59 protein-coding genes (2 of these 59 running past the window's edge) are annotated in these 55469 nt (G+C 62.2%); 29 read left to right on the top strand and 30 right to left on the bottom strand.

All coding sequences use genetic code 11. From position 1 onward, the window contains the following. Window positions 1-1065, top strand: the 3' portion of a protein-coding gene (locus ACSQ3G_RS22065) for a sensor histidine kinase (RefSeq protein ID WP_436111541.1). 516 nt of this gene lie to the left of the window's left edge; 1065 of the gene's 1581 nt are visible here — the last part of the coding sequence; its start codon lies off the left edge, out of view; it ends in the stop codon at window positions 1063-1065. 143 nt (window positions 1066-1208) lie between these two features. On the opposite strand, the gene mbfA is transcribed toward ACSQ3G_RS22065, so the two are convergent. Next, a complete protein-coding gene (gene mbfA / locus ACSQ3G_RS22060; RefSeq protein ID WP_105438730.1) occupies window positions 1209-2192 on the bottom strand; it encodes an iron exporter MbfA in 984 nt (327 codons plus the stop codon). 240 nt (window positions 2193-2432) lie between these two features. On the opposite strand from mbfA, the gene ACSQ3G_RS22055 reads away from it, so the two are divergent. Beyond that, window positions 2433-3539, top strand: coding sequence for a TRAP transporter substrate-binding protein (locus tag ACSQ3G_RS22055; RefSeq protein ID WP_436111540.1), 1107 nt, complete (start codon window positions 2433-2435; stop codon window positions 3537-3539). A 56-nt stretch (window positions 3540-3595) separates the two neighbouring features. Here the strand turns inward: ACSQ3G_RS22055 and ACSQ3G_RS22050 are convergent, their stop codons facing one another. Further along, window positions 3596-4489 (bottom strand): AraC family transcriptional regulator, encoded by an 894-nt coding sequence (locus ACSQ3G_RS22050; RefSeq protein ID WP_436111539.1) that lies wholly within the window; start codon window positions 4487-4489, stop codon window positions 3596-3598. Between the two features lie 168 nt (window positions 4490-4657). Between ACSQ3G_RS22050 and ACSQ3G_RS22045 the strand changes: the two genes are divergently transcribed. The 6 genes from ACSQ3G_RS22045 to ACSQ3G_RS22020 all read left to right on the top strand — a co-directional run bounded on the left by ACSQ3G_RS22045 (window position 4658) and on the right by ACSQ3G_RS22020 (window position 8187). Then, window positions 4658-5386 carry an SDR family oxidoreductase gene (locus ACSQ3G_RS22045; protein ID WP_436111538.1) on the top strand — a complete coding sequence of 243 codons (729 nt, stop codon included), beginning with the start codon at window positions 4658-4660 and terminating at the stop codon, window positions 5384-5386. Between the two features lie 155 nt (window positions 5387-5541). After that, window positions 5542-6648: a TRAP transporter substrate-binding protein gene (locus tag ACSQ3G_RS22040; protein ID WP_436111537.1), complete on the top strand. Its 1107-nt coding sequence runs from the start codon at window positions 5542-5544 to the stop codon at window positions 6646-6648. 358 nt (window positions 6649-7006) lie between these two features. Then, complete coding sequence (locus ACSQ3G_RS22035; protein WP_007770461.1) at window positions 7007-7216, top strand: cold-shock protein; 210 nt, start codon at window positions 7007-7009, stop codon at window positions 7214-7216. A gap of 126 nt (window positions 7217-7342) precedes the next feature. Next, window positions 7343-7630, top strand: coding sequence for a hypothetical protein (locus tag ACSQ3G_RS22030; RefSeq protein WP_046630247.1), 288 nt, complete (start codon window positions 7343-7345; stop codon window positions 7628-7630). Between the two features lie 51 nt (window positions 7631-7681). Beyond that, a complete protein-coding gene (gene rpsU, locus ACSQ3G_RS22025; RefSeq protein ID WP_038548258.1) occupies window positions 7682-7924 on the top strand; it encodes a 30S ribosomal protein S21 in 243 nt (80 codons plus the stop codon). Window positions 7925-7965: 41 nt separating this feature from the next. Further along, on the top strand, window positions 7966-8187 hold the full coding sequence (locus ACSQ3G_RS22020) for a hypothetical protein (protein ID WP_046603001.1): 222 nt from the start codon (window positions 7966-7968) through the stop codon (window positions 8185-8187). A gap of 61 nt (window positions 8188-8248) precedes the next feature. Here ACSQ3G_RS22020 and ACSQ3G_RS22015 read toward each other — a convergent pair whose 3' ends face one another. Both ACSQ3G_RS22015 and ACSQ3G_RS22010 read right to left on the bottom strand, forming a co-directional pair. Continuing rightward, window positions 8249-9460: an MFS transporter gene (locus ACSQ3G_RS22015; RefSeq protein ID WP_436111536.1), complete on the bottom strand. Its 1212-nt coding sequence runs from the start codon at window positions 9458-9460 to the stop codon at window positions 8249-8251. Window positions 9461-9660: 200 nt separating this feature from the next. Then, window positions 9661-9831: a hypothetical protein gene (locus tag ACSQ3G_RS22010; protein ID WP_172723891.1), complete on the bottom strand. Its 171-nt coding sequence runs from the start codon at window positions 9829-9831 to the stop codon at window positions 9661-9663. 185 nt (window positions 9832-10016) lie between these two features. Between ACSQ3G_RS22010 and ACSQ3G_RS22005 the strand changes: the two genes are divergently transcribed. The 4 genes from ACSQ3G_RS22005 (at window position 10017) to ACSQ3G_RS21990 (ending at window position 13828) form a co-directional block, all read left to right on the top strand. Further along, entirely contained in the window at window positions 10017-10625 is a 609-nt protein-coding gene (locus ACSQ3G_RS22005) for a TetR/AcrR family transcriptional regulator (protein ID WP_436111535.1), read from the top strand. Between the two features lie 55 nt (window positions 10626-10680). Then, window positions 10681-11874, top strand: coding sequence for an MFS transporter (locus ACSQ3G_RS22000; protein ID WP_436111763.1), 1194 nt, complete (start codon window positions 10681-10683; stop codon window positions 11872-11874). 112 nt (window positions 11875-11986) lie between these two features. Then, window positions 11987-13060 carry an alpha/beta hydrolase family protein gene (locus tag ACSQ3G_RS21995; RefSeq protein ID WP_436111534.1) on the top strand — a complete coding sequence of 358 codons (1074 nt, stop codon included), beginning with the start codon at window positions 11987-11989 and terminating at the stop codon, window positions 13058-13060. A gap of 138 nt (window positions 13061-13198) precedes the next feature. Continuing rightward, complete coding sequence (locus ACSQ3G_RS21990) at window positions 13199-13828, top strand: HAD family hydrolase (RefSeq protein WP_436111533.1); 630 nt, start codon at window positions 13199-13201, stop codon at window positions 13826-13828. Window positions 13829-13876: 48 nt separating this feature from the next. On the opposite strand, the gene ACSQ3G_RS21985 is transcribed toward ACSQ3G_RS21990, so the two are convergent. The 4 genes from ACSQ3G_RS21985 to ACSQ3G_RS21970 form a co-directional block, all read right to left on the bottom strand. Beyond that, on the bottom strand, window positions 13877-14266 hold the full coding sequence (locus ACSQ3G_RS21985) for a hypothetical protein (protein WP_105417151.1): 390 nt from the start codon (window positions 14264-14266) through the stop codon (window positions 13877-13879). A gap of 107 nt (window positions 14267-14373) precedes the next feature. Then, on the bottom strand, window positions 14374-14895 hold the full coding sequence (locus ACSQ3G_RS21980; protein WP_436111532.1) for an anthrone oxygenase family protein: 522 nt from the start codon (window positions 14893-14895) through the stop codon (window positions 14374-14376). A gap of 73 nt (window positions 14896-14968) precedes the next feature. Further along, entirely contained in the window at window positions 14969-15490 is a 522-nt protein-coding gene (locus ACSQ3G_RS21975; RefSeq protein WP_105417149.1) for a GNAT family N-acetyltransferase, read from the bottom strand. A gap of 31 nt (window positions 15491-15521) precedes the next feature. Then, a complete protein-coding gene (locus ACSQ3G_RS21970) occupies window positions 15522-16097 on the bottom strand; it encodes a helix-turn-helix domain-containing protein (RefSeq protein WP_205836927.1) in 576 nt (191 codons plus the stop codon). Window positions 16098-16271: 174 nt separating this feature from the next. Here ACSQ3G_RS21970 and ACSQ3G_RS21965 point away from each other — a divergent pair, with 174 nt between their 5' ends. The 4 genes from ACSQ3G_RS21965 to ACSQ3G_RS21950 all read left to right on the top strand — a co-directional run bounded on the left by ACSQ3G_RS21965 (window position 16272) and on the right by ACSQ3G_RS21950 (window position 20878). Next, window positions 16272-17525: an MFS transporter gene (locus tag ACSQ3G_RS21965; RefSeq protein ID WP_436111531.1), complete on the top strand. Its 1254-nt coding sequence runs from the start codon at window positions 16272-16274 to the stop codon at window positions 17523-17525. Between the two features lie 82 nt (window positions 17526-17607). Continuing rightward, entirely contained in the window at window positions 17608-19434 is a 1827-nt protein-coding gene (lepA, locus tag ACSQ3G_RS21960; RefSeq protein WP_046630233.1) for a translation elongation factor 4, read from the top strand. A 55-nt stretch (window positions 19435-19489) separates the two neighbouring features. Continuing rightward, complete coding sequence (locus ACSQ3G_RS21955; RefSeq protein WP_105434579.1) at window positions 19490-19720, top strand: type II toxin-antitoxin system CcdA family antitoxin; 231 nt, start codon at window positions 19490-19492, stop codon at window positions 19718-19720. A gap of 210 nt (window positions 19721-19930) precedes the next feature. Next, the gene (locus ACSQ3G_RS21950) at window positions 19931-20878 is read left to right on the top strand and encodes a flagellin N-terminal helical domain-containing protein (RefSeq protein WP_105434578.1); all 948 of its coding nucleotides are present in this window, start codon (window positions 19931-19933) and stop codon (window positions 20876-20878) included. Window positions 20879-20947: 69 nt separating this feature from the next. Here the strand turns inward: ACSQ3G_RS21950 and ACSQ3G_RS21945 are convergent, their stop codons facing one another. Beyond that, window positions 20948-21199 (bottom strand): hypothetical protein, encoded by a 252-nt coding sequence (locus tag ACSQ3G_RS21945; RefSeq protein WP_046667282.1) that lies wholly within the window; start codon window positions 21197-21199, stop codon window positions 20948-20950. Between the two features lie 151 nt (window positions 21200-21350). After that, a complete protein-coding gene (locus ACSQ3G_RS21940) occupies window positions 21351-21839 on the bottom strand; it encodes a MarR family winged helix-turn-helix transcriptional regulator (protein WP_105434652.1) in 489 nt (162 codons plus the stop codon). Window positions 21840-21962: 123 nt separating this feature from the next. On the opposite strand from ACSQ3G_RS21940, the gene ACSQ3G_RS21935 reads away from it, so the two are divergent. The 4 genes from ACSQ3G_RS21935 (at window position 21963) to ACSQ3G_RS21920 (ending at window position 26622) form a co-directional block, all read left to right on the top strand. Then, the gene (locus ACSQ3G_RS21935; RefSeq protein WP_105434577.1) at window positions 21963-23897 is read left to right on the top strand and encodes an FAD-binding monooxygenase; all 1935 of its coding nucleotides are present in this window, start codon (window positions 21963-21965) and stop codon (window positions 23895-23897) included. Between the two features lie 138 nt (window positions 23898-24035). Beyond that, entirely contained in the window at window positions 24036-24689 is a 654-nt protein-coding gene (locus ACSQ3G_RS21930) for a TetR/AcrR family transcriptional regulator (RefSeq protein ID WP_436111530.1), read from the top strand. A gap of 19 nt (window positions 24690-24708) precedes the next feature. After that, entirely contained in the window at window positions 24709-25584 is an 876-nt protein-coding gene (locus tag ACSQ3G_RS21925) for an amidohydrolase family protein (protein ID WP_436111529.1), read from the top strand. A gap of 24 nt (window positions 25585-25608) precedes the next feature. After that, window positions 25609-26622, top strand: coding sequence for a Bug family tripartite tricarboxylate transporter substrate binding protein (locus ACSQ3G_RS21920; protein WP_436111528.1), 1014 nt, complete (start codon window positions 25609-25611; stop codon window positions 26620-26622). Between the two features lie 30 nt (window positions 26623-26652). Here the strand turns inward: ACSQ3G_RS21920 and ACSQ3G_RS21915 are convergent, their stop codons facing one another. The 3 genes from ACSQ3G_RS21915 to ACSQ3G_RS21905 are packed head-to-tail and all read right to left on the bottom strand — an operon-like array spanning window position 26653 to window position 30315. After that, window positions 26653-27459: a crotonase/enoyl-CoA hydratase family protein gene (locus ACSQ3G_RS21915; protein WP_436111527.1), complete on the bottom strand. Its 807-nt coding sequence runs from the start codon at window positions 27457-27459 to the stop codon at window positions 26653-26655. After that, a complete protein-coding gene (locus tag ACSQ3G_RS21910; RefSeq protein WP_436111526.1) occupies window positions 27459-28316 on the bottom strand; it encodes a hydroxymethylglutaryl-CoA lyase in 858 nt (285 codons plus the stop codon). Before ACSQ3G_RS21910 ends, ACSQ3G_RS21915 begins: the two co-directional genes overlap by 1 nt. Then, entirely contained in the window at window positions 28309-30315 is a 2007-nt protein-coding gene (locus ACSQ3G_RS21905; RefSeq protein ID WP_436111525.1) for an acetyl/propionyl/methylcrotonyl-CoA carboxylase subunit alpha, read from the bottom strand. The genes ACSQ3G_RS21910 and ACSQ3G_RS21905 overlap by 8 nt, the downstream gene beginning before the upstream one ends. Window positions 30316-30461: 146 nt before the next feature. Between ACSQ3G_RS21905 and ACSQ3G_RS21900 the strand changes: the two genes are divergently transcribed. Further along, window positions 30462-31523, top strand: a complete 1062-nt coding sequence (locus tag ACSQ3G_RS21900) for an ISAs1 family transposase (RefSeq protein ID WP_436111524.1) — start codon at window positions 30462-30464, stop codon at window positions 31521-31523. Window positions 31524-31672: 149 nt separating this feature from the next. On the opposite strand, the gene ACSQ3G_RS21895 is transcribed toward ACSQ3G_RS21900, so the two are convergent. The 6 genes from ACSQ3G_RS21895 to ACSQ3G_RS21870 form a co-directional block, all read right to left on the bottom strand. Beyond that, complete coding sequence (locus ACSQ3G_RS21895) at window positions 31673-33280, bottom strand: carboxyl transferase domain-containing protein (RefSeq protein WP_436111523.1); 1608 nt, start codon at window positions 33278-33280, stop codon at window positions 31673-31675. Continuing rightward, the gene (locus ACSQ3G_RS21890; RefSeq protein ID WP_436111522.1) at window positions 33280-34443 is read right to left on the bottom strand and encodes an isovaleryl-CoA dehydrogenase; all 1164 of its coding nucleotides are present in this window, start codon (window positions 34441-34443) and stop codon (window positions 33280-33282) included. Before ACSQ3G_RS21890 ends, ACSQ3G_RS21895 begins: the two co-directional genes overlap by 1 nt. Window positions 34444-34585: 142 nt before the next feature. Next, window positions 34586-34948, bottom strand: coding sequence for a hypothetical protein (locus tag ACSQ3G_RS21885; protein ID WP_105417129.1), 363 nt, complete (start codon window positions 34946-34948; stop codon window positions 34586-34588). Window positions 34949-35040: 92 nt separating this feature from the next. Then, complete coding sequence (locus ACSQ3G_RS21880) at window positions 35041-35901, bottom strand: C40 family peptidase (protein ID WP_436111521.1); 861 nt, start codon at window positions 35899-35901, stop codon at window positions 35041-35043. Between the two features lie 36 nt (window positions 35902-35937). Further along, window positions 35938-36279, bottom strand: a complete 342-nt coding sequence (locus tag ACSQ3G_RS21875) for a MarR family transcriptional regulator (RefSeq protein ID WP_037079769.1) — start codon at window positions 36277-36279, stop codon at window positions 35938-35940. A gap of 86 nt (window positions 36280-36365) precedes the next feature. Next, a complete protein-coding gene (locus tag ACSQ3G_RS21870; RefSeq protein ID WP_436111520.1) occupies window positions 36366-37760 on the bottom strand; it encodes a leucyl aminopeptidase family protein in 1395 nt (464 codons plus the stop codon). A gap of 139 nt (window positions 37761-37899) precedes the next feature. Here ACSQ3G_RS21870 and ACSQ3G_RS21865 point away from each other — a divergent pair, with 139 nt between their 5' ends. Next, window positions 37900-38733 carry a tetratricopeptide repeat protein gene (locus ACSQ3G_RS21865; RefSeq protein WP_436111519.1) on the top strand — a complete coding sequence of 278 codons (834 nt, stop codon included), beginning with the start codon at window positions 37900-37902 and terminating at the stop codon, window positions 38731-38733. Window positions 38734-39044: 311 nt separating this feature from the next. Here the strand turns inward: ACSQ3G_RS21865 and ACSQ3G_RS21860 are convergent, their stop codons facing one another. From ACSQ3G_RS21860 to ACSQ3G_RS21820, 9 genes are all read right to left on the bottom strand, one after another. Continuing rightward, window positions 39045-40019, bottom strand: a complete 975-nt coding sequence (locus ACSQ3G_RS21860; RefSeq protein WP_046667267.1) for a type II secretion system F family protein — start codon at window positions 40017-40019, stop codon at window positions 39045-39047. Between the two features lie 12 nt (window positions 40020-40031). Continuing rightward, the gene (locus ACSQ3G_RS21855) at window positions 40032-41045 is read right to left on the bottom strand and encodes a type II secretion system F family protein (protein WP_436111518.1); all 1014 of its coding nucleotides are present in this window, start codon (window positions 41043-41045) and stop codon (window positions 40032-40034) included. A 13-nt stretch (window positions 41046-41058) separates the two neighbouring features. After that, window positions 41059-42549 carry a TadA family conjugal transfer-associated ATPase gene (locus ACSQ3G_RS21850; RefSeq protein WP_436111517.1) on the bottom strand — a complete coding sequence of 497 codons (1491 nt, stop codon included), beginning with the start codon at window positions 42547-42549 and terminating at the stop codon, window positions 41059-41061. 15 nt (window positions 42550-42564) lie between these two features. Further along, window positions 42565-43860, bottom strand: coding sequence for a CpaE/TadZ family protein (locus ACSQ3G_RS21845; RefSeq protein ID WP_436111516.1), 1296 nt, complete (start codon window positions 43858-43860; stop codon window positions 42565-42567). 21 nt (window positions 43861-43881) lie between these two features. Continuing rightward, window positions 43882-44562 (bottom strand): CpaD family pilus assembly protein, encoded by a 681-nt coding sequence (locus ACSQ3G_RS21840; protein WP_436111515.1) that lies wholly within the window; start codon window positions 44560-44562, stop codon window positions 43882-43884. Window positions 44563-44613: 51 nt separating this feature from the next. Further along, on the bottom strand, window positions 44614-46155 hold the full coding sequence (locus tag ACSQ3G_RS21835) for a type II and III secretion system protein family protein (RefSeq protein ID WP_436111514.1): 1542 nt from the start codon (window positions 46153-46155) through the stop codon (window positions 44614-44616). A gap of 13 nt (window positions 46156-46168) precedes the next feature. Then, window positions 46169-46981, bottom strand: coding sequence for a Flp pilus assembly protein CpaB (cpaB, locus tag ACSQ3G_RS21830; RefSeq protein WP_436111513.1), 813 nt, complete (start codon window positions 46979-46981; stop codon window positions 46169-46171). A 113-nt stretch (window positions 46982-47094) separates the two neighbouring features. Beyond that, a complete protein-coding gene (locus ACSQ3G_RS21825; RefSeq protein WP_436111762.1) occupies window positions 47095-47610 on the bottom strand; it encodes an A24 family peptidase in 516 nt (171 codons plus the stop codon). A 119-nt stretch (window positions 47611-47729) separates the two neighbouring features. Beyond that, entirely contained in the window at window positions 47730-47921 is a 192-nt protein-coding gene (locus tag ACSQ3G_RS21820; RefSeq protein WP_436111512.1) for a Flp family type IVb pilin, read from the bottom strand. Between the two features lie 402 nt (window positions 47922-48323). On the opposite strand from ACSQ3G_RS21820, the gene ACSQ3G_RS21815 reads away from it, so the two are divergent. From ACSQ3G_RS21815 to ACSQ3G_RS21785, 7 genes are all read left to right on the top strand, one after another. Continuing rightward, the gene (locus tag ACSQ3G_RS21815) at window positions 48324-48734 is read left to right on the top strand and encodes a pilus assembly protein N-terminal domain-containing protein (protein ID WP_245441167.1); all 411 of its coding nucleotides are present in this window, start codon (window positions 48324-48326) and stop codon (window positions 48732-48734) included. A 100-nt stretch (window positions 48735-48834) separates the two neighbouring features. Next, window positions 48835-49473, top strand: coding sequence for a TadE/TadG family type IV pilus assembly protein (locus tag ACSQ3G_RS21810; RefSeq protein WP_436111511.1), 639 nt, complete (start codon window positions 48835-48837; stop codon window positions 49471-49473). Further along, a complete protein-coding gene (locus tag ACSQ3G_RS21805) occupies window positions 49473-50066 on the top strand; it encodes a TadE/TadG family type IV pilus assembly protein (protein ID WP_436111510.1) in 594 nt (197 codons plus the stop codon). The genes ACSQ3G_RS21810 and ACSQ3G_RS21805 overlap by 1 nt, the downstream gene beginning before the upstream one ends. Before the next feature lie 112 nt (window positions 50067-50178). Continuing rightward, on the top strand, window positions 50179-51399 hold the full coding sequence (locus ACSQ3G_RS21800; RefSeq protein ID WP_436111509.1) for a phosphopentomutase: 1221 nt from the start codon (window positions 50179-50181) through the stop codon (window positions 51397-51399). Continuing rightward, window positions 51396-52412: an adenosine deaminase gene (locus ACSQ3G_RS21795; protein ID WP_436111508.1), complete on the top strand. Its 1017-nt coding sequence runs from the start codon at window positions 51396-51398 to the stop codon at window positions 52410-52412. Before ACSQ3G_RS21800 ends, ACSQ3G_RS21795 begins: the two co-directional genes overlap by 4 nt. A 61-nt stretch (window positions 52413-52473) precedes the next feature. Then, window positions 52474-53103 (top strand): uracil phosphoribosyltransferase, encoded by a 630-nt coding sequence (upp, locus tag ACSQ3G_RS21790; protein ID WP_046667258.1) that lies wholly within the window; start codon window positions 52474-52476, stop codon window positions 53101-53103. A gap of 124 nt (window positions 53104-53227) precedes the next feature. Further along, window positions 53228-53743: a TIGR02281 family clan AA aspartic protease gene (locus ACSQ3G_RS21785; RefSeq protein WP_436111507.1), complete on the top strand. Its 516-nt coding sequence runs from the start codon at window positions 53228-53230 to the stop codon at window positions 53741-53743. On the opposite strand, the gene deoA is transcribed toward ACSQ3G_RS21785, so the two are convergent. Both deoA and deoC read right to left on the bottom strand, forming a co-directional pair. Continuing rightward, window positions 53744-55054 carry a thymidine phosphorylase gene (deoA, locus tag ACSQ3G_RS21780; RefSeq protein WP_436111506.1) on the bottom strand — a complete coding sequence of 437 codons (1311 nt, stop codon included), beginning with the start codon at window positions 55052-55054 and terminating at the stop codon, window positions 53744-53746. 4 nt (window positions 55055-55058) lie between these two features. After that, window positions 55059-55469 carry the 3' portion of a deoxyribose-phosphate aldolase gene (gene deoC, locus ACSQ3G_RS21775; RefSeq protein WP_436111505.1) on the bottom strand. The gene runs 360 nt beyond the window's last position, so 411 of the gene's 771 nt are visible here — the last part of the coding sequence; its start codon lies off the right edge, out of view — the gene reads right to left on this strand; its stop codon occupies window positions 55059-55061.

Here is a 55469-nt window from a genome sequence, read left to right as displayed (position 1 = left end):
CGGCGGATCGAGCAAGACGGGATTTTCCGGGGCATTGCCAGCATTACCATCCCGAACGAGAGCCTGGACGGTTTCTGGGCCTCGATGGGGCTTGGGCCGAACTCCACGATTTTGATCATCAGGGATGACGGGTGGCTGATGGCCCGACGGCCGGCGACAACGCGCCCGATCGATCTCAGTACGACCGCGTGGTACCCGATGACGCGCCAAATGCCCACCGGCTTCTACCACAGTCCGGTCTCGCCGATCGACGGCCATGCCCGCATCGTCGCCTTCTGGAAGGTCTCCGGCTGGCCGCTCATCGCGCTTGCGGCCATCGCACGGCAGGAAATTCTCGACCAGTTCTGGCGCAATCTCCTTTCGGACACGCTGGTCATGCTGCCGTTGATGGCGCTGCTGGTCCTCGGCGCCTTCTGGATCAACCGCCTTCTCTATCGCACTTCGGCCCGCAACGAAGAACTGGAGCAGGCGGTGGAGCGCAACCGCTTCCTGCTGCGGGAAATTCATCACCGGGTGAAGAACAATCTCCAGGCGGTGCTTGCGCTCGTGCGGCTGCAAGCCTTGCCGGTCGATGCGCGCGACGACATGACGAGGCGCATTGCCGCGATGATCGCCGTGCACGAACAGATCTATCAGAACGATCAGTTCGAACAGGTCGAGGTGGCGCCCTATGCTACCAAGCTGATCACCGACATCGCCTCGGGCTACGAAACGCCCGTCGTGCTCGACCTCAGGCTGCAGCCGCTGACCGTCGATCGCGAGCAGGCTTTGCCGCTCGGGATGATCATCAACGAGGTCGTTTCAAACTCGTTCAAATATGCCTTTGCCGGTCGTCAAGGCGGCAGGCTTTCCGTCGAGCTCCGCGAAGACGGCGACAATCTGAGCCTTGTCATCCGCGACGACGGGCCGGGCATCGAGGCTTTCAATCGGGCCGGCGGAATGGGCAGCAAGCTGATCGCCAATTTTGTCAAGCAACTCGGCGGGCATTTCACTACCCACAATGATGGTGGAGCGGTGTTTTCGCTTGAGGTGCCGCGGGTCAGGGCGCCGCAAGCGGCGGCGTGACGCTCTTGCCAGCAGCTTCCCGACCGCGCGTTTGATCTCAGGGAGTTTGCTGCTCCGGATCCCGGCCCTTCGCTTTGGGCTCAGGGCGTTCAGCGCTCAAAACGCTTCACTGGAGCGTTTTGACGGCTTGCAGCCGTCGCGCTTCACCCATTCCCGATCAAGATGCCTGCAGCGAGCACCAGCGATCCGCCGAACACCACCTGGACGACTGCCCTCAGGAACGGTGTTTCCATGTAGCGGTTCTGGATAAAGGCGATCGCCCAGAGTTCGAAGAAGACGATGATCGCGGCAACGATGGTCGCGGTCCAGAAATGCGGGATGAGGTAAGGCAGCGTGTGGCCGAGGCCGCCGAGCGCCGTCATGATACCGGAGGCAAAGCCGCGTTTGATCGGCGAACCGCGTCCGGAAATCTTGCCGTCGTCGTGGGCGGCTTCGGTGAAGCCCATGGAAATGCCCGCACCGACCGAGGCCGACAGGCCGATCAGGAAGGTCGACCAGGTGTCGCCCGTCGCGAAGGCCGCCGCGAAGATCGGCGCCAGCGTCGAGACCGAACCGTCCATCAGCCCGGCGAGACCCGGTTGCACATAGGTGAGGATGAACTGGCGGCGGGCGGTCTCGTCTTCCTCGGTCTTCACGTCGTCGGTCACGTGTTTGTCGCCGAGCATGCGGGCGATATCCTCATGCCCCTGCTCGGCAATCGCCAGATCGCCGAGCAACTGCCGCGTCGAGGCGTCGGAAACCTGCTTTACCGCCTCGGTATAAAACCGGAAAGCCTGTTGCTCCATGGCTTCCGCCTGTTCCCGGATGGTGTCGAGCGACAGGTTGCGGGTCAGCCAATCCGGTTTGCGTTCGTAGAAACCGCGCACATGTTCGCGGCGGATCAGCGGGATGCGTTCGCCGAAGCGTGAGCGAAACATCTCGATCAGCATGTTCTTATGGGTCTGCTCGACCTCCGCCATGTCTTCGAACACCTTGGCGGATGCGGGAAACTGATCCTTGAGATTGTCCGCATAAGCGAGATAAATCCGCGCATCCTCCTCTTCCGAAGCGATGGCGAGCGCCAGGATTTCCTTCTCGTCGAGGGAGGCGAATGGGCGCTTGGAATTGGTAAGGAGGCGGGCGAGCATGAAAACCTCTATTAGAATTATTCTAAACTAAAGCGTCGTCTGAAAACTTCAAGGGATTTCTGCCTCGCCCGCGATCTAAAGGGGGTGGGGAACGGCTGGCGCAATATCCGGAAAGATTTGCTGCGCTGCAGCGTAATCTTCTGGATTTTTTTCTTGCTGTTCCCGAAACGAAAGGACTATGAGCTGCGCCGCGCGGGCCAAAATCCGGGCACCTCCCAAAGTTTAGAAGGCATAAATCCCATGAACCGCAGAAACTTCTTCCGGCAGGCAGCGACCGCCGGCGTGGGCGCCGCCGCAGCGACCGCGCTCGCAGCGCCTGCCATTGCCCAGGAATCTCCGAAGATCACCTGGCGCATGACCTCGTCCTTCACCAAGAACACCGACATCCTCTGGTCCGCCGCCACCGACATCGCCGAAAGCGTCAAGGAAGCCTCGGACGGCAACTTTACGATCCACACCTTCGCCGCTGGCGAAATCGTGCCGGCTCTGCAGGCAGCGGATGCCGTTTCCAACGGCACCGTCGAAATGGCGCATACCTGCGCCTATTATTATATCGGCAAGGACCCGACCTTTGCGCTCGGCACCGCCGTTCCGTTCGGTCTCAACGCCCGCCAGACCAATGCATGGTTCTCGGTCGGCGGGGGCAACGAGCTGCTCAACGACTTCCTTGGCGGCTACAATCTCTTCGCGCTGCCGGCCGGCAATACCGGTGCCCAGATGGGTGGTTGGTACCGCAAGGAAATCAACACGATCGAAGACCTGAAGGGCCTGAAGATGCGCATTGCCGGCCTCGCAGGCCAGGTGATGCAGAAACTCGGCGTCACGCCGCAGCAGATCGCCGGCGGCGACGTCTACGCAGCGCTTGAAAAGGGCACGATCGACGCCACCGAATTTGTCGGCCCTTATGACGACCAGAAGCTCGGTTTCGTGAAGGTCGCGAAGTACTACTATTATCCGGCCTGGTGGGAAGGTGGACCGGCCGTCCACGCCTTCATGAACAAGGACAAGTTCAACGCCCTTCCGAAGAGCTACCAGCGCATGATCAAGGATGCATGCGCCAATGCCAACCAGAACATGCTTTCCCGCTACGACACCAGCAACGCCAAGGCGCTGCGTCAGCTCGTTTCGGAAGGCGCGGTCCTGAAGCCGTTCAGCCCGGAAATCCTCGAAGCCAGCTACAAGGCTGCGCTCGAAGTCTATGCCGAACTCAACGCCAAGAACGCCGCCTTCAAGAAGATCTATGACAGCCAGCAGGCCTTCAAGAGGGAAGGCTATCTCTGGAACCAGATCGCCGAATACAGCTATGACACCTTCATGATGGTTCAGCAGCGCAAGGGCACGCTGTAATCATCGATTGAGGTTGAGCATCAAAGCCCGGAGCAAACCTCCGGGCTTTTCACTTATCAGCCTTCAACCAGTTCGGCATCGCCAACCGACCTGTCGCGCAGGCGGCCGACATCGCGGGCCGGCGAGGCGCCGAACTGGCGGGCATATTCGCGGCTGAACTGGGTGACGCTCTCGTATCCCACCGAAAAGGCGACCCGCGCCGTATCGCCCGCTTCCGCCAGCAACCGGCGGCGGGCTTCGTGCAGGCGGATGCTCTTCTGGTACTGGATTGGGCTCATGGCAGTCACTTCCTTGAAGTGGCGGTGAAAGACCGAAACACTCATGCCCGCAACCCTCGCCAATTCGTCGACCCTCAGCGGCGCATCGAAATACGTGCGGATATGGCCGATCGCCCTGCGGATATGGCCAAGCCGGCTCTCCGGCCGCACCAGCTGGCGGATCGCCGCCCCCTGCGGCCCTTGCAGCAGCCGATAGAGGATTTCCCGCTCGATCAGCGGACCGAGCACACGAACATCCTGCGGCCGTTCGACCAGCCGGGCAAAGCGCAGGAAGGCCTCGGCGAGTTCCGGCGTTACGGGGCTCACCCCGAAACAGGCGCCGCAGCAAACAACGGCGTCGTCCGGCATGTCGATCAGGATTTCGGCAATTGCTGCCATGTCGAGCGTTAGGCTGAGCGCAAGGTAGGGCTGTTCGGGGCTCGCATCGACAATCTGCCCCGAGGCCGGCACTTCGACGGAGGAGACGAAATAGCTCGCACTGTCGTAATGCATCGCCTGGTCGCCGATCACCACGCATTTCGATCCCTGCAGAACAAGGCAAAGCATCGGCTCGTATACGCTCGGCAGCATGCTGGTCGGGTTCGTTCCCTTCATGATGACAAGGCGCGGCACCGCCGTTTCAGTGCGGCGGCCGATAGCATGTCGCGAGACCAGATCGCGGATTTCATCCATGGGCTTCGTCATGACCCTTGAGATGCCAACAGACTGGCGCGGGCGCAAGAGCTACCGCCGATGCAAGAGCTGCAGTCGGGAGGATTAGGCAAGAAATCGGCAGTTCTTGGCTCACGCCCAGACCATCCATGCCTCCATCTGTGGCCTGCAACCACAGGAGCATTGCCCATGACCAAACAGAAGACAGCACTCGTCACCGGCGCCAACAGAAGCATCGGTTTCGAGATCGCAAGACGGCTCGCCACCGAGGGATATCGCGTCTGGCTCGGCAGCCGCGATACCGGCCGCGGCGAAGAAGCCGCGCAGAAACTGCGCGACCAGGGGCTCGACGCACGCGTCCTGCAACTCGACGTCACCAGCGACGAAAGCGTCACCTCGGCCATCGCGGAACTCAGCCGCCAGACAGACCATCTCGACGCGCTCGTCAACAATGCCGGCATCGCCGACAGCTTTACGCACCAGCCCTTCGACGAGCCGATCGAGGTCGTAAAAGCGGTTTACGAGGTGAACACGTTCGGGCCGATCCGCATCACCCAGGCGGCGCTGCCCCTGCTCAAGGCATCCGGCGCAGGACGCGTCGTCATGCTCAGCAGCGAGCTCGGCTCGCTCCAGGCTCTGCTCGACCCGCAAAATCAGTTCTACGAGATCAATGCGCTTGGCTACAATTCGTCCAAGACGGCGCTCAATGCGGTTACCGTATCGTTCGCCAAGGCGGCAGCGCCCTTCGGTATCAAGGTCAATGCGGCCGATCCGGGTTACACCAAGACCGATATGAACGGCCATTCGGGCTATCGCACCGTCGAACAGGCGGCCGAAGCACCGGTGCGGCTTGCCACGTTGGGTCCAGACGGCCCGACGGCCGGCTATTTCTTCGACGATCAAACACTTCCCTGGTAACTTGGATTTGTGAACGCCATTGCCCGGTCGGCCTCAGGATCGACCGGGCATCAGTGCGACTTTTTGGAATTTCCTTGCCGTTCCCGAAATGAAAGGATTATGAGCGAACCGAGAGCCCGGACAGGCCGTGCACACTTCGCTTCGAGGAGGATTTCATGGATCGCAGACATTTCTTCAAGCAGGCCGCCACGGCCGGGGTCGGCGCCGCTGCCGCAACCGCGCTTGCCGCCCCGGCGATTGCCCAGGAAAGCCCCAGGGTCAACTGGCGATTGACTTCTTCTTTCCCGAAGAGCCTCGACATCATCTTCAACGCCGCCAACCAGATCGCCGACAGCGTCAAAAACGCCACTGACGGCAAGTTCACCATCCAGACATTCGGGGCCGGCGAAATCGTGCCGCCGCTGCAGGCGGCAGACGCGGTTGCCAACGGTACCGTCGAGATGGCCCATACCTGCTCCTATTATTACATCGGCCAGGATCCGGCGTTTGCGCTCGGTACCGCCATTCCCTTCGGCCTCAACGCCCGCATGACCAATGCATGGTTCACGGCAGGCGGCGGCAACGACCTGATCAACGAGTTCCTGGCCCCGCGCAATCTCTATGCCCTGCCGGCCGGCAATAGCGGCACCCAGATGGGCGGCTGGTTCCGCAAGGAAATCAACACGATCGATGACCTCAAGGGCCTGAAGATGCGGATCGCGGGCCTTGCGGGCCAGGTGATGCAAAAGGTCGGCGTCACCCCGCAGCAGATCGCCGGCGGCGACGTCTATGCAGCGCTCGAGAAGGGCACGATCGACGCCACCGAGTTCGTCGGTCCCTATGACGACCAGAAACTCGGTTTCGTGAAGGTCGCCAAATACTACTACTACCCGGCATGGTGGGAAGGCGGCCCGGCCATGCATGCCTTCTTCAATCTCGAAAAGTTCAAGAGCCTGCCGAAAAGCTACCAGCAGATCGTCAGCGACGCCTGCGCCGCGGCCAACATGAGCATGCTCGCCAATTACGATGCCCACAACGCCACGGCGCTGAAGAAACTCGTCGCCGAAGGCGCGATCCTGAAGCCCTTCAGCCGCGAGATCATGGACGTCTGCTTCAAGGCGGCAATGGAGACCTATGCCGAACTCTCGGCCAAGAGCCCGGCTTTCAAGAAGATCTACGACAGCCAGCAGGCATTCAAGAAGGATGCCTATCTCTGGGCCCAGATCGCCGAATATTCCTACGATACCTATATGATGACGCAGCAGCGCGCCGGCGCGCTCTGACCGTCCCATCGTAATGACATGCCCCAAGCCCGGAGCGACCCTCCGGGCTTGGCGTTTGAAAAACGGTCGCCAATGCGTCAGCATCGGCTTCCAAACCGGCCAAAGCGGTTGCTATTTTCAATATTGCATTGTAAAATCATGTCGTTGATTGAGCAGATCGGCATTGCCATCGAGCGCCCGGAAAATTAAATCTCCGTGGCAGCATTGATTATCAACGGATAAAGCTTATATTGACGCTATCGAAAATTGCTTGCGACCTTTGTTCACGGGCCTGGTGCTCAGTCAGATTTCCTCTCAAATATCGATCAAAGCGGACGGAATACTGTCCGCAATCTCTAACGATTGAAAGGAAATCGTTATGAATACTGGCACCGTAAAGTGGTTCAATAGCACCAAGGGTTTCGGCTTCATTCAGCCTGATGACGGCGCGACGGACGTTTTCGTTCACGTTTCTGCTGTTGAACGTGCCGGCATGTCTTCCCTGACTGAAGGTCAGAAGATCTCTTACGAGATCGTTCGCGACCGCAAGTCCGGCAAGAGCTCCGCCGACAACCTCCGGGCCGCATAAGGATGTCATTCGCCTCGGCTGACCACGGATGTACTGGCAGCGACGGCTTGAATGACGGGAAGAGGTCGGGGTAACGCCCGGCCTTTTTGTTTTGCCCCGGCTTTCGGCCGGTTCAAGGAGAACACGATGAGCGCAAATGTCTATGCCATAGGCGATAACATCGTCCTCAAGGCAGGCCTTACCCGGACCGCCACTGGCGACCGGACATGCCGCGTCGTGGGCCTTTTGCCGGCAGCCGACCGCGGTGAAAACCAATATAGGGTACGTTTCGGCAGCGAGAATTTCGAGCGCCGGATCGTTGAAAGTGATATCGACACTTCCGAGACCGCATCGTCCGCCAAGAAGGACGAGGCTTGCGCCGACGCTCCGAGCGGACCGTGGCTGAAGCCGTCGAGCATTCGCATTGGCAAGTGATTCAACACTTTGATCGAACGCGGGATCTGCCCGCAATGGAAAGGATTTAGTTTGCAGGTTCTAGTCAGAGACAACAACGTCGAGCAGGCACTCCGGGTGCTGAAGAAGAAGATGCAGCGCGAAGGCGTCTTCCGCGAGATGAAGGCGCGCAGCGCCTACGAGAAGCCCTCCGAAAAGCGGGTACGCGAAAAGGCTGAAGCCGTTCGCCGCTACCGCAAGCTGGCGCGCAAGAAGATGCAGCGCGAAGGCCTCCTGCCGGCTCCCAAGAAAGTGGTCCGTCCGGCGCGCGGATAATTTGTCAGCCGCACGGACATCCCATCAGGAAGGAGGATATTATGGCCGCCACCAAGGACGAATTCTTCAATCCCACCAAGCTTTCCGCGCGTGACAAAGCCGCTGCGACAGATCACACCGCGCGCTCTATCATTAGTGCGGAAGCGACCCAGCGGGAAAAGAAAACCGAGAAACTGAGGCAGCTTCGTCTCGAACGCGAAGCGGCGGAGCCTGCTCCGGCCCCGGCTCGAGCCAAGGGCCGCAAGGCCCCAGCCGATCACTGAACTTCAAAAAGCCCGGAATTTTCCGGGCTTTTTGCTGTGTGGCTCACAGTCCGGGAGTTACTCAGGCCGCCTGGAGCTGCGCCGGCTGGCGCGGCAGCGGCGGAAAGGCGAGAGCGATCGCCACGGCCCCGAGGCCGACCAGTGCCGAGCCGAAGAACAGCCAGTCATAATTTGCGAAATGATCGAAGGCCCAGCCGCCGGCAAGAGGTCCGAAGGCCATGCCGAGGCTCGACAGCATGGTCGCCGCACCGAACACGGTACCCATGATCTTCGGCCCGAAATACTCCCGCGCCAGCACCGCATAGAGCGGCATCACGCCGCCATAGGTGCCGCCGAAGATTACCGCCAAGGTGTAGAACTGGCCGAGATCGGTCACCATCGTGTAGGCTGCAATGACAGCCGCCTGGATCATCAGCCCGCCGATCAGCACCGGCTTGACGCCCAGCCGGTCGGCAAGCACGCCGAACAGAATGCGGCCGCCGAGGCCGGCCGCGCCCTCGACGCTGTAGATGCTGACGGCCGCCATCGGCGCCACGCCGCAGAACATCGCATAGCTCACCATGTGGAAGATCGGGCCGGAATGGGCCGCGCAACAGGCGAAGAAGGTAAAGCCGAGCACCAGGAACTGTGGCGAACGGAACACCCTCGACAGCGGCATGCCGGCACCTTCGGCCTGGGGCTCGGAGGCGCCGCCGGGGGCGGCCACGACGGGCGGATTGCGGACCAGGAAAGCGGTCGGCAGGAGCAGTATCCAGGCGCCGATGCCGATGAAGAGCATCGCCAGGCGCCAGTCGTCATAGGCGGTGATCAGCCAGCGTGCAAAGGGCGAAATGGTCATCGGCGCCATGCCCATGCCGGCCGATACCAGCGAGACCGCCAGGCTGCGATGCTCGTCGAACCAGGACATGGTGACGGCGATCATCGGAGCGAAGAAAGCGCTGGCGGAAAGCCCGATCAGGCAACCATAGATCAGCTGGAAGGCGATGAGGCTTTGCGTCTGGCTGGCGAGCACCAGCGCCAGACCGAGAAGTGCGGCCCCGATCAGCACGACGATGCGGGCGCCAAAACGATCGCTCAACGTGCCCCACATGAAGCCGCCGAGGCCCATGACGACGAAATTGAGCGTCATGGCGCTCGAAATGCCGGCACGCGACCAGCCGGTCGCCTTGGCGATCGGCTCGATAAAGATGGCCAGCGAGAACATCGTGCCAACGGCGACGCAGCCCATCAAGGCGCCGGCAGCGACGATCACCCAACGATAATTGCTACTCATGTCTATTCCCCTAAGTCACAGGTTCCGAGATCCGGACGGATTGCGCAGCATCGCGATGTCCATCCTTGAACCGAGGACGTTCGGCTCCCCTCCTCCCCGACAGACCCAACCGATTTTTTTTCGCAACCGGATTTTGGAGCCTACAACAAAAAGCCCCGCACGCGGCGGGGCTTTCCAAATCTGTTGATCGTGGTGACGTCCTAGCTGCTGCCGGTGTTGGGACGGTTCTTGCCGACATTGGTATTCGTCGATGCCGTTTTACCGTCCGGATTCTGGCCGTAGTAGGTGCCGCCGAGGTGGCCACCGGCACTGGTGTTCTCCACCTGGCGCTCGGCGCGTTTTACGGCCTCCTTCACGTCACTCTTGCTCATATCTGCCTCCAGCTTTGGGGTTGGTGACAGAAGGGTAACCGTCCGGTGTGCCAAGTGTTCCCCTTTTAGTTTGCCGGACCGCGCCGCAAAGGCCGGCAGCGGCATTCCACGAACAGGCTTTGCTCTTGACGAAGAGCAAACATGGCCCTATTGGGGAACGATCGTTTCCTAATCAAGCCGACATCATGGATATCAACACCGCGACGCGCCCGCCGGGTCGCCCCCGCGAATTCGAGATCGAAGAAGCGCTCGACAAGGCGATCGTCGTTTTTTCCGAGAGAGGCTATCACGCCGCCTCGATTTCGGAACTGAAGGACGCCATGGGGCTTGCCGCCGGCAGTCTCTACAAGGCGTTCAAGGACAAGAAGGCGATCTTTCTAGCGAGCTTCGACCGCTACAAGCAGGTCCGCAACGCGCTTCTCGACCAGGAACTGGCCGAAGGCGCAAACGGCCGCGACAAGGTTTCCCACATGCTACGCTTCTATGCCGAAGCCTCGCATGGTGAAAGCGGGCGGCGCGGCTGCCTAGTCGTCGGAACGGCGATCGAACTTGCGGTCGACGACACTGAGGCGGCCGAGAGGGTCGGCCGATCGATGGCACGCAGCGAAGCCCTGTTCGATACCCTGATCCGCGAAGGCCAGACGGATGGATCGATCCCGGCAGCGATCGATCCGGCCGCCACTGCCCGCCTTCTGCTCTCCGTCACCCAGGGCTTGAGGGTGCTGGGCAAGACTGGCCCGAACCGCGACCGCGCCTTTTCCGTGGTCGACACGGCCATGAAACTTCTCGACTGATTCCTATCCGATCCTTCCTCCCAAGGAGCATATAATGACCACCAATTCCGCAACGATGGCCACTCCGGCGGCTGCATCGGGACTATCCACCGCGATGACCTTCGTGATGGCTGCGGCTTGCGGGCTTATCGCCGCCAATCTCTACTATTCCCAGCCGCTGGCGGGCCCGATCGCTGCCTCGATCGGTCTTCCGGCGCATGCAACAGGCCTTATCGTGACGCTGACGCAGATCGGCTACGGCCTCGGCCTGCTGCTGGTGGTGCCGCTCGGCGACCTTCTCGAAAACCGCCGGCTGATCCTCACCATGATCGGCGTGGCCACCGTGGCATTGCTCGGCGCCGGCCTGTCGAGCGCATCCATTCCGTTCCTTGCCGCGTCGCTGGCGATCGGCGTCGGCTCGACCGCCGTACAGATGATCGTGCCGTTCGCCGCCAGCCTGGCGAACGACGCCAATCGTGGCCGGGTGGTCGGCAATGTCATGAGCGGGCTGATGATCGGCATCATGATAGCCCGGCCGGTCTCGAGCTTCATTGCCGAGTTCTCCTCCTGGCACGTCGTGTTCTTCCTGTCGGCAGCCGTCATGATCGGGCTCGGCTTCGTGCTTGCCGCCCGCCTGCCGAAGCGGATGCCGCAGACCAAGCTCTCCTATTTCGCCTTGCTCGCATCGATGGGCCGCCTTTACGCAACCCAGCCGGTCCTGCGCCGCCGGGCATTCTACCAGGCCTGCCAGTTCGCCACCTTCAGCCTGTTCTGGACGGTGACGCCGCTGGTTCTCGCCGGCCCCGCCTTCCATCTCAGCCAGGCCGGCATCGCACTCTTTGCCCTCGCAGGCGTCGCAGGCGCCATCGCCTCGCCGATCGCCGGGCGCCTGGCCGACCGGGATCTCGGGAAACCTGCGACGGTATTCGGCATCGCCGCCGTCGCCGTCGCCTTCCTGATCACCCATATCGCACCGGAAGGCTCCACCGTAGCGCTCGCGTTCCTGACGCTTGCCGCCATCCTGCTCGATTTCGGGGTGACGATGACGCTCGTGATCGGCCAGCGGTCGATCTACAATCTCGGCGCGGACCTGAGAAGCCGGCTCAACGGCCTCTACATGGCGACCTTCTTCTGCGGCGGCGCAATCGGTTCCGCCGTCGGCGCCTGGGCCTTTGCCGAAGGCGGCTGGCTGCTCGCCTCCTCGCTCGGCCTTGCCCTGCCGATCATCGCCTTCCTCTATTTCCTGACGGAAAAGCGCGCCAGGATTTAAGGCGACAGGACAGGATCACGTTCGAGGACGACCTCGAACGTGATCGAGGTCGTCAATATGCCCATCCTCCTGCCAGGGATCAGCCTTCTTTCTCAGATCGAACGAGGCTCCCATGCGCCCCACCCTTCGCCTTCTTGCTCTTCTGCTGGCGGGTATCAGCAGTTCCCCCACCCTTGCCGCAGATCCCGTCGGCGTCCGGAAGATCAGCGTGGTTTCGCCTGAACACGACCGGGCACTTGCGGTAACCGTCTGGTATCCGTCAAAGGGTGACGGCGAAGCGACGTCCATCGGCGACAACCGGATTTTCGAGGGATCGCCTGCATCGAAGAACGCGTCCCTCGAAAGCGGTCGCTTTCCGCTCGTGCTCCTGTCCCATGGCTCCGGCTCCCGCGCCGAAGGCATGGCCTGGATTGCCACCAGGCTCGCCGAGGCGGGCTTCATCGTCGCCGGTCCCAACCATCCTGGCACCACGAGCGGCGATTCCACGCCGGCCGCGACGCCGAAGATCTGGGAACGCACTCAGGACCTTTCCGACATTATCACCGCATTGACTGACGAAGCTCCCTGGAAGGCGGCAATCGACACCGAGCATATCGGCGTTCTCGGCTTCTCGCTCGGCGGCAGTACGGCAATGGAGCTTGCCGGCGCACGTGCCAATCTCGATGCCTACAAACGGTATTGCGATGACTACCCGGCGACGATGGATTGCATCTGGTTCCGAGGCGAGCGCGGTTTTGCCGATGGCGAACAGGTCACGGTCAAAAAATTGGATCTCGAAAGCATCGACAGGACACGCTTCGAACGATCGAACCGCGATCCTCGCGTCACTGCGGCTGTCATGGTCGATCCCGGTCTTGCGACGGCTTTCACGGCTGGCAGCGTGAAAGCCATCGATATTCCGGTGACCTTCATCAATCTCGGCAGCGCCGGACAAATCCCGGTCGCGGTGCTTTCGGACGCGCTGGCGAAACAGGCCCCGAATGCCAGCTATGCGCAGGTAAGCGGTGCCAACCATTTCAGCTTCCTGCCTGTCTGCAAACCGGGTGCGGCCGAGTTCCTGAAATCCATCGGAGAGCCCGATCCGATCTGTGATGAGAACTCCAGCCGGACGCGGGCCGATATCCACCGGGAACTCACGGGCCTCATCGTGTCAGCCTTCGAGCGTAGCCTCAATCCCGCCCGCTGAGCGAAAAGCGTGCTCTTCGGGTTTTCGTTGTTCAGCGGATCGGGCAATGCTGTCCGCTGAACGTCATCATCCGGCTATCATCCACCGGTAGGAAGCGGCGTCCAAAACTATGCCCGTTTTCAGATCTGGAAATAAGCAATGAAAATTTTGATGGTCGATGTCGACGGAGTGCTCGTCCATGGGCGGCCGGATGACGGCATGCCGTTCGCAACCGATCTCGAACGTGATCTCGGCCTGCGGCTCGACGTATGGCAGCGGGAATTCTTCAAGCCCTTCTGGCCGGATATCGTCACCGGCCGCGAGCCGATCGAACCGCGGTTGACGGCGGTGCTCCGGGAGATCGCGCCGCATCTCGAAGCGGAAAGGCTGCTCCGCTACTGGTTCGAAAACGATTCCCGACTGGACCGGAAACTGATCGAGGACCTGGCGCGCTTTCGCGCCGCTGGGGTAGCGCTTTATCTTGCCACGAACCAGGAACATCGGCGCGCTGCTTATCTGATGGAGGAGCTAGGCCTCCGCCGCTATTTCGACGGCATTTTCTATTCCGCCCAATTCGGCCATCGCAAGCCGGCGCAGGACTTCTTCCGTCTCGCCACCGAAAAAGCAGGCGCCCCGCCCGAGGACATCGTCTTCCTCGACGACACGCTGGAAAATGTGGAAGCTGCACGCATGTTCGGCTGGCAGGCTGTTCACTGGACAGCCGGAATGGCGCTGAAAACCGCCATCGCCCCGTTTGCAGCCGCTGCGGTCACTAAAGAATTCCGCTGAAAGGAATGGATCGGCCGACAGCGCGGCCGATCCTGTTTCGGCCCCTGCCTACTCGACCAGGTTGATTTCCTCGGTCTCGCCGCCTTCGCAGACATAGCAGCAATCTTCGCAGCTCTCTTTGTTGCCTGGGCCGGTGCCCCAATAGGTCTGCTTGTCGCCGGAGACCCAGGCACCGTAGCAGATGTTCTCGCCCTGCTTGCAGGAGAGATGGATCTGCTTGGATTCGCCGTCATCCAGATAGTAGATCTGGTTGCCGCCCGGCCAGACATGTTTGCGGTCCTGGCTGTAAAGCTCGACCTCGACGGCGTTCGGATGCTCGTTGCGCATCACGAAGCTCACGTCGGCAGACACGGCCTGGCCGGCTCCCGAGCAAGTGGCCAGGACAAGCGTCAGCACGGCTGCACGGCGCACGGCCGACACAGAATTGAGTATAAACATAAAGCCCCTCTTCAGAAGCGCCGGATCAATCGGCGCCAGTGCATATGACGTGATTTGCAAGAAGAAAGCGAGGTGGGGTAGAAGAGTTTCGGCGGTTTTTCTTGGACTCAACCAAACCGGTGGCGCCTGGATTCTTCCCGTCCAAGTAACGCAATCCCGAGCCCCGCAAGCAGGAGGCAGACGCCGCTGGCGATGGTGCGGACGACGTTCCAATACTGCCAGGGTTGCGAGTAGTCCTGCCACACGCGCCGCGCGCCGTCGGCATCGGCCGGGATCGCGATTGCCGCCAGCGCCTCGTTCATCGGTACATTGATGGTCATGGTGAGCACCTGACCGCCTATCAAATAAACAACAGCCGCCAGCGCGAAAGCCGCAGCCGGGCCTCGCAACCCCAAAAAGAACGCCAGAAGCCCTGTGATGAGCAGGAGCGGGCTGGTGCCGAAAAAGGCCGGCGCGAACACCATGTTGCGCACCGATGAATTCATCGCCTTCATCGCCTCGATGGCGACCACCGGATCGGCCGCATCAAGCCCCCACATAGTCGAGCATACCCAGGCATAAAAGAAACCGAAGATCGCGCCGCTCAGGAGCAGCGACAGGCCGGCCAGGACATATACGAGCGACCGCATGCGACACCTCCCGCAACATTTGGACGATAGCTCGCATAAAATGCTGATCCATCCAAGTGAAAGATCAATGACTTCAAGCAACCCGCTTGTAAAACAGCGTGGTGGCGCAGAAACCGCCTTCCGGCCACATGGCATAATCCGGGATGACGCCGACCCGCTCCCAGCCGAAGCGCGGATAGATCTTTTCCGCGTCGCTGCCGGTCGCGGTGTCGAGCACCAGAAGCGTACGGCCGCGCCGTGCGGCTTCCGCTTCCACCGCTTCCATCAGCCTGCGCGACAGGCCGAGCCCGCGGGCTGAGCGATGCACGAGGAGCTTCATCAGGTCGCCGCGATGCGGCTGGTTCGGCTTTGAGGCAAGGCCCACCTGCACAGTGCCGACGACCTTGCCCTCCACTTCGGCCACCGCGAGGATGATGCCACCTTTTTCGACCGCATCGGCAATCTCCTGCCAATAGCCGACCGCATCCTTCGGCTCGAAAGGCAGCATGAAGCCGAGCGAAGCCCCGCCGTTGACGCAGTCGGACAGGGTCTCGGAGAGATCGGCTATTGTGGCGCGGGTTTCGCCGGCATTGAGGATGCGAATGGTGACGGTCATCTTGAAAAGGCTCCTGGCGTCTTGAAAAGAATTAGCGGCCGCGGTCAAGGACGACGGCATACCGGGCCGGCTTGTCGGATGGATTGTGGAAGTCGAAGGCGGCGCCGATATCCATGAAGAGGCAATCGCCGGGATGAAGCGTATGGACGGTCTCGCCGATGACCATTTCCAGCACGCCCTCGAAGAGCCAGACGTGCTGGGTCATCACCCGGCTTTCCTCCCGCGGCGGGAAGCTGACCCGCGAATGGGCTGGAAAATCCACCTCGACGATATCGACGCGCGACGGTGTGCCCGATGGCGAGACCGAGCGGCGCAGATAGCCCGTATGCGGATCGCGCCAGAGCTTCTGCTCCGCCCTGCGGCTGAGCGGCGAGTTCTGCGGCTCGTCATCGGCGAAGAATGCCGAGAGGGAGAGGCCGAGCGCCTCCGACAGCCTTGCCAGCAGCGCCGCGGTCGGGCTCGCCTCCGCCCGCTCGATCCGGGAAATCATCGCACGGCTGACGCCCGAGCGGTTCGCGAGTTCGTCCAGCGTCAACCCCGCACGGGCGCGCAGGCTCTTCAGCCGTTCGCTGATCGCGTTCTCTATATCGTGGTCCGTCGTTTCCATGATTCGAGAATTGCATTCTCTTATAAGAGAATCAAGCGCACGGATGATGGAATTGGCGAATTTTACAAGCGATGGCGCTTCCGCGATAGCTCCTGTCATCGTCCATCGGCTATGGAGCAGTATCGGGCTTCAAGTCGGCGGAAACCGCCAAGGCCCGAGCTTGTGGGGGACGAAATGAACGGCCAGACATCCGAGACGGCGTCGCCCCTGTCGATCGCCAGCATCGTCGTTTCGATGACGATCGCCGCTGTCGGCAGCGGCATCATGTCCGCCTATGTTCCTTTCGTACTGACGGAGAGCGGCTCCACCTGGGCCGCCAGTGCCGCTGTCCCGACGCTCGCCTTCGGTGGCCTGATCGGCTGCATCGTCGGCGGGCCGCTGATCCGCCGGGTGGGCCATGCGCGGCTGTTCTCCTGCTCGATGGCGATGGTGATCATCGCCGCCGTGCTGATCGCCACCAACCCGCCGCCGATCTGGTGGGTTTTGGCACGCGGCGTTTACGGGGCAGCGTCCAATGTCAATTTCATCATCGCCCAGAGCTGGCTCAACCACGCCGCCTCCAACGAATGGCGCGGCCGGGCGATGTCGTTCTTCTACATGGCCTTCGTGCTGGGGCTCGGCGCCGGCGCATGGTTGTTCGGCCGTATTCCGACGGACGGCAATCTGGCGCCGCTCGCCGTGGTGTTCGTCACCGCGCTCGCCATCCTGCCGATCGGGCTGACCCGCCTGCCCAACCCGCCGGCGCCGGCCAATGTCAACGTCGACATCAAGATGGCCTGGCGCATCTCGCCGGTCGGGCTGATCGGCGTGCTCGCGTCCGGCGGCCTTTCCATGGTGATCCAGGGCTTCGTGCCGATCTACGCCACCACCAGCCACGTGGCGCAGACAGACGTCGCGCTTTTGATGCTGGTGATGCAGACCGGCCTGCTGTTCGTGCAATATCCGCTCGGCATGCTGTCGGACCGCATCGACCGCCGTTTCGTGCTGTTGATCACCTGCGCGCTGATCGTCGCGGCAGGCACCGCGGCGTTGTTCGTCTCCTTCTCGATGATGATCGTCCTGATGCTCGTCTTCCTCGTCTTCGGCGGCGCGGTCGAGACGGTCTATTCGGTCGCCAACGCGCATGCCAACGACCGGGCCGATCCCGGCGATTTCGTGCCGCTCTCCTCGACGCTGCTCGTCGCCTGGTCGACCGCGGCGACCATCGTGCCGCTCGGGGTGACCCTGCTCACCCCGGCTTTCGGCCAGCACACCTTCATCTACGCGGTGATCCTGGTGGCGATCGCCTACGGGACGTACGTGATCTGGCGCCTCAAGGAACGCGTGGGCGTGCCCGCCGACGAACGGGAGAATGTCGGGCTCAGGAGCGCTCAGCTTCCGAACGCCTCCGTCATGACCGGTCCGGAGACCGAAAAGCCCGGCAAATAGCCCACGCTGCCGGGCTTTATCCTCAACGAAAGGTTATCTTTCCGCTTTGCGACAGGGATTCGCGCTGCTATATGCGCGAGCCATGAGCACCAATTCCGCCCGCACCCCGCTTGACCATATCCGCAACTTCTCGATCGTGGCGCATATCGACCACGGCAAGTCGACGCTCGCCGACCGGCTGATCCAGACGACCGGTGGCCTTGCCGAGCGCGACATGTCGGAACAGGTGCTGGACTCGATGGATATCGAGCGCGAACGCGGCATCACCATCAAGGCCCAGACCGTGCGCCTGCACTACAAGGCGAATAACGGCGAGACCTATATCCTCAACCTCATCGACACGCCCGGCCACGTCGACTTCGCCTATGAAGTCTCGCGTTCGCTCTCGGCCTGCGAAGGTTCGCTTCTCGTCGTCGACGCATCCCAGGGCGTCGAGGCACAGACGCTCGCCAACGTCTACCAGGCGATCGACAACAACCACGAGATCGTCACCGTCCTCAACAAGATCGACCTGCCGGCGGCCGAACCGGACCGCATCCGCGAACAGATCGAGGAAGTGATCGGCATCGATGCGTCGCAGGCCGTGCTGATCTCGGCCAAGACCGGCCTCGGCATTCCGGATGTGCTGGAAGCGATCGTCCACCAGCTGCCGCCGCCGAAGAGCGAGCTCGGCGAAAAAGGCCCGCTGAAGGCGCTGCTGGTCGACAGCTGGTACGATACCTATCTCGGCGTCATGGTTCTGGTGCGCATCCTCGACGGCGTGCTGACCAAGGGCCAGACCATCCGCATGATGGGCACCGACGCCAAGTATCAGGTAGAGCGCGTCGGCGTCCTGACCCCGAAGATGCTCGCCGTCGACAGCCTCGGCCCGGGCGAGATCGGTTTCTTCACCGGCTCGATCAAGGAAGTGGCCGATACGCGCGTCGGCGATACGATCACCGAGGACAAGAAGCCGACGGCGCATGCGCTGCCGGGCTTCAAGCCGGCCCAGCCGGTGGTGTTCTGCGGCCTATTCCCGGTCGATGCGGCCGATTTCGAGGACCTGCGCGCCGCGATGGGCAAGCTGCGCCTCAACGACGCCTCGTTCTCCTTCGAAATGGAAAGCTCGGCAGCGCTCGGCTTCGGTTTCCGCTGCGGCTTCCTCGGCCTGCTGCATCTGGAAATCATCCAGGAACGCCTGGAGCGCGAGTTCGATCTCGACCTGATCGCCACCGCACCTTCGGTCGTCTACAAGCTGACGATGACCGACGGTTCCGAGCGCGAACTGCACAATCCCGCCGACATGCCGGACGTGGTCAAGATCTCGGAAATCCAGGAACCGTGGATCAAGGCGACGATCCTCACCCCCGACGATTATCTCGGCGGCATCCTGAAACTCTGCCAGGACCGCCGCGGCATCCAGACCGAACTCACCTATGTCGGCAAGCGCGCCATGCTCACCTACGAGCTGCCGCTCAACGAAGTGGTGTTCGATTTCTACGACCGCCTGAAGTCGATCTCCAAGGGTTATGCCTCGTTCGACTACCATCTGCACGGTTATCGCGAGGGCAACCTCGTGAAGATGTCGATCATGGTCAACGGCGAGCCGGTCGATGCGCTCTCGATGCTGGTTCACCGCTCCGCTGCCGAAAAGCGCGGCCGCGACATGTGCGAGAAGCTCAAGGACCTGATCCCGCGGCACATGTTCAAGATCCCGATCCAGGCGGCGATCGGCGGCAACGTGATCGCCCGCGAAACGATCTCGGCGATGCGCAAGGACGTGACCGCAAAATGCTACGGCGGCGACGCCACCCGCAAGCGCAAGCTGCTCGACAAGCAGAAGGAAGGCAAGAAGCGCATGCGGCAGTTCGGCAAGGTCGACATCCCGCAGGAAGCGTTCATCGCCGCCTTGAAGATGAAGGACGACTGATCTTTCCAATGACAGTTTATGCGCATATATTTTGCGCATAAACTTGGAGGTTGGAATGTCCCAGCCCGCCCGCAAATCGACTAGGCTTTTGTTAGACGGCAACCTTGTTGCCGAGGCTCGAGCGCTGAAGATCGACCTCTCGCAGGCCGCCGAGGAAGGCATCGCCAAGGCCCTCAGAGCCGAGCGGGAGCGCCTTTGGCGGCTGGAAAGTGCCGAGGCAATTCGGTTTCACAATGAGTATGTCGAGAAGCACGGCCTGCCGCTGGCAAAGTATCGCCAGTTCTGACGATGCGGTCTGATCCTATCGCGGCCGCATCTCAAAAAACCCGCCAATCATTAAAACCTTAATAAATCCTGCAAATGCTTTGAAATCTCGCTCGTGCAAGGTGATTGCAGGTGATGGGTTCGTGCGCCAACGCGGCGACGGCTCAAGGGCATGACGCCGATCTTCACTGCCTGAGCCCGTAACGTGTCCTTCCCACCTGCGAGACGCTTCATGAGCAGCATTTCTTACAATCAGTCGGCGGCCTCTGCGCTGTTATTGCTGACCGGCTCCGCCAAGGCGCTGGAGCGTAACACGATCCAGGTGGCAACCGGGCGCAACGTCAATACGGCATCCGACAACGCCGCCTATTGGTCGATCGCCACGTCGATGCGTTCGACGGGCATGTCCCTCTCGGCAGTCGAGGACGCATCGGGCCTTGCCGCCGCGTTGACCGATACCGCATCGCTCGGCATGGAGGCCGCAACCGGCCTCGTTTCCGAGATCAAGGCGAAACTCATCCTGGCACGCTCGCCGGGCGTGGATCGCGACGCCATCAATGCGGAGATCAGCCAGCTCAAGGAGCAACTGGGCACGGTCGCCGAATCGTCGTCCTTCAACGGCGAGAACTGGCTGCGCTCCGCCGGGACGCCGGGCGTCAAGTCGCTGCTCGCGTCCGCATCGACCAACCGGGACGGCACTACGGGCCTCAACACGATCGATTTCGATACCGCCTCGACGACGCTGGCAAGCAGCGGCGACGCTGCCGACGGCCTTCTGACCAAGGCCTATTCGGGCACCACCGACAACGGCACCGCCTACGAATATTACCTGCTCGATACGGGATCGCAGGGCTCGGCAACCGCCAGCGAAATCAAGATCTCCAATTCGACCACCGAAGACGAGTTGGATGGCATGATCTCGGCCACCGACAGCATGCTTTCGAGCCTCACCTCCGCCGGCGCCAAGCTCGGCTCCACCTCGAGCCGCATCAGCGCCAATACGGAATTCCTCTCCAAGCTGCAGAATGCGATCGACCGCGGCGTCGGGCGCCTCGTCGATGCCAACATGGAAGAGAGCGCCGTAAAGCTCGCCGCCACGAAGGTGCAGCAGCAGCTCCAGACGATCGGCCTCAGCATCGTCAACGAACAGTCGAAACGTATTCTCGACCTCTTCCGCTGATACCTCCCCGATATCCGGCCCTTGGGTATGCTCGGGGGCCGGATGTTTCGTTCGCTCGCGGGATAAGACCTAGTGGCGGCTCGCATGCAGTGGACGCGGCATGTCGGAATGGGTGATCCAGACGCGGCCGTCGAACGCCACTTCACCATGATCGAGCTTGCTGCTGGCGATGCTTTCGATAAGGCCTAGCTTGGAGCAGACGTCGCCGATCCTGCCGTCGTTGACGACGCAGACGGCCTGGCATGTGCTGCCGTCGCGCATCACCAGAACGGTGTGGTGGCTGTTTCGCACGATCTTGTTGGGCAATGTCACGAGCGTCATGCTCCTCTCCCTGCTGTATCCAAGTTACGGCTGGCGTGCCGACAGAGGAGGCTCGACCAATATGGTCAACAAAAGGTTAACCGAGCGGGATTGAGTATGCGCTTGTCCGGCAGCCGAGGACCGCCTTGCTCGAAGCGGCGTCCGTAGCGGGTCATGTGGCCGGCTTGGCCTTGGCGGTGTCCGAAACCTCGCGCAACGGTGCGCGGCTCAGCTCGTTGCCGGCGGCAATCGCCTTGCGCAGAAGCCGCAGCAGTTCGTCGCCCTCCTCTGCCGTCAACCCGCGCAGCATGAGCTCCTGCGCCGCCTCGACCACCGGCGCAACGCCGCTCAGGGTCTTGCGACCCTCGTCGGTGATCTGCAATTCGCGGGCGCGCCTGTCCCTGGTGCTGGTATTGCGCACCAGCAGGCCTTTCTGCACCAACCGGTCGATGACCCCGGTAATCGTCGTGCGGTCGTAGGCGATCAGCCCGGCGAGCGTCACCTGATCAATCCCGGGATTGGTGCTGATCGCCGCGAGCGCCGCGTACTGGACAGGTGTCAGGTCGTACCCGGCTTGCTCCACCTCGGCATGGAAGACCGCCACCGCGATCTGCTGAAACCGGCGGGCGAGATGGCCCGGCATGTCATCATTGTCTTTCACCAGATTCTCCAAAATCGCCGCAAGCTTGACACGTATACTGATGATCAGCATACTGATCAATATTGAACCCGCCGAATCCGTTTCCGCGGGCGCCCAACGAAACATGCGGAGGAAACCGGTTCCATGCAATTCCATCTGAATGGGTTCGAGCCCGGCGACCCGGAAATCTTTCACCCGGAGGACCGACAGAGCACGCCAGCCGACAAGGGACCGCTTCCCGCCGAAGTCGATGTCCTGATCGTCGGCTGCGGTCCGGCGGGCCTCACGCTCGCGGCGCAACTGTCTGCCTTTCCCGACATCAGGACCTGCATCGTCGACCAGAGATCCGGTCCCTTGCTGCGCGGCCAGGCGGACGGTATCGCCTGCCGCACGATGGAGATGTTCCACGCCTTCGGTTTTGCCGAGCGGGTGCTGAAGGAATCCTACTGGGTCAACGAGACCTCGTTCTGGAAACCCAACGACGCAAAGCGGGAGAACATCATCCGCAGCGGCAGGATCGACGATACCGAGGATGGGCTTTCCGAATTCCCGCATGTGATCCTCAACCAGGCGCGGGTGCAGGATTTCTTCCTCGACGTCATGCGCAAATCGCCGACGAGGCTCGAACCGCATTATTCGCGGCGCCTGATCAACGTCGAGACAAACCCGGTCGCTTCGGATTATCCGGTGACCGCGAGGCTTGAGCGTCTCGATCCCTCCCATGAAGGTGAGATCGAGACCGTCAAGGCGCGCTACGTCGTCGGCTGCGACGGGGCGCGCAGCACGGTGCGCAAATCGATCGGGCGGGCGCTGCAGGGCGATTCCGCCAATCACGCCTGGGGCGTCATGGACGTGCTGGCCGTTACCGATTTTCCCGACATTCGCCTGAAGGCGCTGATCCAGTCCGCCGGCGAAGGCAGCATCGTGTTGATCCCGCGCGAAGGCGGCTACATGGTCCGCATCTATGTCGAGCTGGACAAGCTCAACGAAAACGAGCGGGTCGCGAGCCGGAACATCACCGTCGACAAGCTGATCGCGGCCGTGCAGCGGATCCTGCATCCCTACACGTTCGAGGTGAAGGAGGTCGCCTGGTGGTCGGTCTACGAGATCGGGCAACGGCTGACCGACAGGTTCGACGACGTGCCGGAGGACGCGATTAACGACCGGTTGCCTCACGTCTTCATCGCCGGCGATGCCTGCCATACGCATAGCCCGAAAGCCGGCCAGGGCATGAACGTCTCGATGCAGGACGGGTTCAACCTGGGCTGGAAACTGGCCGCCGTACTGCAGGGGCGGAGCGGGCCGGAGCTGCTGCACAGCTATTCCGCCGAACGCCAGACCATTGCCAAGGAACTGATCGATTTCGACCGCGAATGGTCGGCCATGCTGAGCGCACCGTTGAAATCCCCGGAGGATCCCGATGGCGAGGGCGTCGAGCCGGCGGAAGTCCAGAAATACTTCGTTCGATCGGGGCGTTATACGGCAGGCACGGCGACCCGATACATGCCGTCGGTGCTGACCGGCCAATCGACCCATCAGCATCTCGCCAGCGGGTTGACGATCGGCACGCGGTTCCATTCGGCGCCGGTGATCCGGCTGGTCGATGCCAAGCCGATGCAGCTTGGTCACGTCGCGAAGGCGGACGGTCGCTGGCGCATCTATGCCTTCGCCGGAGCGGGGGATAGTGCGGCACCCTCCTCGCGCCTGCGGGCGCTTTGCGATTTCCTGGCGGATTCGCCTTCCTCGCCGGTGAAGACACATACACCTTCCAGTACCGATATCGACTCTGTGATCGATTTCCGCGCCATCTTCCAGCAGGCCCACCGCACGCTTGCGGTCGAAACCATGCCGACTTTCCTGCTGCCCCGGAAGGGCCGTTACGGGCTTTGTGACTACGAAAAGATGTTCTGCCCGGACCTCAAGAGCGGCCATGACATTTTCGACATGCGCGGCATCGATCGGGAGCAGGGCTGCATGCTGGTGGTGCGTCCGGACCAGTATGTCGCGCATATCCTGCCGCTCGATGCCCATGCGGAACTCGCCGCTTTTTTCGCCGGCTTCATGCTTCCACAACGCTAGCTCGTTTCCTCGGAAAGATCGGTTCCCGGAGCTGGCGCCCAACGCAAAATTGTCTCGGCCGTCTCGGCGCGCGATTTCGGTTGACGCCCAATTTGTACAACTGTACAAATTGGGCGTACAGTTGATAATGGATGCTCGATGCGACCGAACCTGAGGGAAGCCTTGCTCAGAAACGCCGTCACCCTGTTTTCCCGCAGCGGCTACAATGCCGTCTCGCTGCGGGACATCGCCAAGGCGTCCGGAGCCAATGTCGGCAGCCTGACCTATCATTTCGGCTCGAAGGCAAAATTGCTGCGTGAGGTCTACGAGCGCCACACGGTGCCGATGAACGCCCGCCGCCGCGAGCTGCTGGGCGAGGCCCTGCGGATCAGCGATGCAGATCAGCGGCTGATGGCGATCCTGCGCGCCTATGTCGTGCCGGCCTTCGTTTCCTCCTCGGAGGGCGATGGCGGCGGTGCCGAATTCACCCGCATGCGGGCGGTCCTGTCGGCAGAGGGAAACCCCGACGCGCAGGCGATCATTGCGGACGCGTTCGACGAGACCAGCCGCGCCTTCATCAAGGCTCTCGCCGACTGCGTGCCGGGTGCGCCATTGGAGGGGCTCGTCTGGCGCAGCCAGTTCCTGCTCGGCTCCCTCTATTACGCCCTCATCAATCCCGACCGCGTCACCCGTCTTTCGAGCGGAACGGTCGACGGAAACGACCGGGAAGCCGCCGTCGATCAACTCGTCGAAGCAAGTTATGCGAGCTTTCGAAGCCTCAGCGTCGGAACCAGGCAATCCGCAGCAATCTGAAATACGCATGGGAGGAGAAATGAACGAACATCGCCAGGAGAGCGGTCACGGGACGGCAACCGCGCGGCGGAAACCGAACTTCATACTGCCTGTAAATAGCTGCGACGCGCATTGTCATGTGTTCGGCCCCGGCGCCGTTTTTCCCTATGCCCCCAGCCGCAGCTATACGCCGGATGACGCACCGAAAGAGGCACTGGCGAAACTCCATGGCAGGCTTGGCGTCGACCGCGCCGTCATCGTCCAGGCGAGCTGCCACGGAACCGACAACCGCGCCATGCTCGACGCGATCGCCTGGCGTCCGGATCGTTACCGCGGCGTCGCCATCGTCGACGACAGTTTTGACGACCGCGCCTACCAGACGCTCGACGACGGCGGCGTGCGCGGCGTGCGGTTCAATTTCGTCCGCCACCTCGGCGGTGCGCCGGATATGGACGTCTTCAACCGGGCGATCGACCGTATCAAGGGCCGTGGCTGGCATGTGGTGCTGCATCTCGATGCCGCCGACATCGTGCCGCTTTTCGACATGATCGCTCGACTGCCGGTGCCCTTCGTCATCGACCACATGGGCCGCGTCGACACCAGCCTCGGCACCGGCCAGCCGGCGTTTCAGACGCTGCTGGAACTGGTGCGGCGGGAAAACTGCTGGATCAAGGTCTGCGGGTCGGAGCGAATCTCCCGCTTTCCGTTCGATACGGCCGTGCCTTTCGCGAAGGCACTGCTGGCGGCAAGCCCCGACCGGTGCCTCTGGGGCACCGACTTCCCGCATCCGAACCTCAAGGAGCCGGTCGACGAGGCCGACCTCGTGGATCTCGTGCCGAAGTTCGCGCTGACGGAAGAGGATCGGCAGCGGCTGCTCGTCGACAATCCCGCACGTTTATACGGTTTCGCCGCCTGAGCGGCCTTAGAGGAGGAGGAGAGAATGGATTACAAAATTACGGGGAGATCGGCGGGCCGGTTCCGACAGCCGGTGCGATGGACAAAATCTCTGGCTGTCGCCCTGACCCTGATGCTGCCGACTGGCGCCATGGCGCAGGACGCGTATCCGTCGAGGGACATCACGCTGGTTCTGCCCTTCGGCCCCGGCGGGATTGCCGACATTACGGCACGCCTGGTTGCCGAGTCGCTCGGCAAGAAGCTCGGCAAACAGATCGTCATCATGAACCAGCCGGGTGCGGGCGGCTCCGTTGCGGCACGGGCGGCGCTGAACGCGCCAGCAGACGGCTATACGCTCGCCCTGCTTTCGAACGGCACCGCGATCAGCGTTCCGCTCTTCAAGAACCTGCAATTCGATCCCGTCACCGATTTCGTGCCGGTGTCGAGCCTTGCCTATTTCGATTTCGTGTTCGTTACCAAATCGGACGGCAAGTTCAAAACCCTCAAGGATGTGCTGGAAGCCGCGAAGGCCAAGCCGGGCGCGCTCAATGTCGGGACGATCAACGTCGGCAGCAGCCAGAATCTTGCCGCTGAACTCTTCAAGTCGACATCCGGCATCGATTTCACGATCGTTCCCTACAAGGCCACGCCGGATCTTCAGGTCGCCTTGCTCGGCGGCGAACTCGACGTGATCGTCGACAGCCAGACTGCGCTGAAGGCTGCCCTGCAGCAGAACCAGGCGACCGCTATCGCCTCATCCGGCCCGTCGCGCTCCAGCCTCTCGCCGAACGTCCCGACCGCCGCGGAAGAAGGCGTCAGGGGCTTCGACGTGACCTCCTGGAACGCCATCTTCGCGCCGAAGGGCACGCCGCCGGAAGCAGTGAAGAAGCTGAACGCCACGCTGGTCGAAGTCCTGGCCGACCCTGCCCTCAAGAAACGGTTCGCGGATCTGGGCGTCGAAGCCCGATCCAGCACGCCTGAGGAAATCGGCAACCGCCTGAAGGCCGACATCCAGAAATGGTCGGACGTGATCCAGAAGGCGGGTATTCCGAAACAATAACGCTCGACTGGTCCCGGAGCCGATCCGGGACTAATCCCCGCCTGCCTTGGGAGCCGCCCAAGGCATCGGCCGGCGATTGAGGAAGGCCTCGATGCCGGCGCGGCCTTCGGCGCTTTCCCAACGGTCGGCAAGCAAGCCGGTGCTGTAGCCGACCGGATCTTCGATCGCCTGGCGGGCGAGACTTTGCACAAGGCTCTTGGCGCTGGCGACGGCACCGGGAGCGCAATCGAGGAAAGCCGAGACCTCCTCTTCCACCGCAGCATCGAGTTCGTCGGCTATGCGAACGACGGACACGAGACCAATCTCGCGGGCCGTGACCGCATCGAAGCGGCGGGAGTTGAGGAACAATCGGCGGGCATGACCTTCACCGATCCGGCGCACGACGTAGGGTCCGATGGTGGCGGGGATCAGGCCGAGCCGTGTTTCAGTGAGCGCAAACCCGGCGCTGTCAGCAGCGACCACGATGTCGCAGACGGCCATCAGGCCGATACCGCCACCGAAGGCATTGCCCTGCACCCGGGCGATCAGCGGTTTCGGCAGGTCGTCGAGCGCCTTCAGCATGAGAGCAAGTTCTGTCGCCCCCTCGATCTTGCCGGCACGATCCCTCGCCGCCTGGTCGCGCATCCATTGCAGATCGCCCCCGGCGCAGAATGTGGAGCCGGCGGATGCGAGAACCACGACGCGCACCGCATCGTCGGATGCGAGCTTGCCGGCCGCGTCGGCCAGGTCGGCGATCATCCGTGCGTTCATGGCATTGTGCTTCTCGGGCCGGGCGAGCGTCAGTGTCACCACCCCGCGGAGATCCCGTTCCAGCGTCAGCGTGTCGTAAGCGCCCATCAGCGTGCTCCCCTCAGGCTGCGGGCAAAAGCCTCTGCCTCGGTCAGCCGGTCGCGGTCGATGCGGGTTTCGAACCCTAGCGCATGCAGATGATCGACAGTCTTGCCGGTCGCAACATTGCCCTCCGCTCCCGGCGCATAGGGGCAGCCGCCAAGCCCGCCCGCCGCGGCGTCGAAAACGCGCAGACCTTTTTCGAGCGAGACGGTGATGTTGTCGAGCGCCCGGCCGTTTGTGTCGTGAAAATGCCCGGCGAGATGTGCCGCCGGAAGGTGCTTCAAGACCACATCGAGCATGGCTGCAACCCGATCCGGGGTGCCTGTCCCGATCGTGTCAGCCAGCGCCACCTCACCGCACCCGAGCGCATGAAGCTCCGTTGCCACCCGCGCCACCTGCGCCGGCGGCGTCGGACCATCAAAGGGACAGTCAACGGCGCAGGAGACATAGGCGCGGACCGGGATGCCGTCGCGGCGGGCGCTGTCGATCAGCGGCGCGAACCGCTGAAAACTCTCCGCGATGCTGCAATTGATGTTGCGGTGGCTGAAGCCTTCCGACGCCGAAGCGAAGACTGCGACTTCATCCGCCTTGGCCGAGACGGCCGCCGCATATCCCCGCACGTTCGGTGTCAGCACTGTGTATAGCGTCCCCGGCCGGCGAGTAATGCCGGCCATGACCTCGGCGGCGTCGGCCATCTGCGGCACCCAGTCGGCGCGCACGAAGCTCGTCACCTCGATTTTTTCAAAACCGCAGGCCGAAAGCAGGTCGACCAGCCGGATCTTGTCGGCGGTGGAAATGAGCCCCTTCTCGTTCTGAAGCCCGTCGCGCGGCCCCATCTCGTGGATACGGACGAAGTCAGCCATCCTGCGGCTCCCCGGCTTCCGGCTCCGGCTCAAGGATCAGCAGCACCGCGCCTTCGATCACCTGTTCGTCCTGCGACACCAGGACATCGGCAATCGTCCCGTCGCGCGGGGCGGCAAGCGTCAATTCCATCTTCATGGCTTCCATCACGACAAGGGCCTCGCCCTTTGTGACCGAGGCTCCCGGCGTGGCACGAAGGAGTTTGACGAGACCCGGCATGGGCGCGACGATGCGATCACTGCCGGCGGCAATCTCATCCTCGCCGGCAAGGGGATCGATAAGGCCGAAGTGCCAGTTCTCGCCATCGCCGAAGATCGTCACCTCGCGTTCGCCGGAGACCAGATGGACGCGATGTTTCCGGCCGGCGGCCTCCAGAAGACAAGCCTCGGCGCCCAGGCGAGAGAGGCGGAAATCGACCAGCTTGCCGTCGACCGTGGCCGCAAAGACGCCCTCTCCGATCGATCCGAACGACACCGGCACGTGCTGGCCGCGGCAGTCCAGCTCGACGAAATCGGAGGCTTCGGCCCATAACCGGAATCCGGATAAGCGGTCCCAGGGATCGCTTCCGTTCTTCGGTTCGAGGGCACCGGAAAGTTTCAAAGCGGCCAAGGCCATGGCCTCGCGAGACGGGGACTGACCGATCGTCAATTCCGCCAGATGCCTATCGATCAGGCCCGTATCGGGCAAGCCCTCGACGAAATCCGGCTGGATCGTTAGCCGGCGAAGAAACGCAGCATTGGTGGTGACACCGGTGGCGCGAACTTCGGCAAGGGCGGCGGACAGCAGCGAGAGCGCTGTCTGGCGATCCGGGCCTCGGGTGATGATTTTCGCGATCATCGGATCGTAGAAAGGCGAAATGCGGTCGCCGGCGCGCACGCCGCTGTCCACGCGCGCCAGTTCTTCCGGCAGGTCCAGATGCGCAAGCCGGCCCGTGGCGGGCAGGAAACCCCGCTCGGCATCCTCCGCATAAAGCCGCGCCTCGAAGGCCCAGCCGCTGATGAAAAGCTCGTCCTGCAGCCGAGGCAGAGGCTCGCCGGATGCGACGCGAAGCTGCCATTCGACGAGATCGACGCCGGTGATCGCCTCGGTGACCGGATGCTCCACCTGCAGCCGGGTGTTCATTTCCATGAACCAGAAACGGTCGGCTTTCAGCCCATCGGAGGCATCGGCGATGAACTCGATCGTGCCGGCACCGGAATAAGAGATCGCCATCGCCGCCTTCACCGCCGCCTCGCCCATGGCAAGGCGCATCTCCTCCGGCATGCCGGGAGCAGGAGCTTCCTCGATAACCTTCTGGTGGCGGCGCTGCAGCGAGCAGTCGCGCTCGAAGAGGTGCACGACATTGCCGTGGTCGTCGCCAAACACCTGGATCTCGATATGGCGTGGATGGGCGATGTATTTCTCGATCAGGCAGGCGGGATCGCCGAAGGCGGCCAAAGCCTCCCGCTGCGCCGAGGCGAGCGCTTCCCTGAAGTCGGCCGCGTTTTCGACCCGCCGCATGCCCTTGCCGCCACCGCCGGCGCGGGCCTTGATCAATACCGGGAAGCCGATGCGCTCCGCTTCCCTGGAGAGGAAGTCGGGATCCTGTTCGGCGCCGTGATAGCCCGGGACGACGGGCACGCCCGCCTTTTCCATCAGCGCCTTGGCGGCGTCCTTAAGGCCCATAGCGCGAATGGCATCGGACGATGGACCAATGAACCGAATGCCGGCGGATGTCACCGCATCGGCGAAGTCGGGGTTCTCTGAGAGGAAGCCGTAACCGGGATGGATGGCGTCGGCACCCGTCCGCAGTGCCGCGTCGATGATCGTCTCGCCACGCAGGTAGCTTTCGGCGGCGGGGGACGGGCCGATATGGATAGCCTCGCCAGCAAGCGACACATGCAGCGCGTCCCGGTCGGCGTCAGAATAGACGGCGACGGTTGCGACACCCAGCCGGTGGCAGGTGCGGATGATGCGGCAGGCGATCTCGCCGCGATTGGCTATGAGGACTTTTCTCAGCATGGGGCAGCCCCGAGATACCAGGACGAGTAAACCCCTCCCCAACCCCTCCCCACAAGGGGCAGGGGAATCGCATATGGCGATTTTAGAGTTGCGGAGAGTGTCAAAAGGGATTCTTTGAGGTGGCGGTTCTTTGACGGAGATCTGCCATGTCGTGCCTTGACGGTTATTTCGGCGAGGTCCCCGATCCGCGTGCGGCCAATGCCAGCCATCGGCTTGGGGACCTGATCGTGATGATGATTGCGGCGAGCCTTTGCGGCGCCAGTTCTGCCACGGAGTTTTCGCTGTTTGCCCATGAGCGCCGGCAGGCACTGTCGCGGCTGATCGACTATGATGCCGCGCCCAGCCACGACACCTTCTCGCGGCTGTTGCGGCTCTTGGACCCGGATGCCTTCGGTCGCGCCTTCGCCGCCTTTGCCGCAGCCTTCGCGCAAGCCCGCCAGGAGGTGGTGGCGCTCGACGGCAAGGCATTGCGGCGAGCCTATGAAACCGGCCTTGCCGCTGCCCCGCCGCTGACGGTATCGGCCTTTGCCTCGGGGGCTCGGCTCTGCCTTGCGGCCGCCACGCCAACGGCTGACGAGAACGAGATCGAAGCCGCCCTCAAAGTGGTCGAACTCCTTGATCTGACGGACCGATTTGTCACCGCCGATGCGCTCCACTGCCACAAGCGCATGGCCACGGCGATCACCGAAGGTGGCGCAAACTACCTTCTGGCGCTGAAGAAGAACAGGCCGGCCTGGCACAAGCGCGCCATCGAGCGCCTGGCCACTGAGCGGCCCGACCATGCCGAATGCGACGAGACCGCCCATGGCCGCCGCGAATGGCGCCGGGCCGAAGTCGTGGCCGCCGACGAAGCCCTGATGGACGGCCACAAGGCCTTCGTGCGTATCACCAGCCGGCGTGGCGAGGCCCAGCCGAAGACGCGCCTGTTCATGGCCTCCACCATCCTGTCGGCCCAACAGGCGCTTGAGCTCACAAGGGCTCACTGGCAGATCGAAAACGGCCTGCACTGGATACTGGATGTAAATCTGGGCGAAGACGACAGCCGGGCGCGAAAAGACAATGCTCCCGCCAATATCGCTCTCGTCAATCGCATCGCCAGAAACATCCTCCAGCACGCCGATGTCGACAAAGTCCCCATCAGCCATCGCATCAAAAAATGCGCCTGGAACGATGACTATCTCATCGCCGCAATAGCCCATATGCGATAGCCCTGCCACAAGGGGGAGGGGCTTACCCCGCCGCACCGGTGGTGGATTTGAAGCGAGGCCGTGCCGCGAGTCTTCTCCCCCCTTGTGGGGGAGATGGCCGGCAGGCCAGAGGGGGTCTTTGGATGTGCTCTGCTGCATCAAGCCAACCCTCACATCCGGAACACGCCGAAGCGTGTATCCTCGATTGGAGCATTGAGGGCGGCGGAGAGGCTCAGGCCCAGGACCTGGCGGGTCTTGGCCGGATGGATGATGCCGTCGTCCCAAAGCCTCGCGGAGGCATAGAGCGGATGGCTCTGTTCGTCGAACTGGTCGAGCACCGGCTGTTTGAAGGCCGCTTCCTCGTCCGCGCCCCAGGTCTTGCCACCGCGCTCGATCGCCTCGCGCCGGACGGTGGCCAGCACGCCGGCTGCTTGCGGGCCGCCCATCACCGAAATCCGGCTGTTCGGCCAGGTCCAGAGGAAACGCGGCGAATAGGCGCGGCCGGCCATGCCGTAATTGCCGGCGCCGAATGAACCGCCAAGCAGGATCGTGACCTTCGGCACGGACGTTGTCGCAACCGCCGTCACCAGCTTGGCGCCGTGCTTGGCGATGCCCTCCGCCTCATATCTGCGGCCGACCATGAAGCCGGTGATGTTCTGCAGGAAGACCAGCGGGATTTTTCGCTGCGAGCAGAGTTCGATGAAATGGGCGCCCTTCTGGGCGCTTTCGGAAAACAGCACGCCATTGTTGGCGATGATGCCGACGGGGACCCCGAAGACATGGGCAAAACCGCAGACCAGCGTCATGCCGAAGCGAGCCTTGAACTCGTCGAAACGCGAGCCATCCACCACCCGCGCGATCACTTCGCGGATATCGTAGGGGGTGCTGAGCGACGACGGAACGATCGCGGCGATTTCTTCCGGATCGTAAAGCGGCTCCTCGGGCGTCGCCAGCACCACGATATCCGGCTTGCGGGTGTTCAGCCCTGCGACGGCGCGGCGGACCAGCGCGAGCGCATGGGCGTCGTCGCGGGCGAGATGATCGGCGACGCCGGACAGCCTTGTGTGGACATCGCCGCCGCCGAGATCTTCGGCCGAGACTTCCTCGCCCGTGGCAGCCTTTACCAGCGGCGGGCCGGCGAGGAAGATCGTGCCCTGGTCCTTGACGATGATCGCCTCGTCGGACATCGCCGGCACATAAGCGCCGCCGGCGGTGCAGGAACCCATGACGGCGGCGATCTGGGCGATGCCCTTCGCCGACATTCGGGCTTGGTTGAAGAAGATGCGGCCGAAGTGATCACGGTCGGGGAACACCTCGTCCTGGTTCGGCAGGTTGGCGCCGCCGGAATCAACCAGATAGACGCAAGGGAGACGGTTCTCCTCGGCGATCTCCTGGGCACGAAGGTGTTTCTTGACGGTTATCGGATAGTAGGTGCCGCCCTTCACGGTGGCGTCGTTGGCGACGATCATCACCTCGCGGCCCTCGACCCGGCCGATGCCGGTGACGATGCCGGCCGACGGGCTCGCCCCGCCGTAAAGCCCGTGCGCGGCGGTGGCTCCGATTTCGAGAAAGGGCGAACCGTGATCCAGCAGGCGCGCAATGCGGTCGCGGGGAAGCAGTTTGCCGCGCTTCACATGCCGCGCCCGCGCTTCCTCGCCACCGCCGGCTTCGGCGAGCCTTACCGCCGCCTCGACCTCGGCAAGCTTTGCCTGCATCGCGGCGCGGTTCGCTTCGGCGGCTTCGCTCCTCAGGTTGACCGCAGACCGGATGACAGCCATCAGGCGGTTTCCTTGAAGAGTTCGCGGCCGATCAGCATACGGCGGATTTCGGACGTGCCAGCGCCGATCTCCATCAGCTTGGCGTCGCGCAGCAGCCGGCCGGTCGGATTGTCGTTGATATAACCGTTGCCGCCGAGGATCTGGATTGCCTGCAGGGCCTGCTGGGTCGCCTGTTCGGAGGCGTAGAGGCAACAGGCGGCGGCATCCTGGCGCGTCACGCCGCCGCGATCGCAGGCGGCGGCCACCGCATAGACATAGGCGCGGGCGGAATTCATCGCCGTGTACATGTCGGCGACCTTGGCCTGGATCAGCTGGAACTCGCCGATCGGCTGGCCGAACTGCTTTCGCTCGTGGACATAGGGCATGACCACATCGAGGCAGGCATGCATGATGCCGATGCCGATGGCCGAAAGCACGACGCGCTCGTAGTCGAGCCCCGACATCAGCACGCGCACGCCGCCACCCTCGGCGCCCATGGCGTTTTCGGCCGGCACTTCGCAATCCTCGAACACCAGTTCGGAGGTGTTGGAGCCGCGCATGCCGAGCTTGTCGAGCTTCTGGGCCGTCGTGAACCCCTTGAAATCCCTCTCGACAAGGAAGGCGGTGATGCCTTTGGAGGCGGCGGTCGGATCGGTCTTGGCATAAACCACCAGAACATCGGCATCCGGGCCGTTGGTGATCCACATCTTGGTTCCGTTCAAGACATAGCGATCGCCCTGCTTTTCGGCGCGGAGCTTCATCGAGACGACATCGGAACCGGCGCCGGGCTCCGACATGGCAAGCGCGCCGACATGCTCTCCCGAGCAGAGCTTCGGCAGGTAACGCGCCTTCTGGTCGGCATTGCCGTTGCGGTTGATCTGGTTGACGCAGAGGTTGGAATGGGCACCGTAGCTGAGCGATGTGGAGGCCGAGGCACGAGCCAGTTCCTCGACGGCCACGACGTGGGCCAGATAACCGAGGCCCGTGCCGCCGAAATCCGGATCGGCGGTGATGCCGAGCAGGCCGAGCGCCCCCAGTTCAGGCCAGAGATCGCGGGCAAATTCGTTGCTGCGGTCGATTTCGTCGGCGCGAGGCTTGAGTTTTTCCTGCGCGAAACGGTGGACCGTCTCACGAACAGCGTCGACCTCCTCGCCGAGCGCAAAATTCATGCTTGCGTGGAACACCCTGCATCCTCCCGGTGTACCAAGTTCAGTATGTCAGAAAGTAGTGGGGCAGCGGCGGCAGGTCGTCAATGGGCCAAGAGCGCCCATGCCTTACATCGCAAGATACGGTCTTTCGCCGTGCCGCCTTTGAACAAAGATTGCCTTATTCGGGAAGATGGTGCGGATGGAGACCGGGGACCCACTGGGTATTGGGCATGCGCGTGCCAGTATAGGTTACGCCGCTCGGCGTCTTGCAGCGATAGATCCGGGTCGGCATCACGTCGCCATAGAGAATGTCGAAACCGCCACGGCTGCGATAGACGTTCTCGATATCGCTGGTGCATTCATAGGCCTGTTTCTTCGCGTGTTCCTCCTCCGGAACGACGCCGGGCAGGTTACGGAAGTAGGTCTGCACATCCTTCGGGAAGGCCCGGGGCTCGGCCGCGAATACCTCAGCCGGAACCACCGCGGCGACAAGCAGCGCCACGAGCATCACGGCCGGCAGTATCCATGCACCTTTGAACATCAATCGACTCCTCATCCACGTAAACGGCGGATGATTCACAGATATGGACGGCAGAAGGTCCAATCCATGGGCCGGGGACCACGTTTGCGTGATCATCGGCGGTTATCCAGGCGGCGATAGCCGCTGGGCTGCTGGTAAAGCCAGCCGATCCGCTGAACGGCCGCCTCGAAATTCTCGCGGGCGACGCTCATCGTGTGGCCGTTGGCGTGGAGAAGCGTCTCGGCATTCTCCATGATGCCGACATGACCTTTCCATAAAACGAGGTCGCCGCGGCGAAGTTCCCCTTGGCCGATCTCTTTGCCGATCGACGCCTGCATATCGGAGTCGCGCGGGGCAAATTGGCCGGTCATCATCAGGGCCAGCTGCACGAGCGACGAGCAATCAAGACCGAAACCGGAACGGCCACCCCAGAGATAGGGCGTCTCGATGAATTTTTCCGCGACCGCGACGTAGTCCTCACCCAAGGTCTCGGCGATCGGGAGGCAATGGCGGGCGATCACCGCCTCGCCGCTCGCCAGGACGAAATAACCGGTGCCGCGGGTTTCCGCCTCGCCGACGACGGTGACGCGGCTGCCCATGGACACAGCGCCGACCGGCGGCTTGCGGAGCTCCGGTTCCGGATACAGGAAGGTGCGCGGCACAGCGATGCGGTGGGTGGGTTCTTCCAGGCTTCCGAGCATCGCCTCCGGCAGGTAGCCGACATAACCGTCCTGATCGGCCTGCACCCAGGCGAAACCATCGGCACGGTCGAAGACGCGGACAGTTTCGCCCCACAAAAGTTCGGTATCGATGCCTCGGGCAAGGTCCGGTGCCGGGCGAAGCTGGGCCACCGGCACGGTGATGCGTGCCGGTTCGCCGCGGACGAACTGGCCTGCCTCGACGCTGCCTTTCAGCGTCTCGTCCGCGAGGTCGGGCCGGAAAGCATGCAGGCGTCTGTCGAGCAGCTTGGTCATCTCAAAATCCCCTTCGGGCGCTTCACGGCAAACCCATCACTGGCGGCCTTCCCGGATGATCAAGTCGCCCAGCTTTTCCAGATAGAGCGCACCCGCCACCGTGCGCTTGATCACCACGTTGCGACGGTCCCGCTCGTCGCGCTGTCGGTCCACCAGGCCCATCTCGCCCATCGTGTCGAGCGCGCGGGTGATGACCGGCTTGGTGACGCCGAGCGTCGCCGCCAGCCCGCGCACCGTGTGCGGCGGCGGCACGAGGTAAATATGCAGCAGAATGGACATCTGGCGCAATGTCAGATCGCGGCCGTCGTGGCGCACCTGCTCCAGCGATACCCGGTGCCAGAGGCCCAGCGCTTCCGTGGCGGTCAGTTCAACCGGCATCACCACCTCGGTTCAAAAATCCGGCCTCGCTTCACAATCCGACGGATTTTAGGCCGAAGTTCTTACCGGTTTGTTTCGGAGCCGGTTTATTTCGCGGCCATGTCGCGGATCGTGCGATAGAGCGCGCGGATCGCAAACGCCTCGCCGCCGACCGGTGCCTGCGGCTTTTCGGCCGCCATCCAGCCGTAGATATCGAAATGCACCCAGCTCCTGGTGGCGGTGACGAAGCGCTTGAGGAAAAGTGCCGCGGTGATCGCGCCGGCCATGCCGCCCGAGGGCGAATTGGTGATATCGGCGGCGCGGGAGCGGATGTCCTTGTCGTAGCCCATCCAGAGCGGCAGCCGCCACATCGGATCGGATTCGGTGCGTCCCGCGTCCATCAGCTTGCCGGCAAGCGCTTCGTCGTCGGTGAAATAGGGCGCAAGCTCGGTGCCCAGCGCGACGCGGGCGGCCCCCGTCAGCGTCGACATGTCGACCATCAGGTCCGGCGGGTTTTCGTCCGCATAGGCGAGCGCGTCGGCGAGGACCAGCCGGCCTTCGGCGTCGGTATTGTCGATCTGCACGGTGATGCCCTTGCGGCTCCTGTAGATATCGCCGGGGCGGAAGGCATTGCCGGAAATGGAGTTCTCGACCGCCGGCACCAGAACCTGCAGGTCCACTTCAAGACCCGCATCCATGATCATCAGGGCAAGTCCCATGACGTTCGCGGCACCGCCCATGTCCTTCTTCATCAGCGCCATGTTGGCGGCGCCCTTGATGTCGAGGCCGCCGGTATCGAAGCAGACACCCTTGCCGACCAGGGTGACGCGCGGATGGCCCTTCTCTCCCCAGCGCATTTCGAGCAGGCGCGGGGGCGAGATACTGGCGCGGCCGACCGTGTGAACGAGCGGGAAATTCCGGGCGAGCAGGTCCTCGCCGACAATCGAGGTGACGGTTGCGCCGTAATGTTCGCCAAGCGCCCGGAAGGCAGCTTCCAGCTCAATCGGCCCCATCTCGTTGGTCGGAATATTGATGAGGTCACGGGCCAGGAAAACGCCGGCCAGCTGGCGCTCGACATCGGCGGCATCGGCCGTGCCCGAGATCGCAAGCCGCACATCCTTCGGCTTGTCTGATTTGTAGCGGCTGAAACCGTAGGTGCCGAGGCCGTAACCGAGGGCAAGATGTGCATCGCCAAGCGCCGAGGTCTCGACATGCCAGTCACCCGCCGGCAAGAGCTTCGAGAGTTTTCCGGTAATGAACGGCGCCTCGGCGGGATCGCTGCCAAGGCCGAACAGGGCGCTGCCCACCTCACCGGCGGCCGTTGGCAACAGAAGCACCGCGCCAGCTTCCGCCTTGAAGCCTGCCGCCTTCGCCCAGGCGAGCGCCGCCGCATCGAGCTTCCCAGCCTCCAGGTCAGAAGGCGTCACGGCGTGGACAGGCCTGGTCGCCGCCCCTTTCGCGCTGAAGGGAGAGGGGCGTTCGATATACTGATAAGGAGTCATGGGGAGCCTTCGGAAGCTGCTGGAATCGCTCGTCTTAACGATCTGTTAGGGTTAACAGTTTATTGCTGGAGTGGAAATGCGCTATATGCCCGCTCCCTATTCGGAAGACGTGGCACCGGACCGAACGAGACCGCACCCCATGACCGCTTCCGCAGCCGTGACGCTTCGCAAGACCCGCCTCGCCCAGACCGCCGCCCTCGCAATTCTCGCCGTTCTCTCGGTCACCGGCTGCGCGACGAAGCGGGATGTTGAAACGACGGGCTCGATCCCTAGGGCCTCGGCCGCCTCCATGGACGGCATGAACGCGAACGATCTTGCCAGCACCGAGAAGTCTGTCGGTGCGAGCTATGCCCGCGATCCCAAGAACAAGCAGATCGGGCTGCAATACGCGACAGTGCTCGGAATGACCGGCAAGAATGCGCAGGCGCTTGCCGTGATGCAGCAGGTGGCTATCGCCCACCCGGCCGATCGGGACGTGCTGGCGGCCTATGGCAAGGCGCAGGCCGGGGCCGGCCAGCTCGAACAGGCGCTCGCGACCATCAACCGCGCCCAGACCCCCGATCATCCGGACTGGCGGCTCTATTCGGCCGAAGGCGCCGTGCTCGACCAGCTCGGTCGCTCGGCGGAGGCCCGCCAGAAATACCGCATGGCGCTCGAGACCCAGCCGAACGAGCCGAGCGTGATGTCCAATCTGGGAATGTCCTACGTGCTTTCCGGCGACCTGAAGACGGCGGAAATCTACATGCGCAATGCCGCCGGCCAGCCCGCCGCCGACAGCCGCGTCCGCCAGAACCTGGCGCTGGTGGTCGGCCTACAGGGCCGCTTCGCGGAAGCCGAACAGATCGCCCGCCGGGAACTCTCGCAGCAGCAGGCCGATGCCAATGTCACCTATCTGCGTTCGATGTTATCCCAGCAGAATGCCTGGGCAAAGCTCGCCGACAAGGACGGCAAGAACAAGCCCAAGACGAATTGACCGGGCTACCGTCATCCCACCAAAAAACCGGCCTTTCGCCGGTTTTCCTGTTTTCCGGATGGTCCTCCATCGGTATGCCTTCAGATGAGGCGTGAAATCACCGTGATGATTCCGCCGATCAGGACGAGGTTCACGCAAAGTCTTGCCAGCATCGGGTATCCTCCAAAATCACGTGAGCGCTCCGATCCGTGTTCGTGAACGGACGGAATTTTTGCTCGATGAGGGGATATTGATCGATCGCCGCTGAATGCGGTCTGAAGCTGGAATTCAGGTGCCGTTCACCGTCGCCTCGGCGCTTGCTGCCGGCTTCATCAAAACTTGTCGGCGACCTGGATGCCGGCGGGGCCGAGAATGACGGCGATCAGCACCGGCAGGAAGAACAGGATCATCGGCACGGTCAGCTTCGGCGGCAGGGCGGCGGCCTTCTTTTCCGCCTCGTTCATCCGCTCGTCGCGTCCTTCCTGGGCGAGCACACGCAGCGCCGAGGCAATCGGCGTACCGTAGCGTTCCGCCTGGATCAGCGCCTGTGTAACCGCCTTGACGATATCGAGCTGGGTGCGGATGCCGAGATTTTCGAGCGCGGTGCGGCGGTCCTGCAGGAAGGAGAGCTCGGCCGTCGTCAGCACCATTTCCTCGGCTAGCGGCGGCGATGCCTGCGCCATCTCCTCGGCCACGCGGCGCATCGCCGCTTCCATGGAAATCCCCGATTCGACGCAGATCAGCATCAGGTCGAGCGCATCGGGCCAGGCCCGCTTGATGGAATGCTGGCGTTTCTTCACCCGGTTGGAAATGTAGATGTTCGGTGCATAAAAACCGATATAGGCGACGACGATCGCCGCCAGCATCCGGATCGGGAACGGCCGGGTGGCGAGGTTGCCGAGCACGAAAATCCAGACGATGGCGCCTGCGAGAAAAACGAAGGGCAGCAGGAAACGGGCCAGCAGGAACATGTTGAGGGCGTTCTGCGACCTCAGGCCGGCGGCACGAAGCCTGTTGACCGTGTTGTCGTCCACCAGCGCCTTGCGCAGATTGAAGCGCTCGACGATCTGCCGGACCGACTGATTGTTCTGTGCGCGCAGCGACGTCTTCGACTGTTCGGAATTCATGCGAGCGCGTTCGCGGGCGCGGATCTGTTCACGCTCCGTGGAGACCGCCTTCATGCGCTTGTCGAGGTCTCCCTTTTCGAGGAACGGGCTCGCCAGCGTGTAGAGGGTCGCGAAAACCGCCACGGCCACCAGGATGGCGAGCAGTGTGGTCGGGTCGGTGAGCGTCGTTGCCAGTCCCATCGCTCAATCCCCTCAGATGTCGAAGTTGATCATGTTGCGCATGACGAAAATGCCGATCGACATCCAGACGCCGGAAAACAAAAGGATCAGGTGCCCGCGCGGATCGGTGAAGATGATCGAGATGTACTGAGGCGAGGTGAGATAGACGAGCAGCGAGACGATGAAGGGCAAAGCGCCGATGATCACCGCCGAAGCCTTGGCTTCCATCGACAATGCCTGCACCTTGGCCTTCATTTTCCTGCGCTCGCGCAGCACCTTGGAAAGGTTGCCGATCGCTTCGGAAAGATTGCCGCCGGCCTGGCCCTGGATGGTGATGACGATCGCGAAGAAATTCACCTCCGGCAGCGGCATGGTCATCATCATGCGCGTGCAGGCTTCCGGAATGCTCAAGCCCACTTGCTGGGATTCGATCACACGGCGGAATTCCGTCTTCACCGGTTCCTGGCCGTCGGAAGCGATCAGCCGCATTGAATCGTTGAGCGGCAGGCCGGATTTGATCGATCGCACCATGACGTCGAGCGCATTCGGAAATTCATCGAGAAACTTCTTCTGGCGACGCTTGACCAGGAAACCGATGATCCAGCGCGGCAGCCCGACCGAGCTGACGAAGGCGGAACCGACGGCGCCGAGCAGCGGCAGGCCGGCGATCAGGGCCACGAGGAAAACGAAGACGCCGAAAAGGACGCTGAACATATAGAAGCGGCCCATCGTCAGGGACAGGCCGGTCTGGGGCAGCTTGGCCTTCAAGCTGCCGTCGGCCATCTTTTTGTTCTTCTCTTCCTGCTTCTTCTCCAGGTCCTTGATCGAATCCTGCATGGACTTGCGGCGCTTGGAAAGCTCCTGCACACGGTCGCGCGCGGCCTTGACCTTGTTGAGATCGGTTTCCGCCGATTTCACCCGGTTGAGCCGGCTGTCGGCCTTCTTTTCCACTTCCATGCGGGAGAACAACAGCGCGTAACAGACCGCCGCCGCGGCGACCGCCACGAGGGCGATGATCGCCACGACATTGATATCCAGCCCGAACATGGAACCCTGCTCCTCAGCTCTTGGTTTTTTCCATCGCGTCAAGCGCGGCAGAAAGGCGCTTTTCCTCGTTGTAATAACGGGCGCGGTCCCAGAAATGCGGCTTGACGATACCGGTCGACATGTGCTTGCCGATCAGGCGGCCATTGGCGTCCTCGCCGTCGATCTCGTAGCGCATCAGGTCCTGGGTGATGATCACGTCGCCTTCCATGCCCATCACCTCAGTGATCTGGGTAATGCGGCGCGAACCGTCGCGCAGGCGGGCCGCCTGAATGATGACGTCGATCGATCCGCTGATGATCTCGCGCACGGTCTTGGCCGGCAGCGAATAACCGCCCATGGCAATCATCGATTCCATACGGCTCAGGCATTCGCGCGGCGTGTTGGCGTGGATCGTGCCCATCGATCCGTCGTGGCCGGTGTTCATCGCCTGAAGCAGGTCGAAGACTTCGGGTCCGCGCACTTCGCCGACGATGATGCGCTCAGGCCGCATGCGCAGGCAGTTCTTGACGAGGTCGCGCATGGTAATCTCGCCCTCGCCCTCGATGTTCGGCGGGCGGGTTTCGAGCCGGACCACATGCGGCTGCTGCAGCTGCAGTTCGGCGGTGTCCTCGCAGGTGATGACCCGCTCTTCCTTGTCGATATAGTTGGTCAGGCAGTTCAGCAGCGTCGTCTTGCCCGAACCGGTACCGCCGGAAATGACGATGTTGCAGCGGACGCGGCCGATGACCTGCAGAAGCACAGCGCCTTCCGGGGTGATCGCGCCGAACTTGACGAGCTGGTCGAGGTTCAGCTTGTCCTTCTTGAACTTACGAATGGTGAGCGCCGGTCCGTCGATGGCGAGTGGCGGCGCGATGACGTTGACACGCGATCCATCCGGCAGGCGCGCGTCGCAGATCGGCGAAGATTCGTCGACGCGGCGGCCGACCTGGCTGACGATGCGCTGGCAGATCGACAGGAGCTGGGAATTGTCGCGGAAGCGGATTTCGGATTCGATCGTCTTGCCGGCGACTTCGATGAAGGTCTGCCCGGCGCCGTTGACCATGATGTCGGAGATGTCGTCGCGGGCGAGCAGCGGCTCCAGCGGGCCGTAACCCAGAACGTCGTTGCAGATGTCCTCGAGCAGTTCCTCCTGCTCGGAGATCGACATCGCGAAGTTCTTAATGGTGATGATATCGTTGACGATATCGCGGATTTCCTCGCGCGCGCTTTCCGCATCGAGCTTGGCAAGCTGGGAAAGGTCGATCGTATCGATCAGCGCCGAGAAGACCTGGCTTTTGGTGTCGTAATAGAGTTCCGTGCGCGCCGGGCGCTTGCGGGCGGTGGATTGCGGCGCGAGCGGCGGCGGCGAAGAGATCTGCTGCCGCTGGGTAACCGGATCGCGCACCGGCTCGGCAAGGATTTCCGGAGCGGCGGGCCGCGCCGCGGCAGGCGCAGGTGCCGCCGGCAGCGGCGGCGCTACGCTGCCGCTCTTCCCAAATCCCTCGTTTCCGCGTTTTCCAAACATACCGGTTTCCTGGTGTTATGCCTTCTTGCGCCCGAGCATGCCGAGCATCTTGCCGAGGCCACCCTTCTTCGCCTTCTTCATGGCGACGCGTCCCGTGACGATGTGGGCGATCTGCGAGAAGGTTTCGGCGACAGGCGATTTCGCATCGATTTCGGAGATCATGCGGCCGCTATTGGCAGCATTGCCGAACAACAGCACGTCGAAAGGCAGGATGGCGATCGGCTCGATCTCCAATGGTTCGATGAAATCGTTCGGAGCGATCTCCGGACGCTTCGGCATGCCGACCTGGTTGAGGATCAGATGCGGCGCACGGTCGTTCGGGCGAAGCTTCTTCAATGCATCGAGCATGTTCTTGGTGTTGCGCAGGTTGGCGAGATCGGGAACCGCGCAGATCACCACCTCGTCGACCTCCGAGAGAACCGCCCGCGTCCATTCCGTCCAGCCATGCGGGACATCCAGGACGGCCATCGGCGCGCTGCGCTGCAGGAGCTCGATGATCGGCGTGAACGCGTTGCGATCGAAATCATAGGCGCGATCGAGCAGCGAGGGAGCCGCCAGCAGCGAGAGATGCTCGGAGCACTTGGTCAGAAGGCGATCGAGGAAGACTTCGTCCAGACGTTCCGGCGCGAAGACGGCTTCCGCGATGCCCTGGGCCGGATCCTGATCGAAATCGATATTGGCGGTGCCGAAGGGAAGATCGAGATCGGCCAGGATGGTTTCGGTCGAGAACAGGTTCGAAATGCCGAAGGCGCAGTTATGCGCGATGGTCGAGGCACCGACGCCGCCCTTGGCACCAATGAAGGCGACCGATTTGCCAAGCGGCTCGGCTTCGGGATCCACGAAGATCGCCGAGATCGAAGCCAGCATGTCAGGCATCTGTACAGGGCCGACGAGGTATTCGGAAATGCCGTTACGGATCAGCTCTCGATAAAGCGAAATGTCATTGTAGCGGCCGACGACGATAACCCTGGTCGAGGGGTCGCACACTTCCGCAAGCGGCGTGAGCTCATGGAGCAGGTTCTTAGGCTCGGCGTCGGTTTCCAGGATGATGAGGTTCGGGGTCGGGGTGGACGAAAACATGTTGGCGGCAGCGCTGGTGCCGCCGATCGTCACACGCAGGTTGACCTTGGCCATGCGGCGATCGCGGGCCATGCGATCCATCATGCGCTGCATCCCGTCGCTTTCGCAGAAGGAATGGATAGAGATGCGCGGCAGCGGGCGCAGCGCGTCGAAATCGCCCGGACGATCGGCGTCCTCGGCAAACCCTTCACCCTGGCCGGGAGTGCGGATTTCGTAGTTGATCGCGCTCATCGTGTTCTCCGGTTCACTGGCTTACGGCGTCGTCGTGGCGGTGCCGCCGGTGCGGTAGTCGCTGATGACCTTGGCGCGCTGGGTGGCGTCGATCGGCGTTATGGCGCGCGGGGCGATGAGATCCGTTGGATTGGCGACCTGGGCTGCAAGATTGTTCTGGCTGGCGCAGCCGAAATTGTACCAGTTCTTGTTGCCGAACGTGTTGTCTGACAGGTCTGCCGGCCATTCGCCGCACTGGCCGGTCATCGCCTTGGTCGTCACGTAGGAAAGCCGGATCGGCGCGGCATCGCCATTTGGCGAGGCAGTGTAGCTGCTCATCAGGATCCGCTGCGGCTTGATGCCGGAACGCGTCAGCTCGCGGCGGATATCGCCCGCCAGATGCTGGGCTGCACCGGAATTATACGAGCCGGATGGCACCTGGATCTGCATCACGCCGGCCGGCGACGCCATGAAGTTTTGCGCAAAGCCCTTCACCGTATCCCGCATCCCGGTCGTCAGGCGGACATCACCCGAGGCGATCGGAATATCGAGGGTCGACTGACCTTCCGCCAACACGATCGGATGACGGGTGCGATAATCGTCGGGGATGGAGCCGGTGGTGAGCTGGCTGTTGCCGCAGGCCGACAGGAGCAGGCCGGATACGGCAAGCGCCAAAGCTGCGGCGACCCCGCTGCGACGGGACCTGGTTCTACCCTTGGTCATGGCATCCTGTCCTTCGGCCGATAGTTTCTGGGTTTCAATGTCCATGACCGCTCACTTGTAGATAAAGCCTACGGCGCCGTGATATTGGCCCGCCGCGACGGGTTCCTTACGGCCGTAGATCTTGTTGACGCGGTTCAGGAAGAAGGTCGCGGCATCGTTTTCCGGATTGAAGTTGTCGTCCGGCCGGGCGATCTCGTTGCGCGCAACGGGACGGACCAGATAAGGCGTCGCGATGATCACGAGTTCGGTTTCGTTGCGGATAAAGTCCTTGCTGCGGAAAAGCGTCCCGAACACCGGAACCTTGGAAATACCCGGCAGGCCGGACATTGCCTGTCGGACATTGTCCTGCACCAGGCCGGCGATGACGATGGAGCCGCCGGATGGCAATTCGACCGTGGTCGAAGCCTCGCGCTTGCGGATCGACATGTAGGTGTTGCCCGGAACCCGCAGGGAAGCGCCATTGCCCGTTACGGCAGAACCTTCGTAGGTCGGCTCCGACACGTTGGTTTCGATCACCAGGCTGATACGCCCGGGGGACAGAACGACAGGCTTGAAGTTCAGTTCAATACCATAATCGACGGTGTCGACCGTCTGCGTGACAGTACCCGCCTGGCCATCGACTTCCTGCTGGCCAGGCAGGCGGTATTCGCCGCCCACATAAAATTTCGCCTGCTGGCCGGATATGGCGGTCAGGCTGGGTTCGGCAAGCGTGCGCATGACGCCCGCTTGTTCCATGGCGTTCATATAAGTCGAAAGGCCGACATTCCCGATGTTGCCGGACATGATGCCTTGAGCAGCCAAGCCGACGGCATTTCCGAGATTGGCGGGATTGGCAAAGGAAATCGAGCCTTTGGGGCCGGTGACAGAGCCATTGAAACCGAGCTGCTTCAGGACCTGCCGGCTGACTTCCGCAACGGTCACCTTCAGCGTGACCTGATCCTCGCCCTCGATCGTCAGGAGGTTGACGATCTGGGACTGCTGCCGGGTCTCGGCGAAGATATCCGCGTCACCGTTATTGCCCTGAGCCGTGATATTGCGGGTGGTCGCCTCACCGCCCTTGAGGAAGGCGTTGGTCAGCTTCTCCGCCTGCGCCGAATCCTGCGGCGTCCGCACGCTGCCGGACAGCACGACGTTGTCGGAGATGATCTCGACCTTGATGTTCGATTCCGGCAGGAACCGGCGAAGGTTCTGTTCGAGGCCGGAAATATCGCGCTCGATAGCCACGTCCAGGCTGACAATTTCCTCGCCGTTGGGTCCGAACACGAAGACGTTGGTCTGGCCGACGGTCTTGCCAAAAAGGTAGATACGGCGGGAGGTGCGCGTCACCGCGTCGGCCATGCTCGGGTCGGCGACCAGAATGTCGTGGGCATCGGACGGCAGGTCGACAACCAGTGCCTTGTTGAGACCGAGTTGAAGCCGTTTGCGTATTCCGGGCCCGCCTTCTGTGATACGCACGACGCTGTTTTCGGCCGCCAGAGCTTGCGCCGGCTGAAGGCTGATCGGGGCGATATTCAGCGAAACGCCGGAAAAGGCGAGGCAAAAAGCCATGCCTGCCGCTGCCGAGCTACGAATCTTGAGTTTCAGACTGTTCACTTGAACGCTCCGTTCATTTCGCCTGCTCCGCCGTCGCCGTGCTCTTGACGATCGCCCCCGACTTGATGACCTGGATATCCGCCTTGCCATCCCCCCCATGCAGCAAATAGTCCGGGGCTACCGTGTCGGCCTCCTGCGAATCCGCGACCGAGCGCAGCGCGAGCGTCAGCCGTTGAGCCATCTGCTGGGCGACGGCGATGACCTTTGTCTGGTCCGGCGTCAGTTCCAGCGTCGCCGTCGTGCCGACGACGGATTTCTTGCCGTCCTCGCTCTCCTGGACCTGCTGGTCGATTGCGAGGACACGAACGTTGCTCAGGATGTTTTCGGTAATGTAGTTGCCGTTGTCCTTGTTCTCTCGCACCATGATGACGTCGACGCGGTCATTCGGCAGCACGAAGCCGCCGGCGCCAGTCGCAACCGAGATTTCAGTAGCGACTGCCCGTTTTCCGGATGGCAGCAGCGAGGACATGATCCGGCTGGATGAGTCGGCGATCTTCTCGGCGCGCATCGGCTCGCCCTTGAACATCGGCATGCGGACGACGACGCCCTGAAGCTCGGTCATGGCATTCGGGCGCGTGGAATCGGTGATGAACCCATCGACGATGCCGCTCGAGGGCCAGGACATCCATGCCATCGACTTATCGTTCAGCCGGCTGCCCACGGGCAGGTTCTCAGCCGTAACGAGCACCTTGACCGTCGGCTCCTTCTGGATGACGGTTTCCACCAGTTCGGGGGCCTTCGTGCCGGAAAGGCGCATGGCGAGCATGCCGGCGAGGCCCGCCGCCACCACGGCAACCGCTAGAATAATGATACGGGTGGGCTTCATGGCCATTCCTTGGGGGAACACTAACTTCCCGGAGAATGGCCTTCAATGGTGTAATTATAGTTAATGAGAAGCTTACAATTCTGGTTAACGCGATCTTTCAACCGCTGAAACCTTTATTGAAACGCCTTCATGGCCAGGAGATGGATCGGTGCCTGCTCGAAGGTCAGGAAGCCGGCGATCGCGATGGCGATACCGTAGGGGATTTTCTTGGCGTTGACGAGGGATGGCGGGAGGGGAATACCCATGGCCATGACCGACCCCGCCTGCGAGCGCAAGAGCAGGAAAACAAGGGTCACAGCGCCGCCGACATAACCGACGGTGACCAGGAAGACTAGAAGCGAATGATTGAAGCCAAACCAGATCGCAGCCGCGGTCAGCAACTTGGCATCGCCGCCGCCCATGACATTCAAAGCGAATAGGCCGAAGCAGACACCGAATACGGCGAGCCCGGCAACGAGGCTCATGCCTATCTCCGGCCATGCGAGACCTGAGAGCGGCGCGAGGATGAGAAAGGAGGCGACAAGGGCTGCCGATACCCGGTTTGGGATCGTCATCGTGACGAGATCAGAGATAGCGGCAAGCGCCAGTCCGAGCGGCAGGATGGACAGAACCAGAAACGCAACAATCATGCTTGCCATTCGTTCTCCATCCCGAGATTTGCATGCCGAAGGCTGCAAAGGCGTAGAGCTTCAAATAGGCAAAGCCGCCCCTGCGGGCGGCTTCACGCAATATCAACCAATCGGGCGAATTATCGGCTCGCCGCAGTGGTCTCAGCTGTGGTCATCTTGCCAGAGATTGTGGTGAAAGTCGTGCTCAGCGAATTGCCGAGGGTCGTTGCACCAGCGATCAGAGCGACGGAGATGAGGGCTGCGATGAGGCCGTACTCGATGGCCGTCGCACCAGACTCATCTTTCATGAAACGAGCGAAAATCTTGGTCATGGAACTCTCCTACTCCACATTTGTTGTTCAGCACTTCCCGACAACTGTTTTCCGTTGTTCGGATGACTGAAACCTACAGAGGGACGATTGCCATCGGCTTAAGGAACATCGTTACCGAGCCGTTAACGGAGGATTGCCGGTTGCGTGGTAAACGAACAGGAAAGAACAAAACTTGCATTCGAGCGACCACCCGCTTCTGCTCATAATCTGCTAATGTGCATTTTTTTACAGAACCTTAATTTGCATGCAGGAAGTCTGAAATTCGCTTCCATGGGTTGCAATCCCGGTCAATCGCCAGTGGTTAAGACAAGACCGAGAACCGCCTTCTGTGCCACTTAACCCTTCATTCACCAATCGCAGCCATCCTTGCGCAGATAACAATCTCACCTGAAGGCCCCTCCAATGCTGTTCCGTAGCGTCATGGTCCGACTCCTCGCCATATGCGGTGTCGTCTTCGCGGGCGCAGGACCATCGGCGGCGCAGGACCAGGGGGACCTTCTGCGCGTATTCATGAACCACGCGCGCGTGCTTAAACTCGACAGGCCGGTCAGCAAGGTCATCGTCGGCAACTCGAACGTGGCCGATGCCACCGTTGCGGATTCCACCACCATCGTCCTGACCGGCCGCAGCTTCGGCACCACCAATCTCGTGCTGCTGGACGCCGAGGGCAATGCGATTGCCGATGAACGCGTCCTCGTCTCCATCGACGAAGGGAATACGGTGCGCGTCTTCCGGCAAACCGAACGTTCCATCCTTTCCTGCACACCCAATTGCGAGCAGCATGCGGAGTTCAAGAACACCGCTACGCCCTGATCGGGGACAGATGGTTAAACTGCTGTGTATCGCCGCAACGGAATCTCAATAATCCAGCCATAGGATCGGCACGCTCAAGCCGAGCTGTCGGACGGGAACCATGTGCCAGGATTATGACGATACCAAAAGCAGGGCGCCTATGCCTATAAGAGGCAAGGGCGCGTGGCGGCGGATTGCCCGCTCCAAGGACGGCGCTGCCGCAATCGAATTCGCGTTGCTGGCCATTCCCTATTTCCTGATCGTCTTCGCGATCGTCGAAACTTTCATCGCCTATACGGGAGAACAGCTTGTCGCCAATGCCGTCGACACGATGGCGCGCAAGCTCAGGACCGGCAACATCACCTATGGGCTCAATCGCGGCACCGACAAGACCCAAACAGAATTCCGCCGCGCCTTCTGCGACGAAATATCGATCATGATCAAGTGCAGCGAGGAGGAAATCGCGACGCCGGATAAACTTCTGCTCGATGTCCGCTCGTTCGCCACCTTTGCACTCATTCCGACGACAATTCCGCGTTCGACCTCCGGCAACGCTTTCGGCGAACTCGATACGTCTTCCTTCGCCTATGCGCCAGGCCCCGCGAAAAGCATCAACATGCTGCGGGCTTATTACCGTTGGGACGTCATCACCGATCTGATCCGGCCCTACATCACCAATGTGCGACCTGAGGGCGGCGGGCGTCCGAACTATTTCCTGATCGTCGAAACATCCGCCTTCCGAGCCGAGGACTATCCGTGATGGAACAGCAAAAGCGGCAGCCGCGGACGCGATATCCGGGCATGTTGACCCGCCTCAAGCAGCTGGTGGCTGACCGGCGCGGCGTTGGTGCCGTGGAGTTCGCCCTGATCGCGCCGCTGCTTCTCAGCCTTTATATCACGTCCTTCGAGATCACCATCGGACTCAGCGTCTCCAAGCGGGTGACGCGTAGCGCCAGCACCATCGCCGATCTGGTGACCCGGGAAACGAGCGTCGACAAGACGATCCTCATGACGATGAAGGACGTGACCGCAAGTCTGTTTGCGCCCTATACGCCCAACACGCTCAGCATCAAAGTCACGGGGGTGACACTCGATGCCACTGGCAATCCGACCGTTGCCTGGTCCTGGGACGATAAAGATGGCAGGCCCTATGCGATCGGGTCCGCGGTCCAAGTGCCGGCCGATATGCACCTAGCCAATTCCTTCCTTGTCCGGGCGGAAGTCTCAGTTCATCATGAACTCCTGATGTTCATGCCCGGTCTCCTGCCGAACAGTGTTCGGGACCTCACTATTTCGCGGGAGTATTTCTACCGCCAGCGCCTCGGAGACAGTGTCAACTGCACCAATTGCTGAAGCGCATCGGACGTTATCCCCTTTGCCAATACGCGCGCACGGCTATATGAATCCCGATTCGAGCCGGCCAGCAGAACCGTCGGCTGGCGATATTCCAACTTCCGGGTGACTGATGGCGCGTGCCTTCCTGTTCGTTCTTGATTCATTCGGCGTGGGCGGCGCCCCGGATGCGGACGAGTATGGCGATCTGGGCTCCAACACGCTCGGGCATATAGCGGAGTTCTGCGTGGCCGGCGTCGGCGACCGGGCGGGCCTCAGGGAAGGCCCGCTGCATCTGCCGAACATGTCGTCGCTCGGGCTTCTGGAAATCGCCAAGCTTGCCAGCGGCGACTATCCCGCCGGCATGCCGATGCCGGAGCGGATCTTCGGCCTGCACGGCGCGGCCAACGAAATTTCCCGCGGCAAGGATACGCCCTCCGGCCATTGGGAAATCGCCGGGACGCCCGTGATGTTCGATTGGGGTTATTTCCCGACCGAAGGCGAGGCCTTCTCTCCCGAACTGGTGGATGCCATCTGCCGTGAAGGCGACATTGCGGGCATTCTGGGCAATTGCCACGCATCCGGCACCGAAATCATCGCCCGGCTCGGGGAAGAGCATATCCGTACTGGAAAGCCTATCTGCTACACGTCGACGGACTCCGTTTTCCAGATTGCCGCCCACGAGACTTATTTCGGCCTCGAGCGGCTGCTCAGGCTCTGCGAAACCGTCCGAGTGCTGCTCGATCCGATGAATATCGGCCGTGTGATCGCGCGGCCTTTCCTCGGCGAAACGGCAGAGACGTTCGAGCGCACCGGCAATCGCCGTGATTTCTCCGTGCCTCCGCCGGAGCCGACATTGCTCGACCGGCTGATCCGAGGCGGTCGTTCGGTGCATGCCATCGGCAAGATCGGCGACATCTTCGCCCACCAAGGCGTTTCGCGCGTCATCAAGGCGAACGGCAATGCGGCGCTGATGGACGCGACCCTTGCCGCCATGGACGAGGCGGCACTGGGCGATCTGGTTTTCACCAATTTTGTCGATTTCGACATGCTCTACGGCCATCGCCGGGACGTGCCGGGTTATGCCGCGGCGCTCGAAGCCTTCGACCGCGCCCTGCCGGACGTCCATCGGCGGCTGAAGCCGGGCGACCTCGTCATCCTCACTGCCGATCATGGCTGTGACCCGACCTGGCGCGGCACCGACCACACCCGCGAGCGGGTGCCGGTCATGGCGTTCGGGCCGGGCATCCGCTCCCGCTCTATCGGGATCAGGTCAAGCTACTCGGACATTGCCGAAACCATTGCCGCGCATCTCTCGATCCCGCTCGGGCCCAACGGATGGAGCTTCCTTTGACCAAACACCTCCTCAAGGCCGAGATTCACTGCCATATCGAAGGCGCCACGCCGCCGGCACTGGCGGCAAGCCAAGCCAGGAAATATGGCGTCGATGCGAGCAAGGTGTTGCGTGACGGTGCCTACGCCTGGTCGGACTTTTCCGAATTTCTCGTCTGCTACGATGCGGTTGCCAGCCTGTTCAGAACGGCTGACGACTACGCGCTGCTGACCGAGACCTATCTTCTGGAACTCGCCGCCGCCAACACGATCTACAGCGAAATCATCGTCTCGCCCGATCACGGAGACCGGATCGGGCTCGGCGCCGATGCCTATCTTGCCGGCATCTGCGACGGCATCCATGCGGCGCGTGAGAAAACCGGGATCGAGGCGCGGATCATCGTAACGGGTGAACGGCATTTCGGCCCGGACCGGGTGATCTCGGCCGCGGAATATGCGGCACGGGCGAAAAACCCGCTGGTGACCGGTTTCAACATGGCCGGCGAGGAACGCATGGGCCGCGTCGCCGACTATGCCCGCGCCTTCGATATCGCCCGCGATGCCGGACTGGGCCTGACCATCCACGCCGGCGAGGTCTGCGGTGCCTTCAGCGTCACCGACGCGCTCGACCTGGTGAAGCCTTCCCGGATCGGCCATGGCGTCCGGGCGATCGAGGATCCGGCACTCGTGGAACGGCTTGTCGAGCTCGGCACCGTGCTGGAGGTCTGCCCGGGCTCGAACATCGCGCTGAACGTGTTTCCGGATTTCGACAGCCACCCGCTGAAACGTCTCAAGGCCGCCGGCGTGCGGGTCTGCATCAATTCCGATGACCCTCCCTTCTTCCACACCTCGCTCGCCCGCGAATACGAGATCGCTTCGGCGATCATGGGAATGCCGGATGACGAGATCGATGAGATGACGCGCACGGCGATCGAAGCTGCCTTCGTGGACGAAGAGACAAGGGCAAAGCTGATCGCCCGGTTCGACGCACAGGCTGGATCAGAGGCTGGGGATGAGGCGGCCATACGCGCCTGATGGGTTGCGGAACCGGCCTTTTTCCTGAATGAAGAGACAGGCAAACAATAAGGGGAAGCTCATGAACGGCGTCACTGTCATTGATCATCCGCTGGTGCAGCACAAGCTGACGATCATGCGCAAGAAGGAAACCTCGACGGCGGGTTTCCGGCGGCTGCTCCGGGAAATCTCGATGCTGCTCTGCTACGAGGTAACCCGCGACCTCGAACTGACCATGGAAACCATCGAGACGCCGCTCACGCAAATGCAAGCGCCGGTCGTCGAGGGCAAGAAGCTGGTCTTCGCTTCGATCCTGCGTGCCGGCAACGGGCTTCTGGAAGGCATGCTGGAACTGGTGCCCTCGGCCCGCGTCTCGCATATCGGCGTCTACCGCGACCACGAGACGCTGCAGCCGGTCGAATATTACTTCAAGGCGCCGGACGATATCGCAGAGCGGCTGATCATCGTTGTCGATCCGATGCTGGCGACCGGCAACTCCTCGATCGCCGCAGTCGACAAGCTGAAGGAACGCGGAGCGCACAATATCCGCTTCCTCTGCCTGCTTGCAGCGCCCGAGGGCATCGCCAACTTCCGCGCGGCGCATCCGGACGTGAAGATCTACACGGCCTCGATCGACAGCCATCTCGACGAAAATGGCTATATCGTGCCCGGTCTCGGTGACGCCGGCGACCGCATGTACGGTACCAAGTAATTAATTTAGAATTCGCTTACCAAGCTTTGAAATGAACGGCCTGCGAAGATTTCGCGGGCCGTTTTCTTATGGTTTTCCGGTTATGCAGGAAGCGGATATCCGGTTCATGCCGAGAGGATTGTTCATGCTCCTGCGCACCGTCATTTTTGCCGCCGTAGCGGCGCTGCTGGCGACACAGATCCCAGCGATGATCCAGCGTGCCGACCATCCGCCGGAGGCGATGGCCGCCGTCGGAGCGCCCGCAAAGGCGACCCCTGTCTCCGTGACGTCCGGCAGCGTGACGCTGGAAGTGGATGGACGCGGACATTTCAACGGCACGTTCCGAATGAACGGCAAATCCGTCGACGGCCTCGTGGATACCGGGGCATCCCTGGTGGCGATCAACGAGAGCACGGCCCGCAAGCTGGGCTACAGCGCCAACGGCCTGGATTTTCGCTACACGGTCAATACCGCCAATGGCGGCACCGAGGCGGCGCACGTGGTCCTCGACCGGATCGAGATCGGCGGCGTCCGCGTCAAGGACGTCGATGCCTTCGTGCTGCGCGACAAGGCGCTGACCGGTACCCTGGTCGGCATGAGTTTCTTGAAGAAGCTTAAATCCTTCCAGGTGGAAGGCGGGAACCTGAAGCTGATCCAGTGATCAGCCGACGCGCTTGAGGATTACCGGCGCGGCTGCGACCGGAGCATCTGAGATCGTGTAGAAACGCGCGACATCCTCGGCGATCCGCTTGGCGTCCTCTTCAGTTCTGGCATGTACCATGGCGATCGGCTCGCCTTCCGACACCGGGCTACCGAGCGGCAAAAATGCGCTTATGCCGACACGATGATCGATCGGATCCGCCGCCCGCTTGCGGCCTCCGCCGAGTTCGACCACGGCCAGGCCGAGGGCGCGGGTCTCGCAGGCGGCAAGGTATCCATCGCGCGGCGCCGGCACACGCAGCTGCACCGGCGCGCGCTGCAGATAGACATCCGGCCGCTCGCAGAAATCCACTGGCCCTCCGAGCGCATGGACCATACGGGCGAAACGCTCTATAGCTTCGCCGGAACTCAGGGCCAGTCGCGCATTCTCCTCGGCTGCCGACAGGTCACGCGCCACACCTGCCTGAACCAGCATTTCCGCGGCTTGCGCCAGAACGACGGCTTCAAGCCGCGTACCGGCTTTCAGTCCGGCGAGGAAATCGAGACAGTTGGCGATTTCGAGCGCATTGCCGGCCGCATCGGCGAGCGGCTGGTTCATGTCGGTGAGCAACGCTGCCGTCTTCACGCCGGCACCGTTCGCCACGTCGACCAGTGAGCGGGCCAGCGTTTCGGCCTCCTCCAGACTTTCCATAAAGGCGCCGTTGCCGACCTTCACGTCGAGCACGAGGCTGCCGAGCCCGGCCGCGAGTTTCTTGGAGAGGATGGAGGCGGTAATCAGCGGCACCGATTCGACGGTCGCCGTCACGTCGCGGATGCCGTAGAGCCGGCGGTCGGCAGGAGCGAGGTCGCTCGTCTGCCCGATAATGGCACAGCCGACCTCGTCTACCACTTTGCGGAACAAAATCTCGTCCGGCATGACGCTGTAACCGGGGATCGACTGCAGCTTGTCGAGGGTGCCGCCGGTATGCCCGAGCCCGCGGCCGGAAATCATCGGGACCGCAAGACCGCAGGCGGCAACGATCGGCGCGAGCATCAGCGAGACGTTGTCGCCGATGCCGCCGGTCGAATGCTTGTCCGCCACCGGTCGGCCAAGGCCGTCCCAATTCAGGACAGTCCCGGAATCACGCATGGCGAGCGTCAGCGCTACCGTCTCATCGCGGGACATGCCCCGAAAGAAGACAGCCATGGCGAAGGCAGCCGCCTGGCCCTCGGAGATTTCCTCTCTTGTCAGGGCCGCGATGAAGGCTGCGATCTCCTCGCCGGCGAGGACTTTTCCGTCGCGTTTGCGACGGATGATCTCCTGAGGGATCATCCTGTCAGTAGCCGCTTGATGCGCGGACAGTGGTGCCGCCGCTCAGCACGCCGAGAATATCGTCAAGCAGGCTGGATGCGCCGAACCGGAAGGTGGACGGCATGATCCAGTTCGGAGCCATGATCGTTTCGGCAAGCCGGAAGTAGAGATCGGCGTCGGCAACAGTCGATATCCCGCCGGCAGGCTTGAAGCCGACCCGCTTTTTCGAATCCCGGATCGCCTGCAGCATGATATCGGCAGCTTCGAGCGTCGCGTTGACGGCGACCTTGCCAGTCGATGTCTTGATGAAATCGGCGCCGGCAGCAATCGCCAGTTCGGAACCGCGGCGGATCAGCGCGCTGTCCTTGAGCTCGCCCGTCTCGAGGATCACCTTCAGGCACGCATCGGGGCAGGCAGCGCGGACGGCCTCGACCAT

It is taken from the genome of Neorhizobium tomejilense, assembly GCF_964254135.1.
GTDB classification, from domain to species: Bacteria; Pseudomonadota; Alphaproteobacteria; order Rhizobiales; family Rhizobiaceae; genus Neorhizobium; species Neorhizobium tomejilense.
This window is presented reverse-complemented; position numbering and strand designations above follow the sequence as displayed.

Bases quoted from the DNA above. Each gene is read 5' to 3' on its own strand.
- mbfA (WP_105438730.1), bottom strand. From the start codon at position 2,192: ATGCTCGCCCGCCTCCTTACCAATTCCAAGCGCCCATTCGCCTCCCTC.
- ACSQ3G_RS22055 (WP_436111540.1), top strand. From the start codon at position 2,433: ATGAACCGCAGAAACTTCTTCCGGCAGGCAGCGACCGCCGGCGTGGGC.
- ACSQ3G_RS22050 (WP_436111539.1), bottom strand. From the start codon at position 4,489: ATGGATGAAATCCGCGATCTGGTCTCGCGACATGCTATCGGCCGCCGC.
- ACSQ3G_RS22045 (WP_436111538.1), top strand. From the start codon at position 4,658: ATGACCAAACAGAAGACAGCACTCGTCACCGGCGCCAACAGAAGCATC.
- ACSQ3G_RS22040 (WP_436111537.1), top strand. From the start codon at position 5,542: ATGGATCGCAGACATTTCTTCAAGCAGGCCGCCACGGCCGGGGTCGGC.
- ACSQ3G_RS22035 (WP_007770461.1), top strand. From the start codon at position 7,007: ATGAATACTGGCACCGTAAAGTGGTTCAATAGCACCAAGGGTTTCGGC.
- ACSQ3G_RS22030 (WP_046630247.1), top strand. From the start codon at position 7,343: ATGAGCGCAAATGTCTATGCCATAGGCGATAACATCGTCCTCAAGGCA.
- ACSQ3G_RS22020 (WP_046603001.1), top strand. From the start codon at position 7,966: ATGGCCGCCACCAAGGACGAATTCTTCAATCCCACCAAGCTTTCCGCG.
- ACSQ3G_RS22015 (WP_436111536.1), bottom strand. From the start codon at position 9,460: ATGAGTAGCAATTATCGTTGGGTGATCGTCGCTGCCGGCGCCTTGATG.
- ACSQ3G_RS22010 (WP_172723891.1), bottom strand. From the start codon at position 9,831: ATGAGCAAGAGTGACGTGAAGGAGGCCGTAAAACGCGCCGAGCGCCAG.
- ACSQ3G_RS22005 (WP_436111535.1), top strand. From the start codon at position 10,017: ATGGATATCAACACCGCGACGCGCCCGCCGGGTCGCCCCCGCGAATTC.
- ACSQ3G_RS22000 (WP_436111763.1), top strand. From the start codon at position 10,681: ATGGCCACTCCGGCGGCTGCATCGGGACTATCCACCGCGATGACCTTC.
- ACSQ3G_RS21995 (WP_436111534.1), top strand. From the start codon at position 11,987: ATGCGCCCCACCCTTCGCCTTCTTGCTCTTCTGCTGGCGGGTATCAGC.
- ACSQ3G_RS21990 (WP_436111533.1), top strand. From the start codon at position 13,199: ATGAAAATTTTGATGGTCGATGTCGACGGAGTGCTCGTCCATGGGCGG.
- ACSQ3G_RS21985 (WP_105417151.1), bottom strand. From the start codon at position 14,266: ATGTTTATACTCAATTCTGTGTCGGCCGTGCGCCGTGCAGCCGTGCTG.
- ACSQ3G_RS21980 (WP_436111532.1), bottom strand. From the start codon at position 14,895: ATGCGGTCGCTCGTATATGTCCTGGCCGGCCTGTCGCTGCTCCTGAGC.
- ACSQ3G_RS21975 (WP_105417149.1), bottom strand. From the start codon at position 15,490: ATGACCGTCACCATTCGCATCCTCAATGCCGGCGAAACCCGCGCCACA.
- ACSQ3G_RS21970 (WP_205836927.1), bottom strand. From the start codon at position 16,097: ATGGAAACGACGGACCACGATATAGAGAACGCGATCAGCGAACGGCTG.
- ACSQ3G_RS21965 (WP_436111531.1), top strand. From the start codon at position 16,272: ATGAACGGCCAGACATCCGAGACGGCGTCGCCCCTGTCGATCGCCAGC.
- lepA (WP_046630233.1), top strand. From the start codon at position 17,608: ATGAGCACCAATTCCGCCCGCACCCCGCTTGACCATATCCGCAACTTC.
- ACSQ3G_RS21955 (WP_105434579.1), top strand. From the start codon at position 19,490: ATGTCCCAGCCCGCCCGCAAATCGACTAGGCTTTTGTTAGACGGCAAC.
- ACSQ3G_RS21950 (WP_105434578.1), top strand. From the start codon at position 19,931: ATGAGCAGCATTTCTTACAATCAGTCGGCGGCCTCTGCGCTGTTATTG.
- ACSQ3G_RS21945 (WP_046667282.1), bottom strand. From the start codon at position 21,199: ATGACGCTCGTGACATTGCCCAACAAGATCGTGCGAAACAGCCACCAC.
- ACSQ3G_RS21935 (WP_105434577.1), top strand. From the start codon at position 21,963: ATGCAATTCCATCTGAATGGGTTCGAGCCCGGCGACCCGGAAATCTTT.
- ACSQ3G_RS21930 (WP_436111530.1), top strand. From the start codon at position 24,036: ATGCGACCGAACCTGAGGGAAGCCTTGCTCAGAAACGCCGTCACCCTG.
- ACSQ3G_RS21925 (WP_436111529.1), top strand. From the start codon at position 24,709: ATGAACGAACATCGCCAGGAGAGCGGTCACGGGACGGCAACCGCGCGG.
- ACSQ3G_RS21920 (WP_436111528.1), top strand. From the start codon at position 25,609: ATGGATTACAAAATTACGGGGAGATCGGCGGGCCGGTTCCGACAGCCG.
- ACSQ3G_RS21915 (WP_436111527.1), bottom strand. From the start codon at position 27,459: ATGGGCGCTTACGACACGCTGACGCTGGAACGGGATCTCCGCGGGGTG.
- ACSQ3G_RS21910 (WP_436111526.1), bottom strand. From the start codon at position 28,316: ATGGCTGACTTCGTCCGTATCCACGAGATGGGGCCGCGCGACGGGCTT.
- ACSQ3G_RS21905 (WP_436111525.1), bottom strand. From the start codon at position 30,315: ATGCTGAGAAAAGTCCTCATAGCCAATCGCGGCGAGATCGCCTGCCGC.
- ACSQ3G_RS21900 (WP_436111524.1), top strand. From the start codon at position 30,462: ATGTCGTGCCTTGACGGTTATTTCGGCGAGGTCCCCGATCCGCGTGCG.
- ACSQ3G_RS21895 (WP_436111523.1), bottom strand. From the start codon at position 33,280: ATGGCTGTCATCCGGTCTGCGGTCAACCTGAGGAGCGAAGCCGCCGAA.
- ACSQ3G_RS21885 (WP_105417129.1), bottom strand. From the start codon at position 34,948: ATGTTCAAAGGTGCATGGATACTGCCGGCCGTGATGCTCGTGGCGCTG.
- ACSQ3G_RS21880 (WP_436111521.1), bottom strand. From the start codon at position 35,901: ATGACCAAGCTGCTCGACAGACGCCTGCATGCTTTCCGGCCCGACCTC.
- ACSQ3G_RS21875 (WP_037079769.1), bottom strand. From the start codon at position 36,279: ATGCCGGTTGAACTGACCGCCACGGAAGCGCTGGGCCTCTGGCACCGG.
- ACSQ3G_RS21870 (WP_436111520.1), bottom strand. From the start codon at position 37,760: ATGACTCCTTATCAGTATATCGAACGCCCCTCTCCCTTCAGCGCGAAA.
- ACSQ3G_RS21865 (WP_436111519.1), top strand. From the start codon at position 37,900: ATGACCGCTTCCGCAGCCGTGACGCTTCGCAAGACCCGCCTCGCCCAG.
- ACSQ3G_RS21860 (WP_046667267.1), bottom strand. From the start codon at position 40,019: ATGGGACTGGCAACGACGCTCACCGACCCGACCACACTGCTCGCCATC.
- ACSQ3G_RS21855 (WP_436111518.1), bottom strand. From the start codon at position 41,045: ATGTTCGGGCTGGATATCAATGTCGTGGCGATCATCGCCCTCGTGGCG.
- ACSQ3G_RS21850 (WP_436111517.1), bottom strand. From the start codon at position 42,549: ATGTTTGGAAAACGCGGAAACGAGGGATTTGGGAAGAGCGGCAGCGTA.
- ACSQ3G_RS21845 (WP_436111516.1), bottom strand. From the start codon at position 43,860: ATGAGCGCGATCAACTACGAAATCCGCACTCCCGGCCAGGGTGAAGGG.
- ACSQ3G_RS21840 (WP_436111515.1), bottom strand. From the start codon at position 44,562: ATGACCAAGGGTAGAACCAGGTCCCGTCGCAGCGGGGTCGCCGCAGCT.
- cpaB (WP_436111513.1), bottom strand. From the start codon at position 46,981: ATGAAGCCCACCCGTATCATTATTCTAGCGGTTGCCGTGGTGGCGGCG.
- ACSQ3G_RS21825 (WP_436111762.1), bottom strand. From the start codon at position 47,610: ATGATTGTTGCGTTTCTGGTTCTGTCCATCCTGCCGCTCGGACTGGCG.
- ACSQ3G_RS21820 (WP_436111512.1), bottom strand. From the start codon at position 47,921: ATGACCAAGATTTTCGCTCGTTTCATGAAAGATGAGTCTGGTGCGACG.
- ACSQ3G_RS21815 (WP_245441167.1), top strand. From the start codon at position 48,324: ATGCTGTTCCGTAGCGTCATGGTCCGACTCCTCGCCATATGCGGTGTC.
- ACSQ3G_RS21810 (WP_436111511.1), top strand. From the start codon at position 48,835: ATGTGCCAGGATTATGACGATACCAAAAGCAGGGCGCCTATGCCTATA.
- ACSQ3G_RS21805 (WP_436111510.1), top strand. From the start codon at position 49,473: ATGGAACAGCAAAAGCGGCAGCCGCGGACGCGATATCCGGGCATGTTG.
- ACSQ3G_RS21800 (WP_436111509.1), top strand. From the start codon at position 50,179: ATGGCGCGTGCCTTCCTGTTCGTTCTTGATTCATTCGGCGTGGGCGGC.
- upp (WP_046667258.1), top strand. From the start codon at position 52,474: ATGAACGGCGTCACTGTCATTGATCATCCGCTGGTGCAGCACAAGCTG.
- ACSQ3G_RS21785 (WP_436111507.1), top strand. From the start codon at position 53,228: ATGCTCCTGCGCACCGTCATTTTTGCCGCCGTAGCGGCGCTGCTGGCG.
- deoA (WP_436111506.1), bottom strand. From the start codon at position 55,054: ATGATCCCTCAGGAGATCATCCGTCGCAAACGCGACGGAAAAGTCCTC.